This window comes from Avibacterium volantium, from assembly GCF_049366555.1.
In the GTDB taxonomy this organism is placed as follows: Bacteria; Pseudomonadota; Gammaproteobacteria; order Enterobacterales; family Pasteurellaceae; genus Avibacterium; species Avibacterium volantium_A.
Window position 1 is genome coordinate 1 of sequence record NZ_JBMMGT010000011.1, and the last position, 57,671, is coordinate 57,671.

At 41.3% G+C, this 57,671-nt stretch carries 48 protein-coding genes and 2 pseudogenes (1 of these 50 running past the window's edge); 22 read left to right on the top strand and 28 right to left on the bottom strand.

Features of this window, described 5'->3' with window-relative positions; genetic code table 11:
* Positions 1–382 (bottom strand): lactate/malate family dehydrogenase (locus ACLS0A_RS04845; protein WP_423106796.1); only part of this gene is annotated, 382 nt, incomplete at its 3' end.
* Positions 383–483: 101 nt separating this feature from the next.
* The gene (locus tag ACLS0A_RS04850) at positions 484–1,365 is read right to left on the bottom strand and encodes a LysR family transcriptional regulator (RefSeq protein WP_416082564.1); all 882 of its coding nucleotides are present in this window, start codon (positions 1,363–1,365) and stop codon (positions 484–486) included.
* Between the two features lie 98 nt (positions 1,366–1,463).
* Here ACLS0A_RS04850 and ACLS0A_RS04855 point away from each other — a divergent pair, with 98 nt between their 5' ends.
* The 5 genes and pseudogenes from ACLS0A_RS04855 (at position 1,464) to ACLS0A_RS04875 (ending at position 5,856) form a co-directional block, all read left to right on the top strand.
* Complete coding sequence (locus ACLS0A_RS04855; protein ID WP_103855086.1) at positions 1,464–1,703, top strand: DUF896 domain-containing protein; 240 nt, start codon at positions 1,464–1,466, stop codon at positions 1,701–1,703.
* 69 nt (positions 1,704–1,772) lie between these two features.
* Positions 1,773–2,642: a pirin family protein gene (locus tag ACLS0A_RS04860; RefSeq protein ID WP_416082565.1), complete on the top strand. Its 870-nt coding sequence runs from the start codon at positions 1,773–1,775 to the stop codon at positions 2,640–2,642.
* Positions 2,643–2,681: 39 nt separating this feature from the next.
* On the top strand, positions 2,682–3,335 hold the full coding sequence (locus ACLS0A_RS04865; protein ID WP_416082566.1) for an IS1595 family transposase: 654 nt from the start codon (positions 2,682–2,684) through the stop codon (positions 3,333–3,335).
* Between the two features lie 487 nt (positions 3,336–3,822).
* A pseudogene (locus tag ACLS0A_RS04870) lies at positions 3,823–4,094 on the top strand (transposase); the annotation flags it as partial.
* Positions 4,095–4,197: 103 nt separating this feature from the next.
* Complete coding sequence (locus ACLS0A_RS04875) at positions 4,198–5,856, top strand: bifunctional metallophosphatase/5'-nucleotidase (protein ID WP_416082567.1); 1,659 nt, start codon at positions 4,198–4,200, stop codon at positions 5,854–5,856.
* 96 nt (positions 5,857–5,952) lie between these two features.
* Here the strand turns inward: ACLS0A_RS04875 and aqpZ are convergent.
* The 9 genes and pseudogenes from aqpZ to ACLS0A_RS04920 all read right to left on the bottom strand — a co-directional run bounded on the left by aqpZ (position 5,953) and on the right by ACLS0A_RS04920 (position 20,052).
* Positions 5,953–6,641 (bottom strand): annotated as a pseudogene (aqpZ, locus tag ACLS0A_RS04880) (aquaporin Z).
* A 263-nt stretch (positions 6,642–6,904) separates the two neighbouring features.
* Entirely contained in the window at positions 6,905–8,155 is a 1,251-nt protein-coding gene (locus ACLS0A_RS04885; RefSeq protein ID WP_416082568.1) for a NupC/NupG family nucleoside CNT transporter, read from the bottom strand.
* Between the two features lie 24 nt (positions 8,156–8,179).
* Positions 8,180–8,977: a 4Fe-4S cluster-binding domain-containing protein gene (locus ACLS0A_RS04890; RefSeq protein WP_416082569.1), complete on the bottom strand. Its 798-nt coding sequence runs from the start codon at positions 8,975–8,977 to the stop codon at positions 8,180–8,182.
* Positions 8,977–10,521, bottom strand: coding sequence for a YjjI family glycine radical enzyme (locus ACLS0A_RS04895; protein ID WP_416082570.1), 1,545 nt, complete (start codon positions 10,519–10,521; stop codon positions 8,977–8,979). The genes ACLS0A_RS04890 and ACLS0A_RS04895 overlap by 1 nt, the downstream gene beginning before the upstream one ends.
* A gap of 153 nt (positions 10,522–10,674) precedes the next feature.
* Complete coding sequence (gene parC, locus ACLS0A_RS04900) at positions 10,675–12,924, bottom strand: DNA topoisomerase IV subunit A (protein ID WP_416082571.1); 2,250 nt, start codon at positions 12,922–12,924, stop codon at positions 10,675–10,677.
* 59 nt (positions 12,925–12,983) lie between these two features.
* Entirely contained in the window at positions 12,984–14,129 is a 1,146-nt protein-coding gene (gene nirK, locus ACLS0A_RS04905; protein WP_416082572.1) for a copper-containing nitrite reductase, read from the bottom strand.
* 30 nt (positions 14,130–14,159) lie between these two features.
* Positions 14,160–16,061: a DNA topoisomerase IV subunit B gene (gene parE / locus ACLS0A_RS04910; RefSeq protein ID WP_416082573.1), complete on the bottom strand. Its 1,902-nt coding sequence runs from the start codon at positions 16,059–16,061 to the stop codon at positions 14,160–14,162.
* Positions 16,062–16,169: 108 nt separating this feature from the next.
* On the bottom strand, positions 16,170–18,815 hold the full coding sequence (locus tag ACLS0A_RS04915; RefSeq protein ID WP_416082574.1) for a PqiB family protein: 2,646 nt from the start codon (positions 18,813–18,815) through the stop codon (positions 16,170–16,172).
* A complete protein-coding gene (locus ACLS0A_RS04920; protein WP_416082575.1) occupies positions 18,778–20,052 on the bottom strand; it encodes a PqiA/YebS family transporter subunit in 1,275 nt (424 codons plus the stop codon). The genes ACLS0A_RS04915 and ACLS0A_RS04920 overlap by 38 nt, the downstream gene beginning before the upstream one ends.
* 566 nt (positions 20,053–20,618) lie before the next feature.
* Here ACLS0A_RS04920 and proQ point away from each other — a divergent pair.
* From proQ to ACLS0A_RS04945, 5 genes are all read left to right on the top strand, one after another.
* Positions 20,619–21,224, top strand: a complete 606-nt coding sequence (proQ, locus tag ACLS0A_RS04925) for an RNA chaperone ProQ (protein WP_416082576.1) — start codon at positions 20,619–20,621, stop codon at positions 21,222–21,224.
* A 63-nt stretch (positions 21,225–21,287) separates the two neighbouring features.
* Positions 21,288–23,342: a carboxy terminal-processing peptidase gene (gene prc / locus ACLS0A_RS04930; RefSeq protein ID WP_103852993.1), complete on the top strand. Its 2,055-nt coding sequence runs from the start codon at positions 21,288–21,290 to the stop codon at positions 23,340–23,342.
* A 70-nt stretch (positions 23,343–23,412) separates the two neighbouring features.
* Entirely contained in the window at positions 23,413–24,912 is a 1,500-nt protein-coding gene (locus ACLS0A_RS04935; RefSeq protein WP_416082577.1) for a L,D-transpeptidase family protein, read from the top strand.
* A gap of 118 nt (positions 24,913–25,030) precedes the next feature.
* Entirely contained in the window at positions 25,031–25,591 is a 561-nt protein-coding gene (locus ACLS0A_RS04940; RefSeq protein WP_103852991.1) for a YcbK family protein, read from the top strand.
* An 87-nt stretch (positions 25,592–25,678) separates the two neighbouring features.
* Positions 25,679–26,317 (top strand): MBL fold metallo-hydrolase, encoded by a 639-nt coding sequence (locus tag ACLS0A_RS04945; protein WP_416082578.1) that lies wholly within the window; start codon positions 25,679–25,681, stop codon positions 26,315–26,317.
* Positions 26,318–26,373: 56 nt separating this feature from the next.
* Here the strand turns inward: ACLS0A_RS04945 and ACLS0A_RS04950 are convergent, their stop codons facing one another.
* The 6 genes from ACLS0A_RS04950 to ACLS0A_RS04975 all read right to left on the bottom strand — a co-directional run bounded on the left by ACLS0A_RS04950 (position 26,374) and on the right by ACLS0A_RS04975 (position 34,040).
* Entirely contained in the window at positions 26,374–27,792 is a 1,419-nt protein-coding gene (locus tag ACLS0A_RS04950; RefSeq protein WP_416082579.1) for a surface lipoprotein assembly modifier, read from the bottom strand.
* Positions 27,793–27,847: 55 nt separating this feature from the next.
* Positions 27,848–28,891 carry a transferrin-binding protein-like solute binding protein gene (locus ACLS0A_RS04955; RefSeq protein WP_416082580.1) on the bottom strand — a complete coding sequence of 348 codons (1,044 nt, stop codon included), beginning with the start codon at positions 28,889–28,891 and terminating at the stop codon, positions 27,848–27,850.
* A gap of 71 nt (positions 28,892–28,962) precedes the next feature.
* Positions 28,963–29,310 carry a hypothetical protein gene (locus ACLS0A_RS04960; protein WP_416082581.1) on the bottom strand — a complete coding sequence of 116 codons (348 nt, stop codon included), beginning with the start codon at positions 29,308–29,310 and terminating at the stop codon, positions 28,963–28,965.
* Positions 29,311–29,573: 263 nt separating this feature from the next.
* On the bottom strand, positions 29,574–29,999 hold the full coding sequence (locus tag ACLS0A_RS04965) for a universal stress protein (protein WP_416082582.1): 426 nt from the start codon (positions 29,997–29,999) through the stop codon (positions 29,574–29,576).
* 364 nt (positions 30,000–30,363) lie between these two features.
* Positions 30,364–33,000 (bottom strand): TRAP transporter permease, encoded by a 2,637-nt coding sequence (locus tag ACLS0A_RS04970; protein ID WP_416082583.1) that lies wholly within the window; start codon positions 32,998–33,000, stop codon positions 30,364–30,366.
* A 77-nt stretch (positions 33,001–33,077) separates the two neighbouring features.
* The gene (locus tag ACLS0A_RS04975) at positions 33,078–34,040 is read right to left on the bottom strand and encodes a TAXI family TRAP transporter solute-binding subunit (protein WP_115249366.1); all 963 of its coding nucleotides are present in this window, start codon (positions 34,038–34,040) and stop codon (positions 33,078–33,080) included.
* 352 nt (positions 34,041–34,392) lie between these two features.
* Here ACLS0A_RS04975 and ACLS0A_RS04980 point away from each other — a divergent pair, with 352 nt between their 5' ends.
* Positions 34,393–35,115: a helix-hairpin-helix domain-containing protein gene (locus tag ACLS0A_RS04980; RefSeq protein ID WP_416082584.1), complete on the top strand. Its 723-nt coding sequence runs from the start codon at positions 34,393–34,395 to the stop codon at positions 35,113–35,115.
* A 67-nt stretch (positions 35,116–35,182) separates the two neighbouring features.
* Here ACLS0A_RS04980 and dolP read toward each other — a convergent pair whose 3' ends face one another.
* From dolP to ACLS0A_RS05000, 4 genes are read right to left on the bottom strand one after another with little or no spacing between them, the layout of a single operon-like run.
* Positions 35,183–35,776, bottom strand: a complete 594-nt coding sequence (gene dolP / locus ACLS0A_RS04985; protein WP_416082585.1) for a division/outer membrane stress-associated lipid-binding lipoprotein — start codon at positions 35,774–35,776, stop codon at positions 35,183–35,185.
* 39 nt (positions 35,777–35,815) lie between these two features.
* On the bottom strand, positions 35,816–36,400 hold the full coding sequence (locus ACLS0A_RS04990) for a D-sedoheptulose-7-phosphate isomerase (protein WP_103852553.1): 585 nt from the start codon (positions 36,398–36,400) through the stop codon (positions 35,816–35,818).
* Between the two features lie 15 nt (positions 36,401–36,415).
* Positions 36,416–36,778: a YraN family protein gene (locus ACLS0A_RS04995; RefSeq protein WP_103852552.1), complete on the bottom strand. Its 363-nt coding sequence runs from the start codon at positions 36,776–36,778 to the stop codon at positions 36,416–36,418.
* A 1-nt stretch (position 36,779) separates the two neighbouring features.
* Positions 36,780–38,504: a penicillin-binding protein activator gene (locus ACLS0A_RS05000; protein ID WP_416082586.1), complete on the bottom strand. Its 1,725-nt coding sequence runs from the start codon at positions 38,502–38,504 to the stop codon at positions 36,780–36,782.
* Positions 38,505–38,579: 75 nt separating this feature from the next.
* Between ACLS0A_RS05000 and rsmI the strand changes: the two genes are divergently transcribed.
* From rsmI to cra, 10 genes are all read left to right on the top strand, one after another.
* A complete protein-coding gene (rsmI, locus tag ACLS0A_RS05005; RefSeq protein ID WP_416082587.1) occupies positions 38,580–39,422 on the top strand; it encodes a 16S rRNA (cytidine(1402)-2'-O)-methyltransferase in 843 nt (280 codons plus the stop codon).
* Between the two features lie 92 nt (positions 39,423–39,514).
* Positions 39,515–40,138 carry an L-threonylcarbamoyladenylate synthase gene (locus ACLS0A_RS05010; protein ID WP_416082588.1) on the top strand — a complete coding sequence of 208 codons (624 nt, stop codon included), beginning with the start codon at positions 39,515–39,517 and terminating at the stop codon, positions 40,136–40,138.
* Between the two features lie 86 nt (positions 40,139–40,224).
* Entirely contained in the window at positions 40,225–41,205 is a 981-nt protein-coding gene (gene rluB, locus ACLS0A_RS05015; RefSeq protein ID WP_341476364.1) for a 23S rRNA pseudouridine(2605) synthase RluB, read from the top strand.
* 63 nt (positions 41,206–41,268) lie between these two features.
* Positions 41,269–42,240: an HTH-type transcriptional regulator CysB gene (gene cysB, locus ACLS0A_RS05020; RefSeq protein ID WP_415777290.1), complete on the top strand. Its 972-nt coding sequence runs from the start codon at positions 41,269–41,271 to the stop codon at positions 42,238–42,240.
* A gap of 120 nt (positions 42,241–42,360) precedes the next feature.
* Positions 42,361–43,302 carry a 2-hydroxyacid dehydrogenase gene (locus ACLS0A_RS05025; protein ID WP_416082589.1) on the top strand — a complete coding sequence of 314 codons (942 nt, stop codon included), beginning with the start codon at positions 42,361–42,363 and terminating at the stop codon, positions 43,300–43,302.
* A 70-nt stretch (positions 43,303–43,372) separates the two neighbouring features.
* Positions 43,373–44,563 carry a lipoprotein-releasing ABC transporter permease subunit gene (locus ACLS0A_RS05030; protein WP_416082614.1) on the top strand — a complete coding sequence of 397 codons (1,191 nt, stop codon included), beginning with the start codon at positions 43,373–43,375 and terminating at the stop codon, positions 44,561–44,563.
* A gap of 73 nt (positions 44,564–44,636) precedes the next feature.
* Positions 44,637–45,326 (top strand): lipoprotein-releasing ABC transporter ATP-binding protein LolD, encoded by a 690-nt coding sequence (lolD, locus tag ACLS0A_RS05035; protein ID WP_416082590.1) that lies wholly within the window; start codon positions 44,637–44,639, stop codon positions 45,324–45,326.
* A complete protein-coding gene (lolE, locus tag ACLS0A_RS05040) occupies positions 45,327–46,580 on the top strand; it encodes a lipoprotein-releasing ABC transporter permease subunit LolE (RefSeq protein ID WP_416082591.1) in 1,254 nt (417 codons plus the stop codon).
* Positions 46,581–46,713: 133 nt separating this feature from the next.
* Complete coding sequence (aroG, locus tag ACLS0A_RS05045; protein ID WP_416082592.1) at positions 46,714–47,799, top strand: 3-deoxy-7-phosphoheptulonate synthase AroG; 1,086 nt, start codon at positions 46,714–46,716, stop codon at positions 47,797–47,799.
* 181 nt (positions 47,800–47,980) lie between these two features.
* Complete coding sequence (gene cra / locus ACLS0A_RS05050) at positions 47,981–48,973, top strand: catabolite repressor/activator (RefSeq protein WP_416082593.1); 993 nt, start codon at positions 47,981–47,983, stop codon at positions 48,971–48,973.
* On the opposite strand, the gene ACLS0A_RS05055 is transcribed toward cra, so the two are convergent.
* The gene (locus ACLS0A_RS05055) at positions 48,970–49,677 is read right to left on the bottom strand and encodes a SanA/YdcF family protein (RefSeq protein ID WP_416082594.1); all 708 of its coding nucleotides are present in this window, start codon (positions 49,675–49,677) and stop codon (positions 48,970–48,972) included. The two genes, cra and ACLS0A_RS05055, sit on opposite strands and share 4 nt — an antisense overlap.
* A gap of 176 nt (positions 49,678–49,853) precedes the next feature.
* Between ACLS0A_RS05055 and metX the strand changes: the two genes are divergently transcribed.
* Positions 49,854–50,933, top strand: a complete 1,080-nt coding sequence (gene metX, locus ACLS0A_RS05060; protein WP_416082595.1) for a homoserine O-acetyltransferase MetX — start codon at positions 49,854–49,856, stop codon at positions 50,931–50,933.
* 66 nt (positions 50,934–50,999) lie between these two features.
* On the opposite strand, the gene ACLS0A_RS05065 is transcribed toward metX, so the two are convergent.
* The 6 genes in view from ACLS0A_RS05065 to rsxC are tightly spaced (at most 9 nt apart) and all read right to left on the bottom strand, a layout consistent with a single transcriptional unit that may run on beyond the window.
* Positions 51,000–52,367: a sodium-dependent transporter gene (locus tag ACLS0A_RS05065; RefSeq protein ID WP_416082596.1), complete on the bottom strand. Its 1,368-nt coding sequence runs from the start codon at positions 52,365–52,367 to the stop codon at positions 51,000–51,002.
* 8 nt (positions 52,368–52,375) lie between these two features.
* The gene (gene nth, locus ACLS0A_RS05070; protein ID WP_103852536.1) at positions 52,376–53,011 is read right to left on the bottom strand and encodes an endonuclease III; all 636 of its coding nucleotides are present in this window, start codon (positions 53,009–53,011) and stop codon (positions 52,376–52,378) included.
* A 5-nt stretch (positions 53,012–53,016) separates the two neighbouring features.
* Entirely contained in the window at positions 53,017–53,757 is a 741-nt protein-coding gene (locus ACLS0A_RS05075) for an electron transport complex subunit E (protein WP_370445373.1), read from the bottom strand.
* On the bottom strand, positions 53,757–54,383 hold the full coding sequence (rsxG, locus tag ACLS0A_RS05080) for an electron transport complex subunit RsxG (RefSeq protein ID WP_103852535.1): 627 nt from the start codon (positions 54,381–54,383) through the stop codon (positions 53,757–53,759). Before rsxG ends, ACLS0A_RS05075 begins: the two co-directional genes overlap by 1 nt.
* Positions 54,384–54,386: 3 nt before the next feature.
* Positions 54,387–55,460, bottom strand: coding sequence for an electron transport complex subunit RsxD (gene rsxD, locus ACLS0A_RS05085; RefSeq protein WP_416082597.1), 1,074 nt, complete (start codon positions 55,458–55,460; stop codon positions 54,387–54,389).
* A 9-nt stretch (positions 55,461–55,469) separates the two neighbouring features.
* A protein-coding gene (gene rsxC / locus ACLS0A_RS05090; RefSeq protein ID WP_423105266.1) for an electron transport complex subunit RsxC crosses the window boundary here: on the bottom strand, positions 55,470–57,671 show its 3' portion. Its footprint extends 192 nt past the window's final position; the window shows 2,202 of its 2,394 coding nt (coding positions 193–2,394); its start codon lies beyond the right edge, outside the window; its stop codon occupies positions 55,470–55,472.

Consider the following 57,671-nt stretch of genomic DNA (forward strand, 5'->3'; position numbering starts at 1 on the left):
GGGGGCAGATCAGAATATCACAAGGATTGGTAACCACAATGATAATTGCATTGGGTGTATGGCGTTCTAATTGACGAGCAATCTCCACGGTGATTTTCGCATTGATATGACCGATCTCTAAGCGATCTTGTCCCACTTTAATTTGTGCACCAGCAGTGATCACCACCACATCGCTATCACGGGTATCTTCATATTCACCGGAAATAATTTTGGTGTTTTTGGCGAAGGTTAATGCGCTAGTATGGCTGAAATCTAACTGTTCGCCACGAGTACGCTCTTTGTTAAGATCCACCAAGACTACTTCTTGGCATTCACCCATAGTCAGAAGATAATTACAAATGCCTACGCCCACCGCGCCTGCACCGATAATGGATACTTTCATTGTGTTTTCCTGTATTTGTTATAAGTTAAGTTGTTTTCAAAAGGGCGTTAATCTTACTTTATCTGTTTCCCTTGCTCAACGCCTGAATAGAAAGTGCGGTGTTATTTTGGCGAATTTTTTGCTATTTCGCTCAAAAAATTAACAAATGTCCGCACCGTTGGCGCAAGCCCGCGATTTTTATAATAAATGGCATATAAAGGCACGCTTTCTACTTGCCAATCGGGTAATAATTTTTGCCAATGAGGTTGAATTAAGCCTGAAAGCTCAGGCAACAGGGCAATGCCGTAGCTATCTTCAACAAGCTGAGCCAACACTGAAGCATCATTGGCTTGTAAGGCTTTTTTCCCTTGGATTAATTCCCGTTGATTGCCCTGCTTGAAAAGCCAATTTTTGCCATCACTTTTATGTAGCAAGCGGTGGTTTTTCAGTTCTTGTGGCGTGTGCGGTGTGCCATTTTCTGCTAAATAATTGGGCGAAGCGTAAACGCCAGAAGCAATATCCAGCAAATGTTTGGCAACCACATCATCAAGCTCAAGCTCACCAATGCGTAAGGCAATATCTACACCTTCTTGCAATAAATTCGCACGGCGGTTTTCCATCGTGATATTCAGTTCAACATCAGGGTGTTGTTGCAGATAGTACGATAAATGTGGTGTGAGCCAATAACGCAAAATTTCACTAGAAATGGAAAGACGTAGCAACCCACGAGGCGAGGCTAAACAATCTGCCACAGAATTCACCGCACTTTCTGCCGCTTCCACCGCAATTAAAGCGTGTTGATAAAAATGTTCACCCAGATCATTTAAACGTACCCCATTACGATTGCGATCGAGCAGTTTGCTGCCTAGTTGGTTTTCTAATTCTGTCAAACGGCGGCTTAAGCGAGATTTTGGCACGTTTAGCTGTTCAGCCGCTTGAGTTAGGCTACCAGATTGGATCACGGTAACAAAAAAGCGCATATCATTGAGATTGATTTGTTGCATAAATAGAACCTTTTGTTTCAAATTTGACTATTGTTCACTGTATAGAACAAGTATAAACTACGCCACAAGAAATAAGCAAACAGTTTAGGAGAAAGAAAATGCGTATTTTGGAATTAGATAGAATTAACGAATTAGCGCGTAAAGCAAAAGTTACCGCACTTTCTGAAGCTGAATTAAATGAGCGTAGTGCGTTGCGTCAGCGTTATTTAGCAGCAATCCGTGGACAATTAACCAATATTTTATCCACCGTAAGCGTGGTCGATCCAGATGGCAATGATGTTACCCCAACGAAATTGCGTGAAGCACAACGTAGTGGAATGCAAGTTGCCACTTATTAATGAACTAACCGCCCTGAATATTCAGGGCATCACAAAAAACAGAATTGATCAAATTTAGGAGAAAAAATTATGCGTACAGTAAATCGAGTATATCAAGCACCACAACAACATTGGGTGGGCGATGGCTTTTATGTATCACCTTTATTTTCACATAGCCAACAGGATAAAGTAACTAGCCCGTTTTTAATGCTAGATTACGCAATGCCAATGGAGTTTAAACCTCATAACGGCGCGCCAAGAGGCGTAGGTGCACATCCACACGCAGGATTTGAAACCGTCACAATCGCGTTGCAAGGTGAAGTGGAACACCGCGATAGCGATGGTAACGGCGGCGTAATTGGCTCAGGCGATGTACAATGGATGACCGCAGGAAATGGGATCGTACACCAAGAGTTCCATAGCGAAAACTTCAGCCGTACAGGCGGAATGTTTGAAATGCTACAACTTTGGGTAAACTTGCCAGCGAAAGACAAAAACGCCCCAGCGGGTTATCAAAGCATTAAAGCGGCAGATATTCCAACTTATCACTTTGCGGATAATGCAGGAACAGCACGCATTATTGCAGGTGAACTGGACGGCGTAAAAGGCCCAGCTCGCACCTTTACTGAGTTAAATATGTGGGAAATGGATATTAACGCAAACCACAGCGTCACCATTAACGTGCCAGAAACCCATCATTTAATGTTGGTGGCATTACGCGGATCTGCCGTGATCAACGACAGCGATCGTGCGAATCCAACAGAATTGGTGATTTTCAACCACGAAAACGGCGAAGTAAAAATCACCGCAGGTGATGAAAACGTAAAAATGGTGCTACTCAGCGGCGTGCCAATTGATGAGCCAATTGCAGCCTACGGCCCGTTCGTAATGAACACCCGCGAAGAATTAATCGAAAAATTCAACGCGTTTAACAAAGGTGAGTTTGGTGATATTCATTAAGGGGCTGTATTAGATTAGCAGTTATGTTAGTCTATAAAAATGAAGATAACTCATTGTAAACTCAAGAAATCTATACAGAAAAAACTGCTCGAATTTTTTGTACTTGAAGTAACAGCCCGTTCAGCGGCAAATTTATTAGAAATTAACCCTAATTCAGCTGCCTTATTTTATCGCAAAATCAGGGAGGTGATTAGCTACCATTTAGCTCAATATGCCAATGAAATTTTTGCTGGTGAAATTGAACTAGATGAAAGTTATTTTGGTGGTAAAAGAAAAGGAAAACGGGGGCGAGGCGCGAAGGGTAAAACAGCTGTTTTTGGTATGTTAAAGCGAGAAGGAAAAGTTTATACCGTTGTCGTTGAAAATACCAAGACAGATACCTTACTCCCTGTTATTAAAAGGAAAATTATGCCTGATAGCATTGTTTACACCGATTATTATCACAGTTACGACGTGCTAGATGTGAGCGAGTTTAAGCATTTCAGAATTAATCATTCAACCCATTTTGCCGAAGCCAAAAATCACATTAATGGGATCGAAAATTTCTGGAATCAAGCTAAAAGAGTGCTCAGAAAATATAACGGAATTGATAAAAAATCCTTTCCGTTATTCTTGAAAGAATGTGAATTTCGGTTTAACTTTGGGACACCAAAAGAACAGCTAAAAATTCTGCGACTTTGGTGTGGAATTTAGGGCTTATCTAATACAGCCCCTTCATTAATGACCTATCTGTCTAGTTTAAAGGCTTGCCGCCATCGTATATGGCTGCAAGCCTTTCTGTTTTATAAACATTGCTATTTTAGTTTGGGTTGTTGTGTTGCATTAGGTAAAGTGTGGTTAGATGTGATGGTGTGCGATAAGATAAATTTGACTATTGCTATAATAACCTAATTTTTAGATAAAAAAATTTGGGGGCTGTATTATTAGATTAACAGTGATGTTAGTCTGTGAAAATGAAGGCAGCTCATTGTTAAGTAAGGAAATTTATACATAAGAACTACTAGAGTTTTTGTGTTTGAAATTACAGCCCCTCTACGGCCAATTTACTAGAATTTAACTCTCATTCTGCCACCTTGTCTTATCGCAAAATTAGAGAAGTAATCAGCTATTATCTAGTCAAGCTACTCATGAAGTTTTGTAGATTAAATTAAACTGGAAGGAGGTTTATGGGGAGAATAAAAGGAAAATTATGTCTGATAGTATTGTTTATGCTGACTATTATTACAGTTACGATATGCTAGATGTGAGCGAATTTAAGCGAATCATTTACCTCATTTCGTAGAAGCGAAAAATCACATTAATGGGATTGAATATTTCTGGAGTCAGGCTAAATGAGTGCTGAAAAAGTATAACAGCATTGATAAGAAATCTTTTCCATTATTCGTGAAAGAATGTGCATTTCGGTTTAACTTTGGCATATCAAAAGTACAGCTCAAAACACTACAACTTTAGTGTGGAATTTAGGGGTAATCTAATACCTTCTTCTCTAAAAATAAGTGTTATACTACTAATCAAATATATCCACTACAATTCTGATGAGGTATTAGGAGGCATTATGAAAAAAATTCTCACTGCTATACTTGCATTTTCTTCTATAAGTATTGCTGTGGCAAAAGAAGTTAATATCAAAATTTTAGGTACTTCAGATGTGCATGGTCGGGTTGTGCCTTGGAGCTATGGTGCGGATATTGCTGATCCTTCGGGTTCTTATGCCCAAATTTCCACTTATGTGAACGAGGTTCGTAAAAATAATCCTAATGTTGTTCTAGTGGATATTGGTGATGCAATTCAAGATAATCAAGTGGAAGTATTCGCTAAAACGCCTGAACATTATAAAAATAATCCCATTCCTAAAATACTTAATCAGATGAAATACGATATTTTCATTCTAGGAAATCACGAATTCAATTTTGGTATGACGGCACTAGATGAAATCCTAAAAGATATGCAAGCTCAAAAGCTAACAGCAAATTTTTACTATAAAGATGGTCGCCGTTATCTTAAGCCAACTACGATAATTGAAAAAGACGGAGTGAAAATTGGCGTGATTGGTTTGACTACGCCAATGTCTGCCACTTTTGAGCTAGATACAGGCTATCTTGATCAAATGACCTTCACTTCTCCTATTGAAGAAACCAAAAAACAAATTCTCCAATTAAAGCAGAAAGGAGTTGATGCGATTGTGGTTTTGGCTCATATGGGAATTGAAAATGAAAATAATATTCCAGATACAGGTGTCGCTGATCTTGTCAATGCAGTAGATGGCATTGATGTGATTATCGCTGGACATATGCATAAAAATATTCCTAGTGTAACTATTAAAGATACATTGATCACGGAGCCGCATCGTTATGGTACAGTGGTTTCAGAGGTAGATCTTACTTTTGACGTCGAAAATAGTCAGGTTAAACTGATAAATAAAACTGCAAAAACGGTTCCAGTAAAAGATCTACAAGCTGATGAAGAAATTATTAAAATTTATCAGCCTTATCATGATGAATTACGTCGTTTAAATAATGTGATTATAGGAAAAACAGAAAATACAATGGTACCCCAAGGTGAAAACCATGGTGTATCTTTTGCTTTTTCTCAAGATACGGGGCTGTCTTCTTTTATCCACGATGTAGAACAATATTATAGTCAGGCTGATGTTGTTTCCTTTGCCTTTGATCACCAGAATGTCCGCTTAGAAAAAGGGGACATTAAGAAAAAAGACATTATCTACAATTATCGTTATGCTGGCGGTGATGTTAGCGTTTATGAGATGACAGGAAAGCAACTCAAACAATATATGGAATGGTCTGCCGATTATTTTGATACCCTTGAACCTGGAGATAACACCTATCGTTACAACGCAAAACGCGCTAAATCCAAATATGTTACTTTTGATTTATTTGGTGGTGTAAGTTATCAAATTGATTTGCGTAATCCGCAAGGACATAAAATTGTAAACCTCTGTTTGGCTGATGGTCGTCCAGTTACTGATGATATGAAACTTAAAGTAGGAATGAATTCTTATCGTTTTGGACAATTAATTAAAAAAGGAGGCATTTTGGATGGACAACAAATTCCATTACTATGGGAGTCTAAAGTCGCATTAGGACAGGAAAATGGCACAATTCAAAATATGATGATGAATTATATCCGCGAAGTTAAAAAAGGAAAAATTGAAGGTAAAAGCCATAATCGCTGGAAAATTATTGGGTTAGATTAAAGTATAAATATTAAAGTGCGGTTAAAATTTTCAGAATTTTTTTGTGAAGATAATAAACGGCGGTTAATTTTGACCGCCGTTTATCATTTAAGTAATTTACTCTTGTTCTAATAATGTACGGTAAATTACACCGCCGATAATTCCGCCTACGATAGGTGCAAGCCAAAATACCCATAATTGCTCAACAGCCCAAGTACCTTGGAATAAAGCTACAGCGGTAGAACGGGCAGGATTCACAGAGGTATTAGACACAGGAATACAAACCAGATGAATAATTGTTAATGTTAAACCGATTGCGATTGGTGCAAAACCAGCTGAAGCACGTTTATCTGTCGCTCCGTGAATAACAATTAAGAAAAATGCAGTCAATACGATTTCAGCAAGAATCACTGCCGTTAAAGAATAACCACCGGGAGAATGTTCCCCAAATCCATTTGAGGCAAAGCCACTTGCAGTAACATCAAATCCTGTTTTGCCTGATGCTATACCATAAAGCACAGCACCTGCGCAAAGCCCACCTACAACTTGAGCAATGATATAACCAAGAGCATCTTTCGCATGGAAACGTCCACCTGCTACTAAACCTAATGTTACCGAAGGATTAAAATGTCCGCCTGAAATATGCCCTACAGCAAATGCCATTGTTAATACAGTTAAACCAAATGCGAGGGCAACACCCGCAAAGCCAATCCCTAGTTCAGGAAATGCTGCGGCTAGTACCGCAGAGCCACAACCCCTAATACTAACCAAAATGTTCCGAAAAATTCAGCGAAAAGTTTTTTCATTTTTTGAGTCCTATAAGTTAAATTAAATTATAAAATGTTCAGGTATATTGCCTAGCATTGGGTTAGTCATAAAGAAAAATAAAAGGTTGCGTAAACTTATGTAAAAGACAGGCTTACAATAAATTGAAATTTATTGACATATAATAATTTGTTTTACTAGATGATTTAAAAGAAAGAGTGCAGAAAACTTATCTATAAAGGTGCAGGAAAATTCGTTAGCAATAAATAAGGGCTGTCAGGACAGCCCTTAATTTTTTGAGTGATTAACTCAATGCCGCACCACTGAGATCAATAAAGAATCCTGCGATAGTAGCGCTCATTAGGTTGGCTAGTGTGCCGGCGATGACGGCTTTTAAGCCTAGACGAGCGATGTCTGAGCGGCGGGTTGGCGCCATACTACCAATTCCGCCAATAAGTACGGCAATTGCGCTGAAGTTAGCGAAGCCACATAAGGCAAAAGTGATAATGGCTTTGGTTTTATCGCTAAGTTGTACTGCCGCGTCAGGTTGTAAATATTGGGCGAACTCTAAATAGCCCACAAATTCATTTACGGCTAATTTCATTCCGATCATTTGTCCTGCAATTTCAGCATCTTGCCAAGGCACGCCGATGATGAACGCGATAGGTTGGAATAAATAGCCGAGTAGGCTTTGTAAGGTGAGATCGCCATAGCCAAACCAGCCACCGATTCCGCCGATTAAGCCATTTAATAAGGCGATAGAGGCGATAAAGGCGATCAACATACCGCCCACATTGATGGCAAGTGTTACCCCTGACGCAGCACCATTGGCAAGCGCTTCAACGATATTATTTGGTTTTTCTGTTTTGACGTTTTCCTCTAAGGTATCACTGAATTTTTCTGTTTGTGGATACATCAATTTGGCGAATAATAATCCTGCGGGTGCTGCCATAAATGATGCTGCGATTAAGTAGGTGAGTGGTACTCCCATACCAGCATAGCCTGCTAATACAGAACCTGCGATGGAGGCCGTTCCACCTACCATTACAGTAAATAATTCAGATTCTGTCATTCGGCTAATAAAAGGTTTAACTACAAGTGGAGCTTCGGTTTGTCCAACAAAAATATTGGCAGCCGCCGACATTGATTCTGCCTTTGATGTGCCGAGTGCTTTTTGTAGGCCTCCACCGATAATTTTAATTACCCGTTGCATTACGCCGATGTAATACAACACGGAAATTAAGGCTGAGAAAAAGACGATAATTGGTAGCACTTTGAAAGCAAAAATAAAGCCTACATTGCTTGGATCGGCAAGGTTTCCAAAAAGAAAGGCGATCCCTTCGTTACCATAATTAATTACTTTGCTCACGCCTTCAGCGGTGCTAAGCAGGGCATTTCTTCCCGCGGGTACATACAAAATCAGCGCAGCAAAGCCGATTTGAATGGCTAAGGCACCAAAAATAGTTCGGAAATTAATGGCTTTGCGGTTGTTGGAAAACAGCAAGCCAATGCCAAGCAGGACGAAAACCCCGACAATACTGATAATGAGATCCATAGTTACGCTCCTTGATGAATGAATTTAGGTAATTGTGGTAATTTTTTGTATTCCGCATTGTTTAGCAAATGCTGCCAGTGCCTGAGTTTCTTCCACTGTGGGAATAAAAGGGGTTAAACCAGTTTCATCTCTTGCCCCTTTGCTATGCACTCGAATAATTTTGAATAACACCTCGGGATAATCTCGTAGCAGTTGTGCCGCTTTTTCCACTAAGTGGTAGGCATCAAAAAAATCTTTGATAAAAACCAACCGCACTTCTTCAATTTTATTGTGCGGTAATAATTTGGCGAGGTTTTGCCAATTTCGGGTAAGGTTTTCTGTTTTGATATGCTGCGTTGTGGGGATAATTTGAGTTGGCACTTTGCCTTGCTGATTTCGGCGTTCAAAACAGAGTGTCTGTAAGCCTAAGCCATCACCTTTGAGATCAAAGAGAAATTTATCGGTTACGGCAATTAAGGATTGCGTGCTGTCATAATCAAAAAATCCGCTGCTATCAAGATAACAGGTTAGACCCTGCTGGCGAAGTGCGGTGAAAAGTGGTACTAATTTTTTATGATGAATGGTGGGTTCACCGCCGGAAACGGTAATGCCGCGAATAAACGGCACGGCGTTCATTACCTGATCATACAAATATTGCAAGCTGACCAATTTGGCTTCGCTATTTTTTCTTGGAATAGTTTCTGGGTTATGGCAATAAAGGCAATTTAGCTTACAACCCTGCAGAAAAATGCTGGTGCGATTGCCTTGTCCCTCTACATTAGAAAAGGGAATAATCCGATGTAGAGGAACATAAATTTCAGAAAGCGGAACTGGCTTAGTCATTATGAATTGGCGCTTACATTTTCTTCATCGCGCAATTGGCGATCAAAGACATTGGCGCAATCGTCTGTGCCAGAGCCATACCAAGTGGTATCGCGTAATACCGCTTCGCCTTTGCGATAACGCTCAACCTCGCTTTTCTTCACTAAATAGCCTGTTACGCGAATGAGATCGGTATTTTTTAGATAAGTTGTAATGTAGCGATAGCCTTGTGCGAAAGCGCCATCAATAATATCCACCACCGCATCTAAATGATCAGTATAGGTTTGATCGAAAGCAAAGAGATCCCCTGTACCAGAAGGGAAGTATTTATGGAATGGGGCCGATTGTTTTAGATGCGCTAATAATGTCGGTTCTTCACCTACGCGAATACGGTGTGCTGGCGTATTCATCTTATCTTCTTCGTGGTTGCTCGCCCCCACTTGCGCGTGCAGTAAATAACGATTATTGGTACGTTCCACATAAAGCCCTTTATGTGCGTTATTGACCTCTTCCAATTTATCCATAATGAGTGTGGCGATCTCATCACCACGTTGGCTTTGCCCGAAGGTTTCATTAATGCCTTCTTGTTGTAAAAGATGATTGACCGCATCGGCTAATCCAACAATAGCGATCATACTGGTGAAGTTTTCACGCTTGATAAATTCTTCTTGCGCTAAGAAACTGCTTTCAAAGAAATTGCTTTCTTCGATCAAGAATTTATGTCGTTTATCCATTGTGGAAAGGGCGAGTTTTGCTATTTTAGGTAATAATTCATTCACCATTTCGTCAACAGTTGAGCAAGCACGTCCGATAGTACCTAATCTTAAGCGAGTCAGGGTATAAGCACCGCCACATTCAGGCAGGGCATTGTAACAACTGGCGATACCATATTGTTCTCCCAGATCTTCAATGTAATAAGGATCATTGGCAAAAGAAGGTTTTGACACCAATAAACAGGCTTTGGCAGCAAGTTCTGCAAATTCACGCGAGGTTTTTTGTTTATCGTAGCGAATAGTCATATTTGGTGTGGTATTTTCTAGCTCAATGACCGCCTGTAAAATTAAACGTCCTGCTTTAGTGTCATAAGGGCCAATATTGGCGTGGCAGAAGGAATCTGCAATGGTTTTATCAATATGGTTTAAGAAACGTTTAATTTTGATGTAATCCTGGTTCTCGTCAGTAATAAAAGGATCGAGCAATTCATCTAAGCGTCCAATATAAACAGGATAAGTGGTAATGGACGGAACGTGGGAATAGAGAATGAGCAAGCCATCTAGCACTTCATCAAGATCTTTTGGTGGCGGTAAGTCAAGGAACTTACAGCCTTTTTGAATATAAACATTATAGTCAGGCAAAATATAACGCGGACGATAAATGGCATAGCCTTCACATAAATCACAAATCATATGATTTTGCAGATATTCCCATTCTTCTTCTGTGTAGCCTAATAAATCAATAGGGTTAAATAGCCGCTCAGCAATATTGCCTAAGCTCATTAATTTTTGATGATAGGTTAGATTTTTTGCTTTAACCACATCGAGAATATCTTGTTGTGAGGCTTGCATTGTTTGCTCCTTGTATAAAATCACGCTGAATTGACGCTGATTTTACCTAAGGAAAGAAAGAATTACCGTGATTTAGATCACAGACTTAAAGGAATAACAGGGAGTGAGAAAATAAAAGAGCTGAACAAAAATCTGTTCAGCTCTCAATATAACTTATTGATTTGGCTCAATCACTTCAATTTCTGCGCCACTATGCAAGCCCCTTGGTAACTGGCTGCCTTTGCGACCGCGCTCAGCACGGAAGCGTTGTAAATCTTCCGCTTTAAGGGTGATTTTACGTTTGCCTGAATGGAATACCAAGTTTGCTTGTTCGGAAATTAACAATAAGCGTACTAATAATTCGCTGCGATCTTTTGCGTTAGCCGCAGGGATAGAAACGATTTTGTTGCCTTTTCCTTTGGATAATTCAGGCAAATCTTGCACTGGGAAAATCAACATTCTGCCTGCAGAAGTGAGTGCCACGAGCAAGTTTTTATTTTCCTGTAAACTTAATGGAGGCAAGACTTGGGCATTTTCTGGCAAGGAAATCAAGGCTTTGCCCGCTTTGTTGCGTGCCACTAAATCGCTAAATTGGCAAATAAATCCATAGCCTGCGTCTGATGCCATTAATAATTTTTGCTCATCATTTTCCATTAACACTTGGGAAACCGTTGCTCCCGCTGGCAAGGAAAGTTTGCCCGTGAGTGGTTCGCCTTGTGAGCGTGCAGAAGGCAAGGATAGCGGTTCTACCGCATAGCTGCGCCCTGTGCTATCAAGGAATACCACAGGCTGATTGCTTTTTCCGTAGGCGTGCGCCAGATAACCATCACCTGCTTTGTAGCTTAGCCCTTGCGGATCAATGTCGTGGCCTTTGGCGCAACGCACCCAGCCCATTTGCGATAAAATCACGGTAACAGGTTCTGCTGGGATCATTTCGTTTTCAGCCATTGCTTTGGCTTCCGCACGTTCTACGATTGGTGAAAGGCGAGGGCTAGCAAAGGTTTTCGCATCTTGTTGAATTTCTTTTTTGATGAGCGTATTTAAACGGCGCTCTGATCCCAAAATTTGCTCTAAATTCAACCGCTCTTGTTCTAATTTATCTTGTTCCGCTTGCAGTTCGTGCTCTTCCAATTTGGCTAATTGGCGTAAGCGCAAGTTTAAAATAGCCTCGGCCTGTTCCTCACTTAAATTAAAGCGTGCCATTAATTCCTGCTTTGGCTTGTCTTCGTTACGAATAATGGCGATCACTTCATCAATATTTAAAAAAGCAATCATCAAACCTTGCAAAATATGCAGTCGGTTCAGCACTTTATCTAAGCGATGTTGTAAACGTCTGGTTACCGTGGTGCGGCGGAAAGTCAGCCATTCGGTGAGAATTTGCAGCAGATTTTTCACCGCTGGTTTGTTGTCCAAGCCAATCATATTCATATTCACACGATAGCTTTTTTCTAAATCCGTGGTAGCAAATAAATGCGCCATTAGGGCATCGGTATCCACGCGGTTGGAACGCGGCACTAGCACGATACGGATTGGATTATTGTGATCCGCTTCGTCACGAATATCTTCTACCATCGGCAGTTTTTTCGCATTCATTTGTTCAGCAATTTGGCTGATGATTTTTGATGGCGAGGCTTGGTGGGGCAGTGCGCTAATGATGATTTCGCCATCTTCTTTTTTCCACACCGCACGCATTTTGATTGAACCGCGCCCTTGCTCATAAATTTTGCGAATATCCTCTTTGCTGGAAATGATTTCCGCTTCTGTTGGATAATCAGGGCCTTGCAGCACGCCCATTAAGTCCGCTAAATTGGCTTTCGGATTATCCAGCAACATCACCGCAGCGTTCGCCACTTCATTGAGATTATGTGGCGGAATATCCGTTGCCATACCCACGGCGATCCCTGTTGTGCCGTTGAGCAAAATATGCGGGAGGCGTGCGGGGAGGTATTCGGGTTCTTCTAATGTGCCGTCAAAATTCGGCTGAAACTCCACCGTGCCTTGTCCCAGCTCGCTGAGCAAAATTTCTGAAATTTTGGCTAAACGCGATTCGGTGTAACGCATTGCCGCAAAGGATTTCGGATCATCAGGCGCCCCCCAGTTTCCTTGTCCATCAATAAGCGGATAACGATAAGAGAAAGGCTGCGCCATTAGCACCATAGCTTCGTAACAAGCGGTATCTCCGTGCGGGTGGAATTTACCTAATACGTCCCCCACAGTACGCGCTGATTTTTTATATTTCGCCGTGGCATTGAGCCCTAATTCCGACATTGCATACACAATACGGCGCTGCACGGGCTTTAATCCATCACCAATAAAGGGCAATGCGCGATCCATAATCACATACATTGAATAATTCAAATAGGCACTTTCGGTGAAGTTTTGCAGTGGCATTTGCTCAATGCCTTCGTAATTAATTTCTGCCATAAATTTGTTTTTCTCTTATATTCGTTAAAATTAAAGTGCGGTGGTTTTTTGCGCGATTTTTAATGTTGAAATCCTGTGGATACGTCCGCATCAGGATTGCGTTTGGTGTAAGGCTCATCTTTTAATTTTCCACTGAAAATCTGTGGATTTTCCTCCCCACTTACCATTAACACCCCTTTCGCGCCTTTTTCGGTACGGAAAATGGAATGATCCACGAAAGGATAAGGGCCGGGTACAGGAATGGTGGTTTCAGCCATCATCGCACCGCCAGCAGGAATTAAGGTGGTTTGTACATTGTGATTTTGCAATGAACCACCTTCCACATACACCGTATCAAAAGGCTTGCCGATCAAATGGAAAGAGGACACCTTATTTGGCCCTGCGTTGCCGACATAAAAGCGTAATTTCTCGCCCACTTTGGCCTTTAACGCATTATCGCCGAGCATTGAGCCATAATGGCCGTTAAAGACCACATAGTCAGGCAGCTCATAGCTCGCTTTTTGCATACTAAAAACTTGCAAGCCTGCTTTGCCAAATTCCCCTTGGGTATAAAATTCGTTCTGTACAATATAAAATTCTTTATCCACAGGCGGTAAGCCTTCTTTTGGCTCAACCAACATTAAACCGAACATTCCCTTGCCGATGTGAGTTGGCGCGCCGGGCATTGCGGCGCAGTGATAAAGATAAAGCCCAGGTGATAGCACGTTGAACTGATAAATACTGGTATGCCCCGGTGCGGTATTGCTCGCCAGTGCCGTGCCTTCAGGGGCGGCGGAAGAGTGGAAATCAATGCTATGTGGCAGTTTGGAATTGATTGGGTTGGATAAATGCACTTCCACCGTATCTCCTTCGCGCACACGAATGAACGGTGCAGGGGTTGAACCGTTGTATGTCCAATATTTGAATTGCACTTTTGGCATAATTTCCATAATTTTTTCCAGCGCTTCCAGTTTTACCACCACACGCGCAGGATAATCGCGCGTAATGGGCGCTGGCACATTTGGTGCGGTGGTGAGTTCTGCTTCAATCACGGGAAGAGCAGAAATTTTCACATTTTGCACCGCACTTTTATTTTCAGACAAATTGGTATTTTCCGCCGTATTTGTATTTTCAACCGCATTGGGCTTGGTTGAATGTTGCTCTGTGGCGATAACATTGCCGCTTAAAAGTGCGGTGAAAATTAAGGCTAAAAAGGTCTTTTTCATTGGTGTTTCCTTGCTTATTTGGTGGCAGGTTTATACGCTCAAATCCACTTGGTCGCCTTTGGCTTGTAACCACATTTTGCGATCTTCAGAACGTTTTTTCGCCAACAGCATATCCATTAATTCAAAGGTTTCTGTTTCACTTTGTTCATTTTCTTGATCAAAGGTGAGCTGCACTAAACGGCGCGTATTAGGATCCATTGTGGTTTCACGCAACTGGCTTGGGTTCATTTCGCCTAGCCCTTTGAAGCGCTGCACATTGATTTTGCCTTTTTTATTTTTTAGGCGATCTAAAATGCCTTCTTTTTCCCCTTCATCAAGGGCGTAATAGACTTCATTGCCAATGTCGATACGATAAAGCGGCGGCATTGCCACATAAACGTGTCCTTCCGCTACCAATTTTGGGAAGTGGCGTAAGAATAGGGCGCAGAGTAGGGTGGCAATATGTAAACCGTCAGAATCCGCATCAGCAAGAATACAAACCTTGCCGTAACGCAACTGGGAAAGATCACTATTGTCAGGGTCGATCCCCAATGCCACGGCAATGTCGTGGACTTCTTGCGAGCCAAGTACCTGATCGGCGGACACTTCCCAAGTATTTAGAATTTTTCCGCGCAATGGCAAAATGGCTTGATATTCACGATCGCGCGCTTGTTTGGCCGATCCCCCTGCGGAATCCCCTTCGACTAAGAATAATTCGGTCAGTGCTAAATCTTGCGAGCTGCAATCGGCAAGTTTCCCCGGCAGGGCAGGGCCGCTCACTTGTTTTTTGCGCACGATTTTTTTCGCGGCACGCAAACGGCGTTCCGCTGAGCTAATCGCCATTTTGGCGAGTTCTTCCGCCTCTTGTATGTTTTGATTGAGCCATAAACTGAAGGCATCTTTCACCACGCCGCTGACAAACACCGCACTTTGGCGGGAAGATAACCGTTCTTTGGTTTGCCCTGCGAATTGTGGATCTTGCATTTTGATCGAAAGCACATAGGCACAGCGATCCCAAATGTCATCAGCGGTGAGCTTAACCCCGCGTGGCAACAAATTACGGAATTCGCAAAACTCACGCATTGCATCGAGCAAGCCTTGACGCAGCCCATTAACGTGTGTGCCGCCTTGAATGGTTGGGATCAAATTGACATAGCTTTCGCCTAATAAATCCCCGCCCTTAGGCAGCCAAATTAACGCCCAGCTGGCGGTTTCTTTTTCGGTTTCAAAATTGCCCACAAAAGGGGAGGCTGGCAAGGTGGTGTAGTCTTCAACGCTTTCTGTTAAGTAATCAGATAAACCGTCTTGATAGAGCCAAACATCTTCTGTGCCGTTGATTTTATCAATAAAACGAATTTCTAAACCTGAACACAGCACCGCTTTGGCACGCAATAAATGGCGTAAACGGCTGACGGAAAAATTAGGGCTGTCGAAATATTTTGGGTTCGGTTTGAAATGCACGGTTGTGCCAGTAGTACGGCGACCGCAAGTGCCGATGACTTCCAATTCTTGCACTTTCGCCCCATTTTCAAAGGCGATTTTATACACTTGTCCGTTACGTTTAATTTGAATATCCACGCGTTCAGAGAGCGCATTTACCACAGAAATTCCCACACCGTGCAAACCGCCAGAGAAGGTATAGTTTTTATTGGAGAATTTTCCCCCCGCGTGCAATTTGGTAAGAATTACCTCCACCCCTGAAATGCCTTCGGTGGGGTGAATATCAACGGGCATTCCTCGCCCGTTATCGATCACTTCAAGGGATTGATCTTTATGCAAAATCACTTCGATTTTTGTGGCGTGTCCTGCTAAGGCTTCGTCCACACTGTTATCGATCACTTCCTGCCCGAGATGATTGGGGCGGGTAGTGTCGGTGTACATTCCAGGGCGAAGTTGAACGGGTTCAAGATCTTTTAAAACGGTAATTTCATTGGCGGAATAATTTGTTGTCATTGGGAAAACCTAATTTCAAATCAAAAATTGGCGAAAGTGTAGCAAAAAAACGACCTGTATAAAATACCAGTAGGGTAAAATTAAAGTGCGGTCGTTTTTTTGTAAATTTTATTCGTTACCTAAAATGCCTAAATTCCAGTTTATGGCTTCTTTAGGACGTTTGTCTTGCAACAAGAAACGCTGGTTGGCTTTTGCTTGCGGTTGCACTACCGAGCCAGACGGCGTTGAGAAGGCGATGCCGCCTTTTAACAGTTGCTGCATTGATCCTGTGTTAATGGATAAGCCAGTGAAACCAAGCTCCATTCCATAACCTGATGAGATCCAGAATTCTGAATTTTGGCGCACAAGGGCTTTGTGTTTATTGGCAATCACAATATGTACTAACACACGGTCGCCAAGGCTGTTAAGCTCTAAATTGCGAATTGTCCCCACTTCCACACCGCGGTACAACACAGGTGATCCCACCGTGATATTCATTGCGTTTTTGGTTTCTAAAATGAGTGGGAAACCATCACCGTATTTGTTGGTGGTTGGCACAGATTGCGCAAGGCGGAATTGATTGCGTGCTTTGCCACTGCCTGCTTCCACATCAATATAAGGTTGTAAAAGGCTATCTAAATTCTCAATGCCACCTGCGGAAATTTGCGGTGAAATCAGGCGGAATTTGCTGTTTTCTTTGGCAATGATTGCCATATATTTCGGGTTAATTAACGCCGTAGCGATAATTTTGCGATCGGCGGAAAGTTCAATGCTATCCACTTCACCAATATTTAAGCCCATATAACGCAACGGCATTCCTTTACTTAAGTTGGTAGCATCTGCGGCGGTGAGCTTAATCACTTGTCCTGCGGATTTGGCACGCATTTCATTTGGGTAAAGAATTTTGTTACCTGAACCACTGTTATCAAAACTAATCGCGCCTTTTAAGGTGCGAGCAATAGGTGCGGCTTGAATGCTAATGCCTTTCGGTGTGATGTCCACCTGTGCGGCACTTTCCACCCAGAACAGACTTTTGCTGGTGAGCAAATCGCGATGTTTCGGATAGATAAACACGTCCACATCAAAATGATCTTTTTTCGGGCGGATAGCCAGAATTTTGCCCACTTCATATTGGCGATAAAGCACCAGAGAACCTTTATCAATGCTGGGTAGCTGTGAAGTGGTTAAGGTGATGGTTGGGGTGAGATTAGTACTCACGATCCCTGCTTCAGCATTACTGAGATCACTGTATAACGGGAAACTTTCAGGTAATGTACCCGCTTGATGACCCGCCACAATGCGAATGCCTCCTTGTAGCCATTTTTCAGGGCTTGCCGCTTGCATTTTCACGCCGTCAGTGCCGATGCTCACTTCAAAATTTGATGCAGCAATAAAGAGCGTATCGGGGTGAATTAAATGACGATATTGCCCAGCAATCGCTACTTTAAAATGCACCGATTCTTGTTCGATCCGCTGATTTACAATTTCACCAATAGGGAAATTATTGTAGTAAATTTGCTGCCCTTCACTGATGTTATAGGTTTCAGGCGCGGTTAAGGTTAAAACCAAGGTATCGGGCTGTTTGAGCAACAGTTCATTTTCTTTAATCACAGTAAATTGCGTTTGTTTTTCACCTGTACCGCTGATGACATCAAAATATTCACCACGCAATAATTTCTGCGTGTCGCTCAGTTCGCTCAAATTGAATTTTGTGTTGCGTAGCACGATTTCAGTGTTGGTTTTAAACAGATTTTCAGCGCTCGGATCAATGAGTAATTTGCCTTGCAAAATTTCTTCATTATTTTCCACCGCACTTAATTCTGAAAGCAAACCGATTTGTGCATCTTGTGAATATACCGCAGTTTTGCCTGCGCGTAATCCCGCAATATTCGGCACGGTAACATTGATTTCAATACCGCGTTTGGCCGCTTGTAAATTAGCATATAAACGATAGCGCTCGTTGCTTTCTGCCTTTGGACTATTTTGCGGTGAATCAAATGCCACAGCCCCTTGTACCACGGAATTTAGGCTATCCATTTGCACATTAATACCAGAAAGTCCAACACTGGCGTTAATACCGCTAATGTTCCAGAAATGGCTGTCTTTTTTTACGAATTGGGTATAAGGCTTATCGATCACCACATCAATTTCAATTTTCTTCTGATCTTTGGTGAAGCGGTAATCATAAATTTTCCCGACAGGCATTTTTTTGAAATAGACAGACGCTCCGATTGAGATCGAACCTAGATCATCAGCCAGTAAATGAATGAGCAAATCGCCCTCAGTAACTTGGGCGATTGGGCCTTCGCTTTCTGCCACAAATTCATCTTCATATTCACCGTCCCCAGGTTGTAGGGTGATGTAGTTGCCCGAAACCAGTGCATCAATGCCAGAAATCCCTGCCAGAGAAGCACTTGGACGAACGAGCCAAAACTTGGTGTTTTCACGCAACACGGTTTTGGCTTCAGGATAAATACTGGCTTCCACTTCCACTTTTTTCAGATCGTCAGTGAAATTTACTTTTTTCACCACACCAATTTGCAAGCCTTGGTAGCGAATTTGTGTTTTGCCTGCTACTAAGCCATCACCATTATCAAAGGTGATTTTGATATTAATGCCTTGTTCTTGCACAATTTGAAAGAACAAAATCGTACCAATACATAAGGCAACAAAGGGTAATAACCAAAATGGCGAAATCCGTTTGTTTTTATGAATGGTTGCTTTTATTTCTTTGTAATTATCCTGAATGGACGGCGTTTTGTTGTTGTCTGTCATAAATTTTCCAAAGTAAACGACTGTCGAATTGCGAAGCTGAAATCATAGTTAAGAACACCGCTGCCCCAAAATAAAAGGCAGCAGGGCCTACGGAAAAATTGATGATTTGTCCGCGAGCAACCAAGGACATCATCAATGCGAGTACGAACAAATCTAACATCGACCAACGACCGACAAAATGCACAATATGGAATAAGCGCATTTGCCATTTTATGGATTGGCGAAGGTTGAAATGTACACAAATTAATAAATAAAGCAAAATAAAAATTTTGCTAATCGGAATAAAAATACTGGCGCTAAATACCACAAATGCCACGAAATAACTGCCCATTTCAACAAAGGTGATCACGCCAGACATCAGGGTATCGGCGCTCGGCGCGCCATTGACATAAACCACCGACATTGGCAATAAATTAGCAGGGAAAAGCATAATAATGCCCGCAATCAAGGTTGCCCAAGTGCGTTGCAATTTAATGTTTACTGGCACGTCTAATAGCGTTAAACAGCGTGGACAACGGGCTCGATGTTTGCTGTCTTGATAAGGCTCGGTAAACGTGTAATGGCACTCCAAGCAGACACAAGGCGGTTCGTCGGGCATTTCGGTCAAAAGTCTATCTTGTGGATAAAAATCATTCCACAGTGCATTCAGATTGAGCTTAATAAACAGTAGCGTAGTTAAAAGTGCGGTGAAAATAAAGGCAATTAAATACACATCAAGGCTAAGGGTGGCGTATTCTCGCACCTTAAACATTGTTACGCCCAGCGCGACCAAATACACATCAAACATTACCCAGGGTTTAATGTACCCTAGCGCGAGCAAAATATTACGCGGTTTAATGCCAAGCAGTTGCGAAAGACGGAGCAAAATCACCAAAATTGCAAAGGAAATGGGCATAAATACGGCACAGAGAAAAATGAGAAATGCCGTATAAGGGTAGCCTTCTGTTGCCATTTTCCACACCCCTTGCCAAACCGAAGCGTCCACTCGTGTACCCAATAAGTCAATGCTTAATAAAGGATAATTCAAGGCAAAAGGCATCAAAATTAAAATGGATAGGGCAATCATCGCACAGCGATGCAAATTCCAACGGCTGCCTGAACACAGCATCTCATCACAGCGAGGACATTCCGCATATTGGTTCGCCTCCAACGTAGGCACAGACACCGTGGCATCGCAATGGGTGCAACGGGCAATATGCTGTTTGGCGTAATGTGTCGTTTTTAACGGTGTTGTCATCGCTTAGGTTCTACTGATTTTTCTCTAAAAGAAATTCAAAAGCGCTATTTTATATGGATTTGCGTGCTTTTCAAAGTGCGGTGGTTTTTTACGGAAAATTTATCACAAAAAGCACCGCACTTTGTCTGATTGACAAAATTTGTGGTGGACATTAACCTGACAACATTGCTGTTACGATAAAACGCCTAAATACACTTTCACTTAGCGGAGCGATTTATCTCTTTTTAGTTGGTGGGCGTCTGTTTAGAGAAAAAGCAAAGGGAGAAAAATAATGGAAATGACATTTGGACTTGTTGTTTTTGCCTTAATTGGTTTGGTTGTCGCCTTAACTGCAACTTATTTAACAAAACACTAATTTAACAAAACACAATGTTTTATTTTGAAAGCCTGCGATGCAGGCTTTTTCATTATAAGCTATTCTATCAAATGCTAATTTATACAGATTTCCACATATCTCAACAGTAACTCCCGTATAAACTCGATCAAAAAATTGCCATTTCTTGCGAATTTAAGCTAAAATGTGCAACGTTTTTCTATTTAAAATTAATGGTATGTGAGATTACACAATGACAGAAGTTCAGAAATTAACCAATAATAAAGAAATTATCGCTTATTTAGCGGAAAAGTTTCCGCGCTGTTTTTTCCTTGAAGGTGAGGCAAAACCGTTAAAAGTCGGGATTTTCCAAGATTTAGCAGAAGCCCTTGCAGATGATGAAAAAGTAAGTAAAACCCAATTGCGTCAAGCTCTGCGCTTATATACAGCAGGCTGGCGTTATTTATACGCTTGTAAAGAAGGGGCTGAGCGCGTTGATTTACAAGGCAATCCAGCTGGCGTATTAGAGAAAGAACACGCAGAACACGCTGCACAGAAATTAGCCGAAAGCAAAGCGAAAGTGGCAGAAAAACGTGCAGCAGAGCGTGCGGCAAATCCGAAAGCGAATAAAAAGCCTGCGCGTCCAAACGCGAAGAAATTTGTAGCGAAAAAACCACAAAATAAACCTAATCTTGTTGCGGTAGATGTTACAACCTTAGCACAAGGTGATGTGGTGAAAGTAAAAGCCGGGAATAGCACAAAGCGTGCGGTAGTTTTGGAAGTGGTAAAAGACAATGTGCGTGTTGAGTTAGAAAATGGCTTAACAATGTCCGTTACCGCAGAGCGTTTATTTGCATAATTCTCATTATTTCGTTAAGTAAGAAGTCATCATCGTGATATTTACTTTGATTAGGACATTTGAATGAAGTTTAATAAAAGAAAAGGCTACTTAGCCAGTTTAGTGCTAAGTGCCTTATTTGTTAATGCGGATCTTGCCGTTGCTGTTGCTCCTAAATTGAAGGCAACAGATATTGTCATTCCTGAGCCAACTGAAACGAACCAGTTGGTAACAAAGCGTGTTGCAACGCGTTTAACCCAATCTCATTATCGTAAATTTCAGTTAGATGATGACTTTTCGCAAAAGATTTTTGATCGCTATTTAAAAAATTTAGATTTTAATCGCAATACCTTTTTAGCTTCAGATGTCGCTGAAATGCGAGCTAAATATGGCGACAAGCTTGATGATCAGCTTAACCAAGGTAAGCTAGATATGGCGTTTGCGATCTATGATTTAATGATGAAACGCCGTTATGAACGCTATAAATATGCCTTATCGCTTTTAGACAAAGAGCCAAGTTTAACCACAGATGCACAAATTGAAATTGAACGCAAAGATGCTGCTTGGCCAAAAACGGAAGAAGAAGCCAATGAGCTTTGGGCGCAGCGTGTTAAAAATGACATCATCAATTTGAAGCTCAAAGGTAAGAATTGGCGTGAAATTAAGAAAACCTTAACGAAACGCTATGATTTGGCAATCCGCCGTTTAACGCAAACTAAAGCTGATGATATTGTACAAGTGTATTTGAATGCTTTTGCGCGTGAAATCGATCCGCACACAAGTTATCTTGCGCCAAGAAGTGCAAAAAGTTTTAATGAAAGTATGAACCTTTCATTAGAAGGCATTGGGGCAACCTTGCAATCGGAAGATGGGGAAACCATTATCCGCTCACTAGTGGCTGGTGCGCCGGCTGATCGCAGTAAAAAAATTAAGCCGGGTGATAAAATTGTTGGTGTCGGTCAGGCAAAAGGTGAAATTGAAGATGTTGTTGGTTGGCGTTTAGATGACGTGATCGATAAGATCAAAGGGAAAAAAGGCACGAAAGTTCGTTTGGAAATTGAGCCAGAAAAAGGTGGAAAATCCCGCATTGTTACCCTTATTCGAGATAAAATTCGCTTGGAAGATCAGGCGGCGAAATTAACCGTGGAAAAGGTTGATGGCAAGCAAATTGCAGTGATTAAAATTCCAAGTTTTTATCTTGGTTTAGCGGAAGATGTGAAAAAACTGCTTGCAGAAATGAAGCAGAAAAATGCGCAAGCCTTGATTATTGATTTGCGTGAGAATGGCGGTGGCTCATTAAAAGAAGTGGTTGAATTAACAGGCTTATTTATTACCGATGGGCCAGTGGTTCAGGTGAGAGATGCTTATCAACGCATTCGTATTCACGAAGATCCGGATAACACTCAAGATTATGCAGGCCCGCTCTTAGTGATGATCAATCGCTTTAGTGCTTCTGCGTCTGAAATTTTTGCAGCAGCAATGCAAGATTATAACCGAGCGATTATTATTGGACAGAATACCTTTGGTAAAGGAACTGTTCAACAAAGCCGTCCATTGAATTTTGTGTTTGATTCAGAAGAAACCCCAATGGGGCTAATTCAATACACTATTCAAAAATTCTATCGTATTAATGGCGGAAGCACCCAGCTGAAAGGGGTTGCGCCAGATATTACGTTCCCATCATTGATTGATTTGAAAGAATATGGGGAAGAAAACGAAGATAATGCGTTGCCTTGGGATAAATTGCCACCAGCCCCTTATTCTGAGGCTGGGAAATCAAGAGAAGCAATTAATGCACTGGAAGCTCCGCATATTGCTCGAATGGCGAAAGATCCTGAATTTATTGCGCTTAATGAAGATCTTAAAGTGTTAGATGAACGCCGTGAGCGTAAATATTTATCATTGAATTTTGCAAAACGCAAAGCAGAGAATGATAAAGATGACGCAAAACGCTTGAAAGATTTGAATGCGCGCTTTAAACGAGAAGGTAAAAAACCATTGAAGAAACTTGATGATTTACCGAAAGATTATGAAGCCCCTGATTTCTACTTAAAAGAGGCAGAAAAAATGGCGGTGGATCTCATTAATTTTGATGAAAAACATCATCTTTCGGGTGCAGAAGTAACACCGAAAAAATAACTAAATTTCTGACCGCACTTTAATAAGTGCGGTGCTTTTTATTGTGATTTTTATATTTAAGGACTCTAGAATGTTAAAAACGACTTCATTTAAGTTAGCTACACGCGCGGCTTTATTGACGTCTTGTGCTTATGCGGGAACAGCTATTGCGGCAAACACTGCACCTGTGGTGAATGCAGGACAATCCTCAACGCCGGCAATGGTAAAACTGACGAATGAACAGCTTTTACTCGAACGAAAAGCGATCGCTGAGAAAATCACAACAGAACGTAAAGCGGAAGAAGATCGTCTAAATGCAGAACAGCAACAGCGTTCAGAACAGCGCTTAACAGATATTATTGGCACACAGCCGTTGATGTTTAAGTCTGCGGTAGCCAAAATTTATACGCAAAATGATTATGTGTTGCTGTGGGAAGATAAAAAAGCCGAGAAACAATTTTTACGCGAATATGCCGCATTGGTGGCAAGTGGTATTTCTCGCCAGTCGGCACAAAATTTAGATCGTATCTATAATGCTGAGGACAAAGATCGTTTGGTTTATGATATTTTGCTTACTGACGCATTCCTTGATTATCTTTATTATTCACAAAATGCGCTGAAATCTGCGCAGAAATGGTTATATTCTCCAACTGCTTATAAAAGTGCAGAACCCTCAGAGCAAGAAATTCAGCGCTGGTTAAGTGCGGTGAAAAATAATCAAAATTTTGAATTTGTTGCACAACTTGCGGGTAAAAATAATTTATATCGCCAAACCTTATATCAGCTAGAAGCTTTAATTTCTTCAGGAAAAATGGATCGTAACCAGATCTATAAATTGGCGATCAACACGCAACGTTTAAGAATTTTGCCTGAGTTTACAAACGGGCTTTTTGTGAATATTCCAAGTTATCAGCTTAATTATTATCGTAATGGCAAACTGGTAATGAATTCACGCGTTATCGTAGGAAAACAAGCACGCAAAACCCCTGTGATGTATAGCAAATTAAGTAATGTTGTGGTTAATCCACCTTGGACGCCAACGCCACGTTTAATCAATGAAGATTTAGTACCAAAAATTAAACGTGATCCAAGTTATGTGGCACGCAATGGTTATACCATTACCGACGGTTCAGGGCGCACCATTGATCCACATTCCATTAACTGGGCGGCGATTGGCAGCAAATTCCCTTATCGTATCCGTCAAGCGCCGGGGGATAGTGCTTTAGGTAATTATAAATTTAATATGCCAAGTGCTGATGCCATTTACTTGCACGATACACCAAACCACAGTTTGTTTAACAAAAAAGACCGTGCGTTGAGTTCTGGCTGTATTCGTGTGGAGCAGTCCGATCAGTTAGCAAGCATTTTGCTCAAAGAAGTTGGTTGGTCTGATGAACGTAAACGCAAAGTGCTAGGCAGTAAAAAAAACACTTCTGCGAATGTAGGGTCGGATAATCCTGTTTATCTTTATTATGTAACCGCTTGGATGGACGGTGGAAAATTACACACCTTGCCAGATATTTATGGTTACGATTCAGCACCGAATTTAAGCTATGTAAACTGGGATGCGGTGAAAAAATATTTGATGTAATGCCTAACACATTGAAAAGTGATTACTATTTTTAAATTTTTTTACTTTTTTATGAACTAATTAAAACGTACGTAGTCGAAAGTAAAGAATTGTAAATTTAGAGTAAAGAATTATTACTATGAGCGAGATTAATCAGCAGCGCCGCAAATGGCTTTCCCTTGGTGGAATTGCATTGGGTGTATCCTTATTACCTAATACAGTATTAGCAATGGTTTCAACGCCGAAACCACGCATTCTGAGCTTTAGAAATATCAATACTGGCGATCGTTTTGCGGGAGAATTTAATCCTACAAAAGGATTTTCTGCGGCAAGTTTGAGAAAGTTGGATTATTTATTGCGTGATAAACGTAATAACCAAATTCATCGAATGGATCCTAGATTATTTGCCAAGTTTTATCAAATTCAGCGTACTTTAGGCTTACGCAATACTGAAATCCAAATTATTTGTGGTTATCGCTCACCAACAAGTAATGCGGCAATGCGTAGAAGAAGTCGTGGTGTAGCAAGTAATAGCTACCATATTCGTGGGCAAGCGATTGATTTTCGTATTGATGGCGTGCCATTGGCGAGTGTAAAACGTGCGGCGGAAAGCCTAAATAATGGCGGAGTAGGGTATTATCCAAGAAGTAATTTCGTGCATATTGATACTGGCCCTGTTCGTACTTGGCGTGGAAGCTGATTATCCGCATTTCAAACATATAAAACCGCAAGCAAATTTGCGGTTTTATTCTTTTAATTTCAAAGAAATATCAATAAAGGACAAAAAATGAATATTGAGATTATTCCTGTTACCGCGTTCCAACAAAATTGTTCAATCATTTGGGACGATGAAAAAAATGCCGCTATTATTGACCCAGGTGGCGAGGCAGAAAAGCTAATTAAACGCATTGAAGAATTAGGCTTAAATTTAAAATTAATTTTGCTTACTCACGGACACTTAGATCATATCAGTGCGGCAGAAAAGCTGAAAAATCACTTTAATGTAGAAATTTGGGGCTCACACGAAGCGGATCGCTATTGGTTTGAAGGCTTGCCACAACAGGCAGAACGCTTTGGAATGCTATTTAAAACCAATGCCTTTTTGCCTGATCGCTGGTTAAATGAAGAAGGGGAGGTCATCAAGGTGGGCGATTTTAATTTTGAAGTGTTACATTTACCGGGGCATACACCGGGGCATATAGGCTTTATTGAACATAACAAAAACATTGCATTTACTGGTGATGTACTCTTTCAAAACAGCATTGGACGCACAGATTTCCCCGGCGGCGATCATCAAACCTTGCTGAACTCAATTAAAGAAAAACTTTATCCGTTACCTGACGAAATGATCATCATTGCAGGCCACGGAAATTACACGACCATTGGCAAGGAAAAGAAAAGCAATCCGTTTTTGCAGGGAATGTAGCTTTATCAAAGCAAAAAATTTAGGCATTAAAGAATGCCTAAATTTTTGTATCAATATCAGAAACTCTTATCGAACAACAAATTAATATTTTTACTTTGGTAGGAATACAGGGAAGAAATATTACTTATTTGTTTCTTCCAACTAAATTGTAATTTAGGAGTGATTCCCCATAAATGCCAATCTCGCTTCCATAGCATTAATTGGGATTGGTAAATTTTATCAGAGCGTATTTTCCCTAAGGGCAATATGCCACCTAATTTGGCTTCCGCTTTGTATTGGCGTTGCGCAAAAGAAAAAGATAAGCGTGAAGAGATACCTTTTCCCCATTCTTGCCCCCAGCCTAAACGCAGCGTTTTTATATCTGAACTATATTGACGAACCCGCGTCTTTTCACGATTAAAATCAATACCCGTATAAAAATATTGGCGAGCATTGCGCAGCCATAATGCCGTAATAGAAGCAAGCTGATTAAAACCATTTGAACTGGGTTGTGAAAAATAACGTTGCTTACTATATTCAAGTGCTGTAGAAATCTGCCAATTTGGAGAAAGCCAACGAGAAAGTTCAGTGCGTAATCCCTGTTCCCATTGATAGCGGTGTTTCCCTACCCAGCGGCGACCATAAAAAGGCAAAATTTTCCAATTTTGCACCGCACTTTTATTCATATAGCCTAAATAAGTGCGGTTTAAAATATCGTTATAATCTTTATTATCCCAATAATATTTTCCCCATAATGTATTTTCAAAATAAATATAATGATTAGAAAATAAATTATATTCTTTAGAAAGATTAAAGTGATAAGCGATGCCGTGCGCAGATTGTGGTAACATTTCTTTTGATTTTATAAAACCTGTATTTTCTATTTCTTGAGTGCGAGATGTATTATTAACATTAGGATCACGCAAATAATTGAAACTCAAGTTACTTTGCCAGTCAGAATGTTGTTCAATTGCATTCAAATACTGGTCAAGTAAATGTGCAATAGTCGCTGGTAAATTTGGTTCAGCTTTGGCTTTCTCAAACTGTTCTTTGGCAGCAGTTAATTGCTGATCGGCAAATAGGGTTGTCGCAAGTTCAATTCTTACAGGGTTTAAATCAGGATTTATGGCAAGAATTTGACGAAAATAAGAAATAGCCGTGGCATAATGCTGTTGTAATTTTTCTGAAACACCTTTGGCGAATAAAACTAAAATATCATCTTTTTGTTCAAATTGCTGATAAATAGGTAACAAGGTTTCGATTGAAGCATTATTTTGTTGCAATATTGCTAAATTTAATAAATGTTCTGCCAGGTTTTTATCTTGTTTAATTTGTTCAATTGGCACTTTAATTTTTTCAGATTTTGTTGGCTGAATAAATGGCATTGATTTTACTGGCTTTTCAGGTTTCGCAACATATTGATGTTGTTCTGGCTGAAAAGTATTTTCGGCTAAAATTGGAAAAGGTAATAAGCTAATTAAAAATAGTTTTTTCATTGTGAGAAACTCGAAAATAAAGGAAAAGCCACTGCAAGCAGTGGCTTGATTGAGATTAACGTTCGCCAGCGAATACGGCGCTTATCGTTGGGTATGCAGAGTAGCTATGATTTCCGACCTGAACTTTTCCAGCTACTTGTGTTGCATCTTTACCCATAAATTTTCCTTGGTAGTAGCCTTCATATTTTATATTGATTAATCCAATATTATTTAAATAATCAGGGTCAGGTTGATTCATAGTAAAGTGTGCGTTGCCATTAAATTCTAAAATACCATTGTCTGTAGTAATTTTTGTATTTTCTAAATAAATATTTCTATCTTGTGTAGAATAAGTTATGTCATCATTAATACTAACTTTTCCATTGACTTGTTTATTAATAAAATCAGCAGTGAGAGTAAAAGTGCTTTCACTATTGCGAGAATTATTAAGAGTAATTAACGCTTTTCCGCTATATTTAGCCGTTCCTTGAACTCGTTGTAAATCTTCTAAGGCTGTCATTCGAGTTGGGTTACCTCCATAAGCGATTTGATATAGCTCGCCATTTTTGTAAGTAACGGAATAACCTGCATCTTCTAAATTATAGTTATAATTTTTATAAACATTGAGTTCTGGCTGATTAGTTGTATAATCTTGAATCATTTCTACATAACTCGTAATGTTTTCACTGCGAGTACCATCTGCCGTGATATTGCCATAAACCTTGTTATTATCTTGTAGTGATGTATCACCATAATAATTTGGGCTGCCCGTTATAATGATACGTTTATCCACAAATCTTCCATTTTCTTCCTCCCGAGCTTTGCGTGCTTGTTCTTGCTGTTCAAGATCAGAATTAGTCGCATAAGTGCCTTTAGTGAGTTGATTATATTGCGCTTCTAAATGTCGGTTTTTATCTTTGAGATGAGAAATTTCTTGTTCTTTTTCGTTGATTTTTTGTTCGGCTTCATTGCGCTCTTGTTCTAATTGATTACGGTGTTCATAAACATTTTGTAACTCGTTATTGGCTGATTCAAGGAGCATATTGGCATAGTCGGCATCAGCCTGAGCATTTTTCAATTGATTTTGAGCTTCAGTCAGTTTTAGAGATAATTCTTGCAATCTATTTTGATCGATAACAGATCGCTCTTTCAGTTTATTTAGCGATTTTTCAGTCGCTTGTAACTCTTTTTCTAATTTTTCTTTCTGACTATTGGCAAGGGAAAGTTGCTTTCGGCTTGTTGCAGCTTTTCTTTGGCTAAGGTTTCTTGTTGAGAAAGTTGGTTAATTTTCTCATTTGTTTGACTAAATTTCTCTTTTTCCGCTTCTAGTTGTTTTTGTTTTTCTGAAATTTCATTAATTTGTTCCTGATGTTTCTTTATCGTTTGCTGTAAATTTTCAATGGTTTTTTCTTGAGTTGTTGGGGATTGGTCTTGTGCGGTATCTTCTGATGAACTTGAACCACCACTAGATGACCCACAAGCCACCGCACCTAATGAAATTAATAATGCCAATGCCGTTGTTTTAAATTTAGGTTGCATAAAAAATTCCTCTATAAAAGATTATTAAGTTAAATAAGGGAGTTTATTTTTAGGAAAAACAGGATTTTTTTCTAAAAAACAGCAAAACTTTCTTAGTTTAAAAAAAAAAAAAAACAAGAGGTTAGCGATCTTTTAGCAAAAAATTTGATCTTTATTAAGATTTAAGTAAAAAAAGAAGAAAAGAAAAATTCGGCAAAAAACAACCGCACTTTTATAGAAAGAAAAAAAGCGGAAATAACTCCGCTTTCTTGATTGAGTTGAGCTTATTTCAAAACCAAAATCGGTTTTTTGCCATAGCGTGCCACTTTTACTGTGTTGCTACTTAAGCCTTTGGCATTCGGTTTGCTGCTGGCGAGCATTATGATGAGATCCACTTCTTTTTCATTGGCGATGCGGTTGATTTCTTCATAAATTGTGCCGTGGGCAACGATATGTTGCACTTTTGCTCCTTCAGGGAAATGGGCTTTAGTGAAATCGTGCAGGGTTTTATTGGCTTCTTCAATCACCGATTTATCAAAGTTTTTCGGCAAGAATGCGGAGATAAAGCTGTCATCAATGGGTTCGATAATGGTTGCGACACGGTAAATGGCGTTAGGATTGTGATTGGTGAGCTGAAGGGCGGTGTCCACCACATATTTTGCGCTTTTCAGATTGCTTAGATCAATGGCAATAAGCAGTTTGTTGTACATAATAAGATCCTTTTATTGGGTTGCGGTTTGTGCGTTTTATATTTTGCTAATTTCATAAAATTTTGACCGCACTTTAGGGTCTGTTGATAACTCATTTTGCATTTGAGCTGGTGACTATTTTTTGTGAGAACAAGGCGAACGGGGTGAAGTTTAGCCATTCTAGACGAACCACGTTCAACACAGTTATCACAAAAAATAGCCCCAGCCCTTCGGGTTAGCTTTAAAATTTGCGTACTCTTTGTTGCAGTTCTCACCAAGAGAACCACTCTTGGTTTTAAACTGCGCCGCGATTACGCTAATTTTAAACGATAACTCAAATGCAAAATGAGTTATCAACAGACCATAACAAAGTGCGGTCAATTTTTTATTGTTTTTTCGCTCTACGGCGTTGATTAAATCCAACAAGGAGAATAATCAATAAGCCTGGAATGAACATCCATTCTTTGGCAGTAGCCACTTTTGGTAAAGAAATATCGAGTAGGGTTTGATCCCAATTTAAGCCTGCTTTGGCGGCAGGGGAATCAATTTCAACCATATCAATAATGACTTTTGGTGTCGCTTTGCCATCAATTTCAATGCTTTCGCCTGTATTGAGCAAGGTTAAGCCGAGTTTATTTAGGCGCTCTTCACCGGTTTTTCCTTCTGGCACGCTGAGTTCAGAATAGAACTCAATTTGTTTTCCATAAGGATTGGTGCCAGCCACTTTGAGGGTAATTTTTTCATCAACTGGCACTTTTTCCAACTCTTGTGCCAAATGCACTGGCTCAATGTGATAAGAGGTTGGCGAAATATATTCCATAAAGAAACCAGGGCGGAAAATAATAAATGCCGCAAAAATAAGGGCAACAGTTTCCCACACTTTGTTCTTCGTGATGAAATAATTCATTGTGGCGGAAGTAAAGGCGAGTATAGCAATGGTGGATACCACCGCAACCAGTATGCCTTTTGCCCAGCCCACATCAATTAATAACAGATCCGTATTAAAGATGAACAAGAATGGCAAGATCGCTGTTCTTAGGCTGTAAAAGAATGCCACTAAACCTGTTTTGATTGGGCTACCACCTGATACTGCCGCAGCAGCGAAAGAAGCCAGACCCACAGGTGGGGTTACGTCAGCCATAATCCCGAAATAGAACACGAATAAATGCACGGCAATCAGCGGTACGATTAAGCCATTTTGTTTACCCACTTCTACAATCACTAATGCCATTAAAGATGACACCACGATATAGTTAGCCGTGGTTGGCAAGCCCATTCCTAGTATTAAGCTGAATATTGCCACAAGGATAAGCATAAGCAAGATGTTACCCATTGAGAGCATTTCGATAATGCCAGAGAGCTGTACGCCAAAACCAGTGAGTGAAACAACACCGACAATAATTCCCGCAGTTGCGGTAGCGATACCAATCCCAATCATATTACGCGCGCCCGTTTCTAAACCATCAACAAGGGCATCAACACCTTGTTTAAACAGATCTTTCGTGATCGGTTTGTTACGGAAGAAGTTTAGTAACGGATGCTGAGTGACTAAAATGATCATCAAGGTAACTGTTCCCCAGAAAGCAGATAGCCCTGGTGAAAGCATTTCGACCATTAAACACCAAATTAGCACCACAACAGGAATTAAATAATGCAAGCCTGCATTTACCGTTGGTTTGGCGGACGGCAGTTTTACCACAGGGGAATTAGGATCATCAATTTCTAAATCAGGGAATTGTGCCACACGGCGAATTAAGGCGAGATAAATCAACGCCAATAACACCGCAACGATTAAGAAACTATGATCAGGTGCAACGGTTTTCAACCAGCCTAAACCAAATTCCACGCCAATTACTAAACCGATCACTACTAAAATGGTGCTGACCAATTTTAACAAGGTCACTAAAAACGGATTTGGTGGATCGGTTCTTGGCAAGCCGTGCAAGTTCATTTTTAATGCTTCTAAATGCACGATATAAACCAATGCAATATAAGAAATCAGTGCAGGCAGTGCAGCATAGGTGATGAGCTGGCTATATGGCATATTGACATATTCGATCATCAAGAAAGCTGCAGCCCCCATTACTGGCGGCATAATTTGTCCATTTACCGATGAAGCCACTTCTACCGCGCCTGCTTTTTCTGCTGAAAAGCCCACGCGTTTCATCATTGGAATGGTAAATGTTCCGGTTGTCACTACGTTAGCGATAGATGAACCTGAAATTAGCCCCGTTAAGCCTGATGACACCACAGCCGCTTTCGCCGGCCCACCACGCAGATGTCCAAGATAAGCAAAAGCGGTTTTAATGAAATAGTTACCCGCGCCCGCTTTATCAAGCAATGCACCAAATAACACAAAAAGGAACACATATTTGGTAGAAACCCCTAATGCCACACCAAACACGCCCTCAGTAGTTACCCATTGTTGGTTCACCATTTGTGAAAGTGACCCTGAACGGTGGCTGATGATCCAATCTGTTGGCAAGAATTGCCCGAAGTAGTTATAAGCTAAAAACACACTGGCGATAATTACCAAAGGCAAGCCAAGGCTACGGCGACAGGCTTCTAACAGCAATAACACGCCTAGACAGCCAGCAATAATATCTTGCGTATTAGGTGCGCCGAAACGTGTGACTAAACCTTCATAAAAGAAAATGTAATAGGCGCCTAAAAATGCCCCAAGGGTGGCAAAAAACCAATCTAACAACGGGATACGATGTTTTGGCGATGTCGCAAAAGCAGGGAACGATAAATAGGCCAAGAACAATGCAAAGGCAAGGTGGATCGAACGCGCTTTAGTGTCATCGATCACCACATTAATATCTAGCCCCCAATTGCGAACGACTTCTTGTAGCCAAAATGGCACAGGGGAGGTGTAATAAAGTTGAAAAACCGACCATAAAATCGCGGTAATTACAATGAGTTTTCTGCTTGCGCCCGTAGGATTTCGTCCACCTGAATCATTGGAGGCTACCATATCTTGCAGATCATCGTAATCCATTTTTTTTGTGGATTCGGACATAAAATCTCCCGAAAATTTTTAAATGAATGAAAACGGAAAAAGGCAGGGCTAAGCCTGCCTAAATAATAAAGATGAGATTATTGTAACCAACCGCGTTCTTTGTAGTAACGCACCGCACCTTCGTGTAATGGCGCAGAAAGTGCGTTTTTAATCATATCTTCTTCTTTAAGATTGGCGAACGCAGGGTGTAAACGTTTGAAACGATCAAAGTTATCAAACACCGCTTTAACTGCGGCATAAACTTTATCTTCTGGCACATCAGCAGAAGTGACTAGGGTTGCATACACACCGAAACTTTCTACTGGATTATCTGTACCACGATATAGCCCACCCGGAATCGTTGCTTTCGCATAGTAAGGGTTTGCTGCCACTAAACGATCAATGGCTTCACCTGTTACAGGAACAAGATGGGCATTACAAGACGCTGCCGCTTCTTTCAACGCACCATTTGGGTGACCTACGTTATAGGTAATCGCATCAAGATTGTTATCACACATTACCGATGCCATTTCTGCAGGTTTTAATTCAGACGCCACTTTAAATTCTTTGTCTGTCCAGCCTTTCGCAGCCAAGATCACATTCATTGTTGCACGCGTACCAGAACCCGGATCGCCCACATTCACACGTTTACCTTTCAAATCATCAAAAGAATTGATATTTGAATCATCACGCGCCATTAAAGTGAACGGCTCAGGGTGAATTGAAAACACTGCACGCAATTTATCATTTTTCTTACCCGCAAAGGAGCTTGTACCGTGGTAAGCGTGATATTGCCAGTCTGATTGTGCAATACCCATTTCCATTTGATCTGCGGCAATCGCATTTAAGTTTGCCACAGAACCACCTGTTGAAGGCGCGTTACATTTAATATGAGTTTTTGCAGTATCGCGGTTCACTAATTGACAGATTGATTGACCAACCACATAGTAAACCCCAGTTTGACCACCAGTCCCGATGGTTACAAACTTATCTTCTGCTTGCACAGAAAAAGAGGTGGCTGCCACACCCGCGATAAGAGAGAGTTTTAATAATTTCTTCATTTTTACTCCTTTGCATATTTAGTTTCTATTAAAGGCGAACTTGCGAACGCAAAGCTTGCCTTAAAGATGTTGTGAGTCCCAAAATTAACAAAAATTTTACAGACGGGATAAAGATATACCCTAGATTACCTTTCGTTGCAATCATTTTTTTCGATAAATCGCCTTAAAGTGCGGAAGAAATTTTGCGAATTTTTATGATTTCAAACAAGAATAAATGAACTTTTGCACGAATTAACACACTAAGAAAAGCATCTATAAAATATCATTAGAGCAATTTGTTGCCTGTTACTTATACGTTTCATTTATAAGTATGGCTATTTTTATAAAAAATTATTCTACTTAAGGAGTTAAGATGAAATTATTAAAATCTGTATTAGCATTAAGTTTTGCCGTTGCTACTTCAGGCGTTACGTTGGCAGAAAATCCATTGGCAAGCGCAAAAGATGCGGTAAAAACAACTGCGCAATCAATGAAACAAGATAGCGCATCAAAAGCAAAAGATTTAGTCAAAGAACAGGCTACTAAAAAAGCAAACGCAGTGAAAGATGCGGCAAAAGAGAAAGCAAGCACTGTAAAAGAGGCTGCGAAAGAAAAAGCCAATGTAGCAAAATCATCGGCAAGCGAAAAAGTAGCAAAAGCTAAAGAAAAAGCGGCTGATGCCAAAAGTGCGGTAGAAAATAAAGCAAAATCTGCCAAAGAATCTTTAACGGATAAAGCGTCAAAAGATAAATTGCTCACCGATAAAGTAAAAGAAAAAGCATCTGAAAAAGCAAAAGACGCGAAAGAAAAAGTAAAAGATGTCAAAGAAAAAGCCAAATCAAGCGCAGATAACGCAAAAGACAAGGCGAAATCATTAACGGAAAAAGCGAAGTCTTATGCAGGTGAAAAAATCAACATTAACAAAGCAGATGCAAAAACCTTACAAAACCTTTCAGGTATCGGTGAAGCGAAAGCAAAAGCCATTGTTGAATACCGCGAAAAAGTAGGCAAAATTAAATCAGTAGAAGATTTATCAAACATTTCAGGCATCGGCGAAGCCACCATCGAAAAAATCACCCCTTACTTAAGTTTCTAAAAACTTGCAAAAAAAGGGACGCACTTTAAGTGCGGTCTTTTTTCATAATTATTTAGTAGAAATAAAGCTAATTCAAGTATTTAAACACTTTCACCACTTTTATCACGCCTGAAACATTACGGGCGACTTCTGCTGCGGCATCGGCTTGTTGTTGGGTGAGGTTGCCCATTAGGAACACTTCGCCATTTTCGGTGATCACTTTTACATCTGTGGATTTTACTCCTGAATTGACGAAGAGTTTGGATTTGATTTGGGTGGTGATCCAGCTGTCTTTGCTGATTTGTCCAAGGGAGATTGGTGAGCCGACACGCAGTTCGTTATAAACTTCGGAAACGTTATCAACGCCTTTAGCAAGCCCTGTAGCAATTTCTTTTAAACTTTCATTTGGTACTTGTCCGATAAGTAAGATTCTTCCGCTATATGAAACCACATTGATTCGAGCTTCGCTATCCAGTTGTTGATCTTTATTAATGGCGTGTAAAACTTTTTCTTCAAGGGTTTCGTCATCAACCTGTGTTCCCACTGTTCTTGGATCGGTGGCGACTTTGGTTGCAACGGCTGTTGCCCCAACAATGCCTGCCACTGTGGCGCTAACACAGCCTTGTAGAACAAATGCAGTACCGAGGATAAGGGCTAATTTTTTAAAATTCCTTGTTTTCATTAGTTGTACTCCTTTTGATTATCTATAAAGGGTTGAGATCTATGAATGAGAAAAAAGAGAATGGTCAATTAACTCACAAATCGTATTAATAATAAATAGATGATGTTCCAAAATACGGCTTTCTTTTACCGTTGGGGCAGTGATTTCCAAATCCTGTTCGGTGAGAAAGCCTTGAATATGATCATTATTCGCGCCTGTTAATGCTATGACACTAATTTCTTTATTTAGTGCGGAATTAATCGTTTCTAGCACCATTTCTTCATTGCCAAAAGGGGAAAATACCACCAGCAGATCTCCTTGTTGTGCCACTGCGTTGAATTGGCGTTGGTAGAATTGTTGCTTGGGGCGATCGGCAATAATTGCTGATCCAATGGCGTTATCCAAGCTTAATAACACGGAAGGAAAGCTCGGTCTTTCTAGCTCATAGCGATTGAGTAAATTCGCCACCAGAAACTGCGCATTGGCGTAAGATCGTCCTTGCCCACAGACGATAATTTTATTGCCACGCAATAGGCAGGCGACAATGTTTTGTACCGCTTGAAAAATGGCATTAGGCAATAAGCTCGAAGCAGAAATCTGAGTTTGTATGCTTTCGCTGTAAAGATCTTTTATTTTATCTAACATTGTGATTTATCAGGCTTATTCATCAAGAAAATTAGGAATCCACTGTAAGTCTTGTATTGTATTACCAAATGCTACTAAGTCAAAACGGCAATCGGTATCTTCTAGGCTGCAATCTTGTTTTGCCAGCCACATATTGGCGGCATCTAGCCATTTTTGCTGTTTTTGCCAATCTACACTTTCCACGGCAGAACCAAAAAAATCATTTTTTCTTTGCCGCACTTCAACAAAAACAATGGTTTCGCCATCTTGCATAATTAGATCCAGTTCACCACATTTAAAATGCTGGTTGGCGGCAATAAATTTTAGCCCTTTAGATTGCAAAAAAAGGCGAGCTTGTTGCTCAAAGCTCGCCCCTTGCTGACGTTTGGATTTAAACATATTAATTGCTTAATACTTCCACTGACGCATTTTGGTATTGATACCACGTCATATCACGTTCGATATTACAATTCGGGCCAGCACTTAATTTACCGGTTAAACCGTTAATGTTGAAGCCAGGAACTTGGCGTAACTCATTGAATTGATTGATCAATAACCACGCATCTGCGCCCATTGCATATAAACGCATTAAGGAATAATCCCCATTGGTAAAGCCTGCCACTTTTTTGTATTGTGCAGAATCCACATCTTTAAAGAATGGAATATCACTAAATTCTAACCCATTCATTAATAAGCGATATTCAGGCGTATTATTTGATGAATTGCTGCGTGAACTTGCAAATAATTTCAAGTTAATGTTGCTGTTATCAATCGCCATTTTAATATCACTAAGCTGATTGTTTGTTGCCACAATATATAAAGCTTGAATATTTTGGTTTAAGCCTGATTGTAGCGTGTAAGTGATGTCATCAGCACTGTTATAGAATTTGATATTGGCATCTGTACCTGAAAGCTGTTGCCAGCGAGTATTAAATGCAGAAGCGGTGCGGCGACCGAGATCGCTTTGCGGCACAATAATAAATGGATTTTGAATACCTTGATCCCAAATACGATTTGCCGCAGATTCTGCTTCATCTTCAGGGGCTAAGCCGTAATAGCAAAGCTGACCAATGGCACGAGAATTTGCTGTTGAGTTTAAGGTAAGTACATTTAGCCCTTGTAATAAATCAGGGCGGTTAGTCAATTTATCCACATTTTGCTTTAATAATGGACCAACAACGGTACTAATGCCTTCAAGTTTTGCTTGCTCAATGATGCTTTCCACTGGCGTAGCAAGGGTATCAAACACTTTCACTTGAATGTCTGAACCGCCTCTTGCATCATCAAAACCACGCTTAATGGTGCTACCAATGATCTGCGCATCACCACTTAATGGCAGAAGTAGGGCAACTTGGTTTAACTGCGTTTGTTGGAAGTTAAATAGCCCTTGTAATTCCGTTGGGAAAAGATAACTGGCGCTATGTCTTGGATAAGCCGCTTTCCAGCTTTGTAAGGCTTGGCTTAATTGAGCTGGGTGATTTAAGTTATCGTTGTAGGCTTTAGTTAATGCTAACCAGCCACCTAAAGCAGCACTGCCTTCCGCCGATGTATTGTTAATTAAACCACGGTTTGCATTGCGTAATAAGGCCCAAGTGCGGTCATTATTTTCTTGTTTTCTTTGTGTGTCGGTTAATAGGGAATCAATTTGAATACGCGCTTTTACGGCATTCATAATTTGATTACGATTTTTTGCCACACGCGCAACCACTTCATAGTAACGTGCTTTTTGCGAAGGGCTTAATAAAGCAAGATCAATCGCTTTTAAGCGTGTGTCGGCGGCTTTATTATTGCCTTTCACAGCAGCGATATGGGCCTCAATGATAGCTTTATCAAGCAGCTGTTCTTCATTAAGATCGTTTAATTCTGCTAACATTGCTTGCGCTTGCGGGATTTTATTCTCACGCACCAACACACGCGCAGCAAGCAATTTGTAAGTTTGTTGATCTTCAAGATTTTGTGTACGTTGAATTTGATTGATGTAATATTCCGAACTGGCATTTGCATCGTTTTTCAGCACATTTGTGAAGCTGTTACCGAACAAATTGGTACAGCCTGCCAAAACCAATGCAAATAAAAAAGGCATTAATCGATTTTTTAAATTAATGCGTTGTAATAGAATAGTCATAATTACTCCGTTGTTGAAAACAATCTCGGGGATCTTACTTATCTCAATAATTAAAATCAAATAAAAGAAGTAAAAATGGATAATTTAACTGGAATTTTATATATCGTAGCAACGCCCATTGGCAATTTGCAAGATATCAGCCAACGCGCATTACAAGTGTTGGAACAAGTGGATTTAGTCGCCGCAGAAGATACGCGCCATAGTGGCTTATTGTTGAGTCATTATGGCATTAAAAAGCCTTTTTTTGCCTTGCACGATCATAATGAGCAACAAAAAGCTGAGATTTTGTGCGAAAAGCTGTTGCAAGGCACAACGATCGCCTTAGTTTCCGATGCTGGTACGCCATTGATTAGCGATCCGGGCTTTCATCTGGTGAGGAAATGTCGCCAAGCTGGCATTAAAATTGTGCCAATTCCGGGTGCTTGTGCCGCAATAGCAGGGCTTTGCGCCTCAGGCATTGCTTCTGATCGTTTTTGTTTTGAAGGTTTTCTACCCGCCAAATCCAAAGCCCGTTGCGATAAATTGGAAAATCTCGCAAAAGAAGACCGCACTTTGATTTTCTATGAATCCACCCACCGCATTTTAGATTGCCTTGCGGATATGGAAAAGGTATTCGGCGCTGAGCGTTATGTGGTGCTAGCACGCGAGCTAACCAAAACTTGGGAAACCATTTACGGTGATGAAGTCGGCGCATTACGCCAGTGGGTGAGCGAAGATCCAAACCGCAGCAAAGGTGAAATGGTGCTAATTGTAGAAGGCAATGTGAGCAGTGAAGCAGAAAGCTTTTCCCCCGAAGCCATCAAAGCCCTAACTCTTATCGCCAAAGAACTCCCACTCAAAAAAGCCGCCGCGATTGTCGCAGAGCTTTATGGCTATAAGAAAAATGCGTTGTATCAGTTTGGGTTGGAGAATTTGTAAGTTTATTTTAGATAAATTTATTTTCCCCTAACCCTATAATCAACAGGGAATTTCGGTATAATGCCCAAGTTAATGATGACAGGATAAAGGTTATGAGCCAATTTTTTTATATACATCCAGAAAATCCGCAGCCGCGTTTGATTAATCAAGCGGTGGATATTTTGAAACAAGGTGGGGTGATTGTTTACCCAACGGATTCAGGTTATGCCTTGGGTTGTATGCTCGGCGATAAGCACGCAATGGATCGCATTGTGCAAATTCGTCAATTGCCAGAAAATCATAATTTCACCCTTGTGTGTAGCGATTTATCAGAGCTTTCAACCTATGCCACGGTGAACAATATGGCGTATCGACTGATTAAAAATAACACACCGGGGCGCTATACCTTTATTCTTACCGCAACCAAAGAAGTGCCACGCCGTTTAATGACATCAAAGCGTAAAACCATAGGCTTACGCGTGCCGGATAACCAAATTGCCTTAGCATTACTCAAAACATTAGGTGAGCCGATTTTATCTTGTTCCTTGATGTTACCAGGGGAAGAATTTATTACCCAATCTGATCCAGAAGAAATTCGCGATCGTTTAGAACATCAAGTGGATTTAATTATTAACGGCGGCTATTTAGGGCAAGAGCCAACAACTGTGGTGGATTTAACCGACAACACGCCTGTGATTTTGCGTGAGGGCAGCGGTTCAACCACGCCATTTATTTAATCTTTTCAAACTGTTAGACGCTTGGGAAAGCGACAAGAGGAAATATGAAAACAACATCTTATTCACAACGCAATACCACCAAGGGAATGCGTTTTGCTGAAAAAAATAACACGGAAAGAAAACGTACAGACAAGCCTTTCGCATCAAATGCAGAAAGCAAAGAAAAAAGTGCGGTAAAAAAGACCGCACTTTCTGCCACTCATAAAGTGGAAGGGGAAAAATTACAAAAAGTGTTAGCGCGCGCAGGGCAAGGATCTCGCCGTGAAATTGAAGCGATGATCGCCGCCAATCGAGTGAGCGTAAACGGCAAAATGGCAACACTGGGCGATCGTGTTGTGGTGAACGCGAATTTAAAAATCCGCATTGACGGACACGTTGTGAATTTACAACAGGCGCAAAAAGAAGTGTGTCGCGTGTTGATGTATTACAAACCTGAAGGCGAACTTTGTACTCGCCACGATCCCGAAGGGCGTGCCACCGTATTTGACCGCTTGCCACGCTTAACCGGATCGCGTTGGATTGCGGTAGGACGCTTGGATATTAACACCTCTGGCTTATTGCTGTTTACCACAGACGGCGAATTGGCAAACCGCTTAATGCACCCAAGCCGTGAAGTGGAGCGTGAATATTCTGTGCGCGTTTTTGGTCAGGTGGACGAAGCAATGATCGCCCGTTTACGCAAAGGCGTGCAGTTAGAAGATGGGCCAGCCAATTTCAAAGCCATCAAGCCAATGGGCGGACAAGGAATGAACCAATGGTTTGACGTTACCCTAATGGAGGGGCGTAACCGTGAAGTTCGCCGTTTATGGGAATCGCAAGGCATTCAAGTCAGCCGTTTGATCCGCATTCGCTACGGCAATATCAAATTAATGAAAACCTTACCGCGCGGTGGATGGGAAGAAATGGATCTTACCAATGTGAATTATCTGCGTGAATTGGTGGGGCTTGAACCAGAAACCCAAAGCAAATTAGACGTCACCAAACAACGCAGACGCGCCAAAACTGGGCAAATCCGTCGTGCGGTGAAACGTTATGCGGATATGAATAAACGTTACAAAAAAGCTTAAAAATGCTATAAAAAGCCTAAAAAATTTCATAAAAAAGCACCGCACTTTGATCAAGGAGTGATGATGAAAATTCAGCAATTACGTTATATCGTTGAAATCGTAAATCAAAATTTGAATGTAACCGAAGCGGCAAATACCTTGTTCACCTCGCAGCCGGGGATCAGCAAACAAGTGCGATTGTTGGAAGATGAATTAGGCTTAGAGATTTTTGAGCGCAACGGTAAACATATTAAAGCCCTTACCCCAGCGGGCAAAAAAATTGTTGCGATTGCGCGCGAATTATTGGTTAAAACGCAAAGCATTAAAGCCGTGGCAGATGAATATACGCAGCCTAATCACGGCGTGCTACGCATTGCCACCACCAACACGCAGGCGCGTTATATGCTGCCTTCTGTGGTAGAGCGTTTTTCCAAAAAATATCCCGATGTGAGCTTGCATATTCATCAAGGTTCACCAACGCAAATTTATGACGCATTGCTTTCTGGCGAAGTGGATTTGGCAATTACCACGGAAGCGCAATATTTATTTGATGATTTGGTATTGTTGCCTTGTTATTTATGGAATCGTTCTGTGATCGTTAAAAATGATCATCCCTTAGCGCAATGTCAAGATCTGACGATTGAAGAACTGAGTAAATATCCCCTTGTTACCTATACCTTTGGTTTTACTGGCGTTTCTGATTTGGATTATGCTTTCAACAGTGCAGGGTTATTGCCAAATATTGTGTTTACCGCCACCGATGCGGATGTCATCAAAACCTATGTGCGCTTAGGTTTAGGCGTGGGCATTATGGCTTCAATGGCGCATACGCCAGAAGATAAAGATCTAGTGGCGATCGATGCCAGCCATATTTTCCGTTCCAGTATGACGCAAATTGCTTTCAAACATAGCATTTTCTTACGCAATTATATGTACGATTTTATCAATATGTTTTCACCGCACTTAACCCGACCAATGGTGGAACAGGCAGAGCGTTTGCACGATAACAACGCCGTGAAAAAATTATTTGATGATATCGTGTTGGAAGTGCGGTAGTTTTTTGTAACAATTAGTTAACTTATAGGGTAAAATTGCTTATATTTTAATAGACTTATTTAGCCCCCTGATGAGTTTTTGCAAATAGGGCATATCCCTAAAATAGATAAGGAGCATTTTATGAAAATTGTTTTTCTTGATAGCACAGCCATTCCAAAACACATTCCTATTCCACGCCCTAACTTTGAACATCAATGGGTGGAATATGAGCATACTTCGCCTGAACAAACTATTGAGCGCGCGAAAGATGCGGATATTGTGATTACTAGCAAAGTCGCGTTTGATCGTGAAACAATGAAACAGCTCCCAAACTTAAAATTGATCGCAATTACCGCCACAGGTACAAATAATGTGGATTTAGAGGCGGCGAAAGAGTTAGGCATCGCAGTGAAAAATGTGACGGGCTATTCTTCTGTTAACGTGCCTGAACACGTTTTAGGGTTAATTTTTGCTTTAAAACACAGTTTAATGAACTGGTATAAAGATCAGCTTAGCGCCAAATGGGCAGATAGCAAACAGTTCTGCTATTTTGATTACCCGATCACCGATGTGAAAGGTTCAACCTTAGGTGTTGTGGGTAAAGGTAATCTTGGTAAAGAAATTGGCCGTTTAGCCGAAGCGCTAGGAATGAAGGTGATTTATGCGGAACGCAAAGGCGCGACAACAGTGCGTGAGGGTTATTTACCTTTTGAGCAAGTGTTGCAAGAAGCGGACATTGTTACCCTACATTGTCCTTTAACGCCTGAAACTACCAATTTGATCAACGCCGAAACATTAAAATTAATGAAGCCAACGGCATATTTAATCAACACAGGACGCGGGCCTTTAGTCGATGAAAAAGCCTTAGCAGAAGCGTTAGAAAATGGCACAATCGCCGCCGCGGCTTTAGATGTGTTAGTGAAAGAGCCGCCAGAGAAAGATAATCCACTTATTCAAGCGGCAACGCGTTTACCAAATTTAATCATCACTCCACACGTTGCTTGGGCATCTGATGGTGCGGTGGAAATTTTGGTGAAAAAAGTAACACAAAATATGGAAGAATTTGTCGCAACGGGCAAATAAATTTATTATCGAACGAAATTTCCCCTGTTATGCAGGAGAAATTTGTTATTTCAACCCTTAAATAATAATGATGAATTTACCGATTTCTTTATTTATTGCCCTGCGTTATTGGCGAGCGAAAAGTGCGGATCGTTTTGGGCGATTAGTTACCAACCTTGCGATGATGGGGATTGTGCTGGGCATTATGGCGTTAATCATCGTGCTTTCGGTAATGAATGGTTTGGAAAATCAACAAAAAAAACAAGTGCTTTCCACCATTCCCCACGCCATAATTATGCCAAAGTCAGGCCATTTATCCCGCGAAGCACCAACACCGATAATGCCAGCTTTTGTGCAGCGCGCCATTCCGATTAACACCACTAATGTGATTTTACAAGCACCACAAGACGTGAGTGCAGGGCAAGTGATAGGTATTCAACATTTTTCTGACGATTCCTTATTGAGCCATTTTCAACCCCAATCTTTTGAGCAATTATTACCCGCAGGCGAGTTTAAATTGATAATGGGATCGCAATTAGCGCAAAAATTACATTTACAAATTGGCGATAAAGTCCGTTTAATGATCACGGAAAATAGTCAATATACGCCCTTTGGCCGTGTGCCTGTGCAACGCTTATTTACCATTAGCGATATTTATTTTGCTTCGGGGCAAAATGACAGCAATGCCGTGTTTGCCAATCTTTCCGATATTGGTAGATTGATGCGTATTGGCCCACAGCAAATGCAAGGTTATCGCTTATTTTTACGCGATCCTTTTGATATTACCGAACTTCCTAACTATTTCAGTGCCGATGAATGGCAGATAGCCGATTGGCGTAGCCAAAAAGGGGAGTTTTTCCAAGCGGTAAAAATGGAAAAAAATATGATGGGCTTGTTGATTAGCTTGATTATTGTGGTCGCCATTTCAAATATTATCACGTCGCTCAGCTTAATGGTGGTGGATAAACAAGGGGAAATAGCCATTTTGCAAACCCAAGGGCTGAATAAATCGCAAGTGCGCAGCTTGTTTATTTGGCAAGGGCTATTAGTGGGCATTAGTGGCACCTTGATTGGCACACTGCTTGGTGTGCTAACCACGTTAAATTTAGATTCCATTATGGCGTGGTTTAGTGCAGAAAATATTCGTTTGCCGACAGAATTAAATCTTTCGCAGATTATGATTATTGTTGCGGTATCCTTATTATTTTCTTTATGTTCAACGATTTATCCTGCGTACCGCGCGGCACAAATTGAGCCAGCAGAAGCCTTGCGCTATGAATAATGCGTAACAAAGTGCGGTGCTTTTTTACGAAATTTTTTACTACAAAGCGAAACAGAAAAACAACGAGAAAAGAATGACAGAGAAGCAAATTTTACTCAGCTGCCAGAATTTAACCAAAGTTTACCAAGAAGGGGAAAACCAAACACAAGTGCTAAAAGACGTTACTTTTTCAATGGAAGAGGGCGAATTGGTGGCGATTGTGGGCAGTTCAGGTTCGGGCAAAAGTACCTTATTGCATACCCTAGGCGGCTTAGATCAGCCAACCAGTGGTGAAGTGTTCATTAAAGGGCAATCTTTGCAAAAGGCGAGCGCTGATGAATTAGCGAAATTGCGCAATCAATATATGGGGTTTGTCTATCAATTTCATCATTTAATGGCAGATTTTAGCGCGCTAGAAAACGTGATGATGCCGATGTTAATTGGTAAGCAAAATCGTAGCGAGGCGCAAGATCGGGCAGAAAAAATGTTGCAGGCGGTGGGCTTAGCGCATCGCATTAAACATCGCCCTTCTGCGTTGTCTGGCGGAGAGCGTCAGCGTGTCGCCATTGCCCGTGCGTTAGTGAATAATCCTGCTTTAGTGCTAGCTGATGAACCTACAGGGAATTTGGATCGCAAAACCACAGAAAGCATTTTTGAGCTTATTTTGAAATTAAACCAAGAGCAAAAGATTGCCTTTTTATTGGTCACGCACGATTTGCAGTTGGCGGAGAAACTTTCTCGCCGAATGGTGATGCAAGATGGTGTATTGCGTGGAGAAAGCTAGATGAACGCACCCTTTTTTATTAGCTGGCGTTATCAGCGTGGTAAGCAGAAAAATCGTTTGGTTTCATTGATCTCAATGTTTTCAACCCTTGGCATCGCCCTTGGTGTGATGGTGTTGATCGTGGGGCTAAGTGCGATGAACGGCTTTGAACGTGAGTTAAATAAACGCATTTTAGCGGTTGTGCCACACGTTGAAATTTCTGCTTATTCTGAACAGGGCGAGAGTACGCCAATAAAAAATTGGCAAAATTTAACCGCACTTTTAAAACAAGATCCTAGCGTGGTGGCAAGTTCCCCTTTTGTCAGTTTTACCGCTTTGGTAGAAAATGGTACGAAGTTAAAAGTGGTGCAAGTGAAAGGCATTGAAGTAGACAAGCAAGATCAAGTGAGTGCCTTGGGGCAATTTGTATTAGGCGATGGCTGGCAAAATTTCTCTCGTGAAGGCGGATTAGTCTTAGGTTCTGGCATTGCGCGCGAATTAGCGGTGCAAGAAGGGGATTGGGTAACATTGTTGATTTCTCAATCTGACGGCACCAATAATTTTACCCAGCCAATGCGTGAGCGTATGCAAATTACAGGAATTTTGCGCCTTGACGGCCAGCTCGATCACAGTTATGCCTTAATTCCCCTTGCAACTGCGCAGCAATTCTTGGATTATTCCGCCGATGAAGCCACTGGTGTTGAACTCAAAGTGCAGCACCCTTTTGCCGTGCAACAACTGGATTACCCAACCTTGCAACAATATCCACAATTTTTGTCTGCGCAAAATTGGATTAGTAAATTTGGCTATATGTACCGCGACATTCAGCTTATTCGCACGGTAATGTATTTAGCAATGGTGCTGGTGATTGGCGTGGCGTGCTTTAATATTATTTCAACTTTGATTATGGCTGTGAAAGACAAGCAAGGCGATATTGCTATTATGCGTACCCTTGGCGCAAATGATGGCTTTATTAAGCGAATTTTTATTTGGTATGGCTTACAAGCTGGAATGAAAGGCTGTGTCATCGGGCTGCTGTTAGGCTGCGTAACGGCATTAAATCTCACCCAATTAATTAAAAGCATTGAATTTTTAATTGGCAGAAAACTGCTTTCAGACGGCGTGTATTTCGTGGACTTTTTGCCGAGTGAACTTCATTGGCAAGATATTGCGGTGGTCTTTGTGGTGGCCTTAGTGCTAAGTTTGATCGCTAGTTTATATCCAGCAAGTCGCGCTGCAAAATTGCAACCTGCGCAAGTTTTAAGCAGTCATTAAGAATTTATCAATAATATTTTTAAACTAGTTTACTAGTACAAAAATGCGTGTTACATTGACACACAACGAAGTATTCGCAATGCGGATAAGCAAGTAATTATAAAATACAAACCAAGATGTAAGAGAGTGATGTATGACAAAAAGCAAAAATGACATTTATATTGCTAACGATGACACCCGAATTGGCAAAGTAGAGCAGGTGCTACCACCCATTGCGTTAATTGAAAAATATCCAGCAAGCGAAGTGGCGATCAACAGCGTAAAAAAAGCCCGCCAACAAGCGCACAATATCATTCATCGCAAAGATGATCGTTTACTTGTCGTGATTGGGCCTTGCTCCATTCACGATCCAAAATCTGCTTTGGAATATGCACAACGCATCAAAGCAATGCGTGAGAAATATCAAGACAGCTTAGAAATTATTATGCGCGTTTATTTTGAAAAACCGCGTACAACCGTAGGTTGGAAAGGGCTAATCAATGATCCTTACCTAAACAACAGCTATGCACTCAATGATGGTTTACGCATCGCGCGAAAATTATTGTTAGATATTAATAACTTAGAAGTGCCAACCGCAGGCGAATTTTTGGATATGATCACACCACAATATGTGGCAGATTTTATGAGCTGGGGCGCAATTGGGGCAAGAACCACAGAATCGCAAGTGCACCGCGAATTAGCTTCAGGCTTGTCTTGTGCCGTAGGTTTTAAAAATGCCACCAATGGTGGTGTACGCATTGCCCTTGATGCCATTGGCGCGGCAGAAGCACCACATTATTTCCTTTCTGTAACCAAATTTGGCCATTCTGCTATCGTTTCCACTAAAGGAAATGCAGATTGCCACATTATTTTGCGTGGCGGCGATAACGGGCCAAATTACAGCGCAAAAGATGTCAATGAAGTTTGCGAAAGCATCAAAAAGAGCGGTCGAATTCCGCACGTTATGGTGGATTTCAGCCACGCAAACAGCAGTAAGCAATTCAAAAAACAATTAGAGGTTTGTGCAGATGTTTGCCAGCAAATTGCACAGGGTTCAAACCAAATCTTCGGCGTAATGATCGAAAGCCATTTAGTGGAAGGCAGACAAGATCTGGTAGAAGGCAAGGAATTAGTTTACGGACAAAGTATCACCGATGCCTGCATCGGCTGGGAAGACTCCGAATTAGTGCTGGAGCAACTTTCAAATGCGGTGATTGCCCGCCGCAGTGCCAACAGCTAATGTGATTTTTATAGAGAAAAGGCTGAATTGAAAAAATTCAGTCTTTTTTATGCTCAGCAGATGAGGTGATTTTTTGCGAGATAGATCAAATTTAGAGAATTTTCGCATAAAAATGACTGAAAATTTGGTGTTATAATTCACCGCACTTTAAAATTGAAATGGCATATTAAAAGGAGTTAATGTGAAATTAGACGAGCTAGCTAAACTTGCTGGAGTTTCCAGAACAACAGTAAGTTATGTGGTAAATGGCAAAGCAAAACAGTATCGAGTAAGTGATAAAACCATTGAAAAGGTACAATCGCTAATCAAGGAATATGATTTCAAACCTAACGCAATGGCGGCTGGGTTGAGAGCAGGGAAAACCAATACCATTGGGTTGATTATTCCTGATTTTGAAAATATGAGCTATGCAAGAATTGCTCATCAGCTTGAACAAAAGTTTCGTGAAAAAGGTTATCAGCTGTTGATTGCCTGTTCTAATGATAATCCAAATAATGAGATGGCTTGTGCTAAGCACCTTTTCCAACGCAAAATTGATGCGCTGATTGTTTCTACTTCCTTGCCAGCGGACAATTTGTTTTATCAGCAAAGTAAAGTGCCTGTATTTGGTTTTGACCGTAAGATAAGTGGCGATAATGTGATCAATGTGCTATCTGATGATAGAAATGATGCTTATCGTTTGGCGCAAGATTTGTTTAAACAGCAATCTTTTAACAATGTACTCTTTTTTGGTGCATTACCTGAATTGCCAACGAGCAAGGAGCGTGAATTGGGATTTCGTCAGGCGTTAAAAGAGCGGTCAGAAAATTCGGTAGAATTTCTTTATAGTGAACAATTTCACCGTGATTCTGCGGCGCACACCTTTGAGCAATGGCTTGTAACAAATTCGTTGCCAGATGCGTTATTTGTTACGTCTTTGACGTTGTTACAGGGTATATTCCAAGTGCTATTAAGACAGAATAAAGGGATTCCGCAACAATTAGTGATTGCCACTTTTGGGGATCACGAAATGTTAGAATTGTTGGGCAATAAAGCCCTATGTGCGGTGCAAGATCACAAGAAAATTGCCAATAAATTGCTTGATTTAGTGCTAGAACGGCTTAACCATAAATCTGAATCAGAAAGCTTACCAGAACCAACTAAGGTATTGCGCGATTTGGTTTATCATTGTTAATCGGAGAAAGGCGGTGGCGGTAGCGGTTCTGGCTTGCCTAAGAAGTGCGGTTCTTTTTCAACAAGAAGATCCAATACTGCCTGTAAACGAGCAAAAAACTCACGGAAGCGCACAAAGGTATAGCCACTCGGGTATTCTGCCGCAAAGCAGATTGCGTCAATATTATGATATTTGGCAATGAATAAAGCCCGTTCACAATGAAAACGCTGTGTAATGATGGTGATAGAATGGGCTTTAAACACTTGATCGGCGCGGATCACGGAATCTAAGGTACGAAACCCAGCATAGTCCAAATACATAAATTCATCTGGCACGCCCATTTTTTTCAAATCTTTGAACATAGTGCGCGGTTCGTTGTATTCCACCGTGCGGTTATCTCCGCTAAGCAATAAATAATCCACTTTCCGTTCTTTAAATAGGTTATTCGCGGCTAATAGTCGATAAGAATAGAACAAATTTGGCGTATTTTTGCTGAAATATTTTGATGTGCCTAGCACTAAGCCATAAGGACGATAGGGCAGTTTTTTTATATCCGTATAAATACCTTGGCGAACGTAAAAGCCAATCGCTTGATCAACAAGCACAAGCAATAGTCCGCAAAAAAAGGTGAGGAATAGGCAATACCGTAGAAATTTTCGAGGCAGAGCGTTAAACCACCGAAAAGAAAAAAGGTAACGGAAAAAGGATTTCAGCATAAAATTCATATTTTTTCACATCTTGAGCATCAAAATAATAAAAAACACTAGTAAATTCAAGTAAATTTATTCTAAAATACGTCTAGAAGTTTAGACGTCTAAAATTTCTTGACAAGGTATAGGGCTAAGGGTAGTTTATGTATCCTACCTTGGCAAGGTCGCATCAATGGAATAATGGATAGGCAATGGCAGTACAAACAGCAACACTCTTTACACAAACACCGCTCAAACTTACCTTAGGTAGGGAGCTTAGACACATTGATGTTGCCTACCAAACCTACGGCAAGTTGAATTCGGATAAAAGCAATGCGGTACTGATTTGCCACGCTTTAACTGGCGATGCTGAGCCCTATAATGATGACCCTAATCAAGCTGGTTGGTGGCAAAATTTTATGGGGGAGGGCTTGGCGTTGGATACGTCAAAATATTTCTTCATTTGCTCTAACGTGCTAGGTGGCTGTAAAGGCACAACAGGGCCTGCATCAATCAATCCACAGACACAAAAGCCTTATGGCAGCCAGTTTCCGCATATCCTAGTGCAGGATATTGTCAAGGTGCAAAAAGCACTGATCGATTATCTTGAAATTCCCCATTTAAAAGGTATTGTTGGCGGTTCGTTCGGCGGAATGCAAGCCACCCAGTGGGCAATTGATTATCCTGATTTTATGGATACTATCGTCAATCTTTGCTCTTCTCTTTATTTTAGTGCGGAAGCCATTGGGTTTAATCACGTTATGCGCCAAGCTATTATCACCGATCCTAATTTTAATAATGGCGATTATTATGACGGCGAACCGCCCTCGCAAGGGCTGTCTATTGCGCGAATGTTAGGAATGCTGACTTATCGCACCGATATTCAGCTAGCCAAAGCCTTTGGGCGTGCCACGAAAGTAGAAGGGCAGTATTGGGGCGATTATTTTCAAGTGGAATCCTATCTTAGTTATCAAGGGCAAAAATTTCTCGACCGTTTTGATGCTAACAGCTATTTGCATTTGTTGCGTGCATTGGATTTGTACGATCCTGCGTTAGGTTATGCAAGTACAGATCAAGCTTTATCGCATATCAAAGCGCGTTACACCTTGATTGGCGTAACTAACGATCAGCTTTTCAAAACCGTGGATGTAAGAAAAAGTAAAACTATGCTTGAACAGGCTGGCGTTGATTTGAGCTATCACGAATTCCCTTCCGATTACGGCCACGATGCCTTTTTGGTAGCTTATGATGCGTTTGAAACACTAATTCGCAATGGATTAGAAAACCATTAATTTAGCAGATAGTGAAAAAATAAGGGGCTGAAAAAAATCAGCCCCTTATTTTTATAGGAAAACAGGTTAAATTAAATTACTCACAAAAATCACCAAAATAATAAATGGCACCACATATTTCACATAGTTAAACCAAATTTTTGTGAAAGTGGAATTTGGTTTATTGGAAAGCTCTTTTTTCGCTTCGTCTTTTAGCACAAACCCCACGAAAATGGCACAGCCAAGTGCGGTGAGTAAAAAGAGAATATTTCCACTCACATAATCAAAGGCATCGAAAATGCTTTTGCCGAAGAAGGTGTAATCTTTCAGTAAGTTATCGCTCAAAATAGAAGGAATATTACCGAGCAGGAAAATGCCGCCAAGGGTTAAGGCAATGGCTTTTCCACGGCGCATTCTGAGCTTTTCTTGAAGTGCGGTGATAATTACTTCATAAATCGTGATAGAAGTAGTGAGCGCGGCAATCAGCAATAAACTAAAGAAGATAATGGCGAAAATTCGTCCTGCCCACATATGTGAGAATACAATTGGCAAACTTTGGAAAACCAGTGTTGGGCCTGCGTTCGGCTCAATGCCAAAGCTGAACAAAGACGGAAAAATCATAAAGCCCGCTAAAACCGCAATAACGGTATTGGTAAAGCCTGTGATTACAGCGGTTTGAACTAAGTTTTCTTCCTTGCTCAGATAGCTTGAAAGGGTGATTAGCACGCCAAAACCTAAACTCAAGGCAAAGAAAACTTGGCCTAGCACCATAATAAATAACTGAGGTGTAATCTTAGAAAAATCAGGTTTAAGGTAATAAATAATCCCTTCCGCCGCACCGGGTAAAGTGATGTTGCGGATCACCATTCCAATTAAAAACACAAACAGCAATGGCATTAAATATTTCACCGAACGCTCAATACCACCGATAATCCCTTTAGCTAAAATCACATAGTTGATGGCCACAAAAATAAAGGTGTACAGGGCGATTTGAAGCGGGCTATTACTAATGCTTTGTTCATAGAAGGTTTTGGCATAGTCTTTGCTGATGGTACTAGAAATATCCAGACTACCAGAAATCAGGCTGATAATATAATTCATCACCCAACCGCCAAGCACCATATAATAAGCCATAATGCCGAACGCACCGAGCAAGCCCATATAACCAATGATTTTCCAATATTTTGAATGGGGTTTGGCGGTGAGTTTATCTTCAAAGGCATCAATCGAATTCACACGCAAGCGGCGACCAATCACGTTTTCCACTAAGATCATCGGAATACCGATGACGATCATCGCGATGCAGAATAATAAAACGTATGCGCCGCCACCGTTTTCACCCACTAAATAAGGGAAACGCCACGTTGCACCAAACCCTACGGTTGCGCCAGCGACAGTCATAATATAGGTTAATCGGCTTGACCAAGTTTGTCGTTCAGATTTTTTCGTTGTCATAAACTACCTTAATTTTCAGTTTTGTCTTTGTATTCACAAAGATCTTCAATAATACAAGAACCGCAACGTGGCTTGCGCGCAATGCAGGTGTAACGTCCGTGCAAAATGAGCCAATGATGCACATCGACTTTAAATTCTGCTGGCACAACCTTGAGTAATTTTTCTTCCACTTGCAACACGGTTTTACCGGGGGCAAAGTTGGTACGATTGCAGACGCGGAAAATATGCGTATCCACTGCAATAGTTGGCTGACCAAAGGCCGTATTTAACACCACATTCGCGGTTTTGCGCCCAACCCCTGCTAAGGCTTCAAGTTCTTCACGGGTTTGGGGAATTTCGCCATTGTGTTTTTCGATCAGATCACGGCAGGTTTTAATAATATTTTCCGCTTTGCTATTAAATAGCCCAATGGTTTTGATATAGCTCTTTAAGCCGTCTAACCCAAGCTCTAAAATCGCTTGTGGGGTGTTTGCCACAGGGAACAGTTTCGCCGTGGCTTTATTCACCCCTTTATCTGTGGCTTGCGCAGACAAAATCACCGCAATCAATAATTCAAAGGGCGAATTATAATTTAATTCCGTTGTGGGGTGGGGATTTTGATCCCGCAGTCGAGTTAAGATTTCAATGCGTTTTTGTTTATTCATTGTGTTTATTGTTTTTTATTATCGATTAAGTTTTTCATCGCCAAAATTAGCCCTAAACCAAGGAATGCACCCGGGGGAAGAATAGCGAGTAAAAAGCTACTGTTTAGCTCAAAAAGGTTTAAATGCAACGCCGTTGCCCAGTTGCCGAGCAGGTTTTCCATTCCCATAAACAGTTTACCCGTGCCTAACACTTCACGGATTGCGCCTAGCACAAACAAGCTGAATGCCATTCCCACGCCCATCGCAAAGCCATCAAAGAGAGAAAGCAACACGCCATTTTTTGACGCAAAGGCTTCCGCGCGGCCAATAACAATACAGTTTGTTACAATCAAAGGAATGAAGATCCCTAAGGATTGATAAAGCGTATAAGTGTAGGCATTCATAATCAGCTGCACAATGGTTACCGTGGTGGCGATAATCATCACATAAATAGGAATACGAATGGCGTGCGGAATATGCTTGCGGAACAACGAAACCACCACATTGGTACAGATTAATACCGCAATGGTGGCAATGCCTAAACCAAGGGCGTTGGTTGCCGAGCTAGACACCGCAAGTAGCGGGCAAAGCCCCAACAGTTGCACAAGAGCGGGGTTATTATGCCAAAAACCTTGCTTAAATAATTCGCTCCATTGGCTTTTTAGCCCAGTCGGCACGCTTTGTTGTGGTTCAATGGAAGCCAAATCCATTTCGGTTTCTGATGTATGGTCTAAAGTGCGGTGGTTTTTTTCGTGATTTTCTTGCATTAGTTTTGCTCCTGTTTCACCGCGTTATTATTCATTTGTTGCAATAATGGCAAGGCTGAACGCTTGGTTTGATTGACGATGGCGCGCGGTGTAATGGTTGCGCCAGTAAATTGATCGAATTTACCGCCATCTTTTTTTACCGCCCAATCATTGAGATTATCGGCACTGATTTTTTGTTGATTAAAGCTCAGCACCCAATCAGAAATACGCAGTTCAATTTTATCACCTAAGCCCGGCGTTTCTTTGTGTTCAAGCACACGCAAACCTAGCACTTCGCCTTGTGGCGTAATCCCTACCAGAAAGCGAATATTGCCTGAATAGCCATCTGGCGCAATGGTTTCATAAGCATAAGCCACAGGCTGATGATTTTTCTCTGCGATACAAATTTTCTCAATGCGTAAGGTTTTGGCTTCAGCGAAATCAGGCTGAGAACAACTGGCGAGCAAATCGTTATCGTAACTTTGCGGTGGAATAATTTGTGCAAGCAATTCAGCTTGTTGTTTGGCGATGGCTTGCTCAATAGGGGCTTTCGTTAAGAAATACACAGCGGTAGAAAGTGCGGTGCAAATTAACGCAATAATGCCCAAGATCACGCCATAACGGGTGCTAATTTTTACCGTTTGCATTGCTTATTTCCTTTTGTATCCAGCCACGCGCGGGCGAGTGTAGTGATCAATCAGTGGCACACAAATATTTGCCAGTAACACAGCAAATGCCACGCCATCAGGGTAGTTGCCATTAAAGCGAATTAGGCACACAAGCAAACCCACAATCGCACCAAAAATCAGTTTGCCTTTTGGTGTGGTTGAAGATGTGACAGGGTCGGTGGCAATAAAAAATGCGCCGAACATTGTTGCCCCACTAAACCACTGCCATAAAGGACTTGGTGCATAAGATGAGGTAAGCCAGTGAATGCCGCTTACCAGTAACATTGTGGCTAAAAAGGCGGTAGGAATTTGCCAATGAATAATTTTCTTCCAAATTAGGAAAACACCGCCAAGTAAAAAGAAAAGATTGATTTGCGCCCAACCTAAACCAAGATTGAGTTCACTCTCAAAAGGCATCACTTCCACAAAAATCGGGGATTGATTAATTTCACTTATCGCCATATTAATCTTGCTTGCTGTTTTGACGGAATCCAATGGTGTGGCTTGGGTAATCCCATCAATGGAATTGGCTAATTGATGCAGGCTGAAGCCGTCCGTAGTAATGCCGTGGAAAATCAGCTGATAAGCATCTTGCAAGCTAGGTGGCTCATTTAATAACGCCACGGGCGGCAGCCAAGCTGTCATTTGCACAGGGAAAGAAATGAGCAACACCACATACCCCACCATTGCAGGGTTAAACAGATTTTGCCCCAAGCCACCGTAAACGTGCTTGCCTAAAATGACCGCACAGAATGTCCCGATTAAAATCACCCAATAAGGTGCATAAGGTGGGATTGCCATCGCGAGCATTAACGCCGTTAGCACCACGCTGAAATCGCTGATATAAAACAGGTTTGGCTTTTTGCGTAAGCGCGTAACCATAAATTCCAACACTAACGCAAGGGAAATGGCGAGCAGGCTTTGAATTAACACACCAAAACCAAAATAATAAATTTGTGCGCCCAATGCAGGCAACATTGCCAACGCAACCCACAGCATAATACGAGCAGTCAATTTGCCCGAGTGGGTGTGTGGCGAACTCATCATTTTAAACATTGCTAAACCTTATTCTTTTTCTTGGGATCGATTTTCTTTTGCTTGTTTCTTCGCTTTTGCCCGTGCAATGGCCGCAGCGATAGCGGCTTTTTTCGGATCAAGTGCGGTGGAATTTTCTTGCGTTTTTTCTTTTGTTTTTTCAGCCGCACTTTGGGTTTCCGCTTGTTCTGCTAAACCTTGATTTTCAACAGGTTTTTCTGCTGAACTTGCAGGTTGAACCGTGCCGTTCTGAGCTTGTTTCTTCGCTTTTGCTCGTGCAATCGCCGCAGCAATGGCGGCTTTTTTCGGATCAAGAGCGGTGGTATTTTCTAGCGTTTTTTCTTTTGTTTTTTCAGCCACACTTTGGGTTTCCACTTGTTCGGTTAAGCCCTGATTTTCCACACTGTTCTCTGCTGAGCCTGCAGATTGAACCGTGTCGTTCTGAGCTTGTTTTTTTGCTTTTGCTCGTGCAATGGCGGCGGCAATAGCGGCTTTTTTCGGATCAAGTGCGGTGGTATTTTCTTTTGTTTTTTCAGCCGCACTTTGGCTTTGAGTTTGTTCCGCTACATCTTGATTTTCCACACTGTTCTCTGTTGAATTTGCAGATTGAACCGTGTCGTTCTGAGCTTGTTTCTTCGCTTTGGCGAGTGCAAGTGCGGCTGCGATAGCCGCTTTCTTAGGATCGGGATTTGCATCAAGTGCGGTGCGATTTTGCCCAGTATTTTGCGCTAAATTTTCTTGCGATTGATCAGCGGACGCCACATTCTCTTGTTCAGCTTGTTGGCGAGCTAAGCGGCGCGCTTTGCGTTGCGCCATAATATCGGAATTATCCGGTTGTAGCTGGCCTTTTTCGTCCACAAAAGTTTTCACATTTGGGCTTTCGCTGTCGTTTTGTTTTTTCGCTTTTAAACGTTCTAATGCCGCTTGCACAGGATCAACGCCTTTCTGTTTGGCGATTTCTTCACGGCGAGCTTCAGCAGCACGTTGGGTACGCGCTTTGCGAGCTTGTTCTTCTTTTTCTAAACGCGCTTGGCGTGCCTCGAAACGTAATTTCGCCTCGTGGGATTTTTGTGCTTGTTCTTTGATTTCCCAAATTTTCACTTTTTCTTGACGGAAATATTGAATAAGCGGAATGTGGCTCGGGCAAACATAAGCGCATAAGCCACATTCAATGCAATCTTGCAGGGCATATTGTTCCGATTTTTGGTGATCTTCACTGCGTGCGAACCAATATAGCTGCTGCGGCATTAAATGCACAGGGCAAGCGTCTGAGCAAGCCGAGCAGCGGATACAGGCTTGCTCTGGCTCGGGTTCGGCATATTCAAAATGATCAGGCGCAAGCAAGCAGTTAGTAACTTTGGTTACAGGCGCGTTGAGATTGGGCAAAATAAAGCCCATCATTGGCCCGCCCATAAACACTGGGAAACGTGGGTCATATTGATAACCCACTTGTTGCAATAGGGCGGAAATCGGCGTGCCAAAGCGAACCAAAAGATTGCCTTTGTGTGGGATTTTATCACCTGTCAGCGTAACCACGCGTTCAATTAATGGTTCGTCATTGATTACCGCTCGTTTGATCGCAAACGCCGTGCCGACATTGTGCATTAGCACGCCAATGCTGGAAGAGCGCTGACCGCTCGGCACTTCAATGCCTGTTAGTACTTGGATAAGCTGTTTTGCCGCACCTGAAGGATATTTGGTGGGAATCACACGGATTTCAATGTCATTTGCCCCTTTTAAAGCGTGTTTAAGGGCTTTCACCGCCTTGGGTTTGTTGTCCTCAATGGCAATAACCACTTTTTCAGGGCGTAAAATATAGCGTAAGATGCGTATTCCTTCGATGATCTCTTTCGGACGATCTTGCATTAAGCGATCATCACAGGTGATGTAAGGTTCACATTCTGCACCATTGATAATCAGCAGTTTTACTTTATTTTCTGCCGATTGAATTTTAGCCGCAGTTGGGAATACCGCACCGCCTAAGCCAGCAATGCCGGCGTGATAAATTTTTTCGATAAGCTGTTCTGGTGTTTGGCTCAGGAAATCTTCAATCGGGTGCTGTTTACGCCATTCATCTTTACCGTCAGCCTGAATTTGAATGGTTAGTTCAGGTAAACCAGAAGGGTGGGCGGCAATATAAGGTGCAATCGCCGTGATAACGCCTGAAGTTGGGGCATGGACTGGCAGATTGCGTAAGCCTTCCCCCTGCGTTAATGGCTGACCTTTTAGCAC

Coding starts and splice junctions, on each gene's coding strand:
- ACLS0A_RS04850 (WP_416082564.1), bottom strand. CDS start 1,365: ATGCAACAAATCAATCTCAATGATATGCGCTTTTTTGTTACCGTGATC.
- ACLS0A_RS04855 (WP_103855086.1), top strand. CDS start 1,464: ATGCGTATTTTGGAATTAGATAGAATTAACGAATTAGCGCGTAAAGCA.
- ACLS0A_RS04860 (WP_416082565.1), top strand. CDS start 1,773: ATGCGTACAGTAAATCGAGTATATCAAGCACCACAACAACATTGGGTG.
- ACLS0A_RS04865 (WP_416082566.1), top strand. CDS start 2,682: ATGAAGATAACTCATTGTAAACTCAAGAAATCTATACAGAAAAAACTG.
- ACLS0A_RS04875 (WP_416082567.1), top strand. CDS start 4,198: ATGAAAAAAATTCTCACTGCTATACTTGCATTTTCTTCTATAAGTATT.
- ACLS0A_RS04885 (WP_416082568.1), bottom strand. CDS start 8,155: ATGGATCTCATTATCAGTATTGTCGGGGTTTTCGTCCTGCTTGGCATT.
- ACLS0A_RS04890 (WP_416082569.1), bottom strand. CDS start 8,977: ATGACTAAGCCAGTTCCGCTTTCTGAAATTTATGTTCCTCTACATCGG.
- ACLS0A_RS04895 (WP_416082570.1), bottom strand. CDS start 10,521: ATGCAAGCCTCACAACAAGATATTCTCGATGTGGTTAAAGCAAAAAAT.
- parC (WP_416082571.1), bottom strand. CDS start 12,924: ATGGCAGAAATTAATTACGAAGGCATTGAGCAAATGCCACTGCAAAAC.
- nirK (WP_416082572.1), bottom strand. CDS start 14,129: ATGAAAAAGACCTTTTTAGCCTTAATTTTCACCGCACTTTTAAGCGGC.
- parE (WP_416082573.1), bottom strand. CDS start 16,061: ATGACAACAAATTATTCCGCCAATGAAATTACCGTTTTAAAAGATCTT.
- ACLS0A_RS04915 (WP_416082574.1), bottom strand. CDS start 18,815: ATGACAGACAACAACAAAACGCCGTCCATTCAGGATAATTACAAAGAA.
- ACLS0A_RS04920 (WP_416082575.1), bottom strand. CDS start 20,052: ATGACAACACCGTTAAAAACGACACATTACGCCAAACAGCATATTGCC.
- proQ (WP_416082576.1), top strand. CDS start 20,619: ATGACAGAAGTTCAGAAATTAACCAATAATAAAGAAATTATCGCTTAT.
- prc (WP_103852993.1), top strand. CDS start 21,288: ATGAAGTTTAATAAAAGAAAAGGCTACTTAGCCAGTTTAGTGCTAAGT.
- ACLS0A_RS04935 (WP_416082577.1), top strand. CDS start 23,413: ATGTTAAAAACGACTTCATTTAAGTTAGCTACACGCGCGGCTTTATTG.
- ACLS0A_RS04940 (WP_103852991.1), top strand. CDS start 25,031: ATGAGCGAGATTAATCAGCAGCGCCGCAAATGGCTTTCCCTTGGTGGA.
- ACLS0A_RS04945 (WP_416082578.1), top strand. CDS start 25,679: ATGAATATTGAGATTATTCCTGTTACCGCGTTCCAACAAAATTGTTCA.
- ACLS0A_RS04950 (WP_416082579.1), bottom strand. CDS start 27,792: ATGAAAAAACTATTTTTAATTAGCTTATTACCTTTTCCAATTTTAGCC.
- ACLS0A_RS04960 (WP_416082581.1), bottom strand. CDS start 29,310: ATGCAACCTAAATTTAAAACAACGGCATTGGCATTATTAATTTCATTA.
- ACLS0A_RS04965 (WP_416082582.1), bottom strand. CDS start 29,999: ATGTACAACAAACTGCTTATTGCCATTGATCTAAGCAATCTGAAAAGC.
- ACLS0A_RS04970 (WP_416082583.1), bottom strand. CDS start 33,000: ATGTCCGAATCCACAAAAAAAATGGATTACGATGATCTGCAAGATATG.
- ACLS0A_RS04975 (WP_115249366.1), bottom strand. CDS start 34,040: ATGAAGAAATTATTAAAACTCTCTCTTATCGCGGGTGTGGCAGCCACC.
- ACLS0A_RS04980 (WP_416082584.1), top strand. CDS start 34,393: ATGAAATTATTAAAATCTGTATTAGCATTAAGTTTTGCCGTTGCTACT.
- dolP (WP_416082585.1), bottom strand. CDS start 35,776: ATGAAAACAAGGAATTTTAAAAAATTAGCCCTTATCCTCGGTACTGCA.
- ACLS0A_RS04990 (WP_103852553.1), bottom strand. CDS start 36,400: ATGTTAGATAAAATAAAAGATCTTTACAGCGAAAGCATACAAACTCAG.
- ACLS0A_RS04995 (WP_103852552.1), bottom strand. CDS start 36,778: ATGTTTAAATCCAAACGTCAGCAAGGGGCGAGCTTTGAGCAACAAGCT.
- ACLS0A_RS05000 (WP_416082586.1), bottom strand. CDS start 38,504: ATGACTATTCTATTACAACGCATTAATTTAAAAAATCGATTAATGCCT.
- rsmI (WP_416082587.1), top strand. CDS start 38,580: ATGGATAATTTAACTGGAATTTTATATATCGTAGCAACGCCCATTGGC.
- ACLS0A_RS05010 (WP_416082588.1), top strand. CDS start 39,515: ATGAGCCAATTTTTTTATATACATCCAGAAAATCCGCAGCCGCGTTTG.
- rluB (WP_341476364.1), top strand. CDS start 40,225: ATGCGTTTTGCTGAAAAAAATAACACGGAAAGAAAACGTACAGACAAG.
- cysB (WP_415777290.1), top strand. CDS start 41,269: ATGAAAATTCAGCAATTACGTTATATCGTTGAAATCGTAAATCAAAAT.
- ACLS0A_RS05025 (WP_416082589.1), top strand. CDS start 42,361: ATGAAAATTGTTTTTCTTGATAGCACAGCCATTCCAAAACACATTCCT.
- ACLS0A_RS05030 (WP_416082614.1), top strand. CDS start 43,373: ATGAATTTACCGATTTCTTTATTTATTGCCCTGCGTTATTGGCGAGCG.
- lolD (WP_416082590.1), top strand. CDS start 44,637: ATGACAGAGAAGCAAATTTTACTCAGCTGCCAGAATTTAACCAAAGTT.
- lolE (WP_416082591.1), top strand. CDS start 45,327: ATGAACGCACCCTTTTTTATTAGCTGGCGTTATCAGCGTGGTAAGCAG.
- aroG (WP_416082592.1), top strand. CDS start 46,714: ATGACAAAAAGCAAAAATGACATTTATATTGCTAACGATGACACCCGA.
- ACLS0A_RS05055 (WP_416082594.1), bottom strand. CDS start 49,677: ATGAATTTTATGCTGAAATCCTTTTTCCGTTACCTTTTTTCTTTTCGG.
- metX (WP_416082595.1), top strand. CDS start 49,854: ATGGCAGTACAAACAGCAACACTCTTTACACAAACACCGCTCAAACTT.
- ACLS0A_RS05065 (WP_416082596.1), bottom strand. CDS start 52,367: ATGACAACGAAAAAATCTGAACGACAAACTTGGTCAAGCCGATTAACC.
- nth (WP_103852536.1), bottom strand. CDS start 53,011: ATGAATAAACAAAAACGCATTGAAATCTTAACTCGACTGCGGGATCAA.
- ACLS0A_RS05075 (WP_370445373.1), bottom strand. CDS start 53,757: ATGCAAGAAAATCACGAAAAAAACCACCGCACTTTAGACCATACATCA.
- rsxG (WP_103852535.1), bottom strand. CDS start 54,383: ATGCAAACGGTAAAAATTAGCACCCGTTATGGCGTGATCTTGGGCATT.
- rsxD (WP_416082597.1), bottom strand. CDS start 55,460: ATGTTTAAAATGATGAGTTCGCCACACACCCACTCGGGCAAATTGACT.